This is a genomic window from Mesorhizobium sp. ESP7-2 (assembly GCF_020164715.1).
In the GTDB taxonomy this organism is placed as follows: Bacteria; Pseudomonadota; Alphaproteobacteria; order Rhizobiales; family Rhizobiaceae; genus Mesorhizobium.
Window position 1 is genome coordinate 57,672 of sequence record NZ_JAIUGQ010000003.1, and the last position, 55,401, is coordinate 113,072.

Here is a 55,401-nt window from a genome sequence, read left to right on the forward strand (position 1 = left end):
GAAGATCCGCCGTCTGGTCAAGATCACCGTCTTCGTGGCGTCGGCTCCCGACTTCGTCGAGCAGCATCTGGTCGCCAACGGCGCCTCGGATTTCCTGGTTGCCGCGCTTGGCGAAGCCGGCAAGCACGCACGCTCCGCCGTCGGCACCGCCTCCCTGCCGCTTAATGCAGCGGTGGAGATCGAAGCGATCCTCGAAGTCGATGAGTGAAGGTGCGGACATGACCGACCTCTCCTGGCTGACTGCCCGGCCGGTTGCCCATCGCGGCTTTCACGACATGAACAAGACGCGCTGGGAAAACACGCTTTCCGCCTTCGCCGCCGCGGCCGAACGCGGCTACGCGATCGAATGCGACGTGCATCTGTCGTCGGATGGCGTTCCCGTCGTCATCCATGATGACGATTTGCAACGGCTGACCGGGCAGGACGGTTTCGTCTGGCAACGCAGCGCGGCCGAACTTACCGCGCTCAAGGTTGGCGGCACGGCGGATCGCGTGCCGACGCTGCAGGAAACGCTCGATCTCGTCGATGGTCGTGTGCCCATGGTCGTCGAACTGAAAGGAACTCCCGGTCGCGACGAAGGCCTGGTGGCGCGCGTAGGCAAGATGCTGAAGCGCTACAAGGGCAAGGCGGCGATCATGTCGTTCGATCACTGGCTGATCCGCGATTTCCCCCGGCACGCGCCCGGTATTCCGGCTGGATTGACTGCCTATGGGAAGGACGCCAAGCTGATCGAAGCACACTTTTCCATGCTGGCGCACGAACTCTCCTTTACCTCCTACGCCGCCGGCGATCTGCCGAACCCGTTTGTCAGCTTCGTGCGTGAAAAGCTCAAAATGCCTGTCATCACCTGGACGGTGCATGACCAGCCGGCGATCGACCTGACCTTCAGATATGCCGACCAGATGACGTTCGAAGGGTTCGAGCCCGACATGGTCAAAGTCGCCTGAGCAGGGTGCCCGAAACGTGACTTGTAGCGGCCCGAATGGAGCTTAAATAAGCCTCATGGATCAGGGCGACGACTGCGACGGACAAACGGCGAATGCGGACTATTCGATCCGCATCGCCGCGGGCATAGGAGCCTTTACCTCCGATGAATGGAACGGCTTTGCCGGCACCACGCGCGGCGACGCGGAAGCCGGATATAACCCGCTCGTTTCATTCGCTTTTTTGAGCGCCTTGGAGGGTTCCGGCTGCGCCGTGCGGCGCACCGGCTGGCAGGGCCATCACCTGCGGCTGGAAACCGCGCAAGGCAGGCTGCTTGGCGCTGTTCCCTGCTATCTCAAATCGCACAGCCAGGGCGAATATGTGTTCGATCACGGCTGGTCGGATGCCTTCGAGCGCGCCGGCGGCCGTTACTATCCAAAACTGCAAAGTGCCGTGCCGTTCACGCCCGTCACCGGCCCTCGCCTGCTGGTCGGCAAAGGCGAGGATCAGGACGCGGTCAAGGCGGGGCTTGCCGCCGGGCTCAAAATGGTGACCGACAAGCTCGGCATATCCTCGGCGCATGTCACTTTCGCGCAGGAGAGCGACGTCGCGACGCTGGAGGCCGCAGGCTTCCTGCATCGCACCGACCAGCAATTCCATTTCTTCAACGAAGGCTTTTCCACCTATGACGACTTCCTCGCCACGCTTGCTTCGCGCAAGCGCAAGGCGATGAAGAAGGAACGGCGCGAAGCGCTTGCCGATGGCATCACGATCGACTGGCTGACCGGCAAGGACCTGACCGAAAAGGCCTGGGACGACTTCTTCGCCTTCTATATGGACACCGGCAGCCGCAAATGGGGCCGCCCCTACCTGAACCGCCAGTTCTTCTCGCTGATCGGCGAACGCATGGCGGACGACATCATGCTGGTGATGGCCAGGCGCAACGGGCGCTACATTGCCGGCGCCATCAACTTCATCGGCTCCGACGCGCTCTACGGCCGCAACTGGGGTTGCATCGAGGATCACCCCTACCTGCATTTCGAGGTCTGCTATCACCAGGCAATCGACTTCGCCATCGAACGCAAGCTGAAGGTGGTCGAAGCAGGCGCGCAAGGCGAGCACAAGCTGGCGCGCGGCTACCGGCCGGTGACCATGCATTCGGCGCACTACATTGCCCATCCCGGCCTGCGCAAAGCGGTCGCCGATTATCTCGGGCGCGAGCGGCGCGAGGTGGAGCGGATGGGCGAATATCTGGAAGAACATACCCCGTTCCGCAAAGATCTCGAGGAATAGCAGGCTTTTTCGACACGCCTGCCGACGCTGTTTACCCTGCGGCAGGTATCCACCAAGCCATGCCTCGGGCATGGACGCGCAAGCGATCTCGGCTGATCGCAGCGCAGCTTCGTCTTGCCGCTCGGAGGCGGCTTCGCTACACCGGAGGGCAAGGCACACTCCGGAGCGTTCACCATGACTGAGGCCGCCTATGACACCGACAACATCTTCGCAAAAATCCTGCGCGGCGAAATACCCTCGCAGCGTGTGTACGAGGACGAAGCCGTCGTGGCTTTCATGGATGTGATGCCGCAAGGACCGGGCCATACGCTGGTGGTGCCGAAAGCGCCGTCGCGCAATCTGCTCGACGCCGACCCGTCGACATTCGGCCCCCTTTTCGTGGTCGTTCAGAAAGTGGCACGCGCGGTCAGGAAGGCTTTCAATGCCGACGGCGTCACCATCATGCAGTTCAATGAGCCTGCATCCGGACAAACCGTCTATCACCTGCATGTCCATGTCGTCCCGCGTTTCGACGGCATCCCTCTGAAGCCGCACACAGGCGCGATGGAGAATCCGGAAGTGCTGGCGCAGAACGCAGACAAGATCCGCGGCGTCCTCCAGAGCTGATCTTAATCCTTTATAAACCGGCGGATCATCTTGTCGCCTGTATTGCTGCCTGCGATTACTTTGTTCATATCTTTGCAAGCCTTCCCGATGCATCTTTTCGCTAGGGATGGGCGGCGATGCAGGACCTTTCGGAAACTATAGGCAGGCAGCCTGACGCCAGCGCGAGCGGCGTCTTTCTGCATCTTTTGGCCGAATCATTTTTTCGCCACCGCGTTGTTCATGCGGTCGCCCTGTTTACTCTCGGATTAAGTTTCGTGATTGGCGCCCGGGTCGGCAACCTGCCGGATTTCGGACTGCTTGCCGAATACGGCTTCTACCTGGTGGTGTATTTGTGGGTCGCCGGATGTGTCTACGCGGCATTCCGGCTGTTATGGCTGGCGTTTGTCGACGGTGCCGCATCGCCACTCCGCCTTTTCCTGAATTCGTTCTGGCAGTTGCTGTCCGATCGAAGGCGCATCGCCAACAGCGTGAACGGACTGGTCGCGATCATGGCTTTCGTATCCGGCTTCGCAGTGCTGAAAGGGGCGATCGCGTTGCTGGCGCCTTTCTCCTGGGACCAGGCCTTTGCACAATTCAGCGTCGGCCTGCATTTCGGCCGCCCTACCTACCAATGGGTCTGGTGGATCATTGAAAGCCCCCAGGCCGTTCGTTTTCTCAATCTTTGCTACAATCTTTGGTTCGTGGTGCTGCTCTCGGCGATCTTTTCGAGCGTCGCCGCCGCTCGCGATTCCCTGCTGCGCCATCAGTTTCTGCTCAGCTTCATGCTGCTATGGCTGATAGGCGGCTTCGGCATTGCCCTGATATTCTCGTCCGCCGGCCCTTGCTACTACGCCAGGCTCGGCCTTGGCGATCTCTATCAACCGTTGATGGACGCACTTCAATCGGCAAATCAGCAATATCCGATCTGGGCTCTGTCCCTGCAGGACAGGCTGTGGGGCGGCTATCAGGGCTTGCCTTCGGGCAGCATGGGCATATCGGCATTTCCCTCCATGCATGTCGCGTCGGCCGTGCTCATTGCCCTTCATGCGACAAGGCTATCCGCCCGCCTTGGCATCTTGATGTGGATATTCGCGGCGCTGATCATGCTCGGTTCGGTGGTCCTTGGCTGGCACTATGCCATTGACGGCTACGCCGGCGCCCTCATTGCCCTTGCGATCTGGAAAATCACTGGCGCAGCATTGTCCCGAGCGCACGCCGGAACGGTCACGATTTCGGAAGGGCTGTCCGACCTCGGCGCCCCACTCATTCGTTTGAGGCCGCAACCGGATCATGGCCTGGCCATGGCGGATGGCGCTTATCCACGTGAAATCATTTGCGGACAGATGGATCAGGAAGGCCGGAGCTCGGCAAAAGACGGATCCGAAAGCCTCTGAAATGCCGTCGGCGGCATCATTCCCGTCAGAAGCCGCTGGCGGATCGCATCCGCGCATTGCCCCGGATCCAGGCGTGACGTATCGACTTCCAAATCATACACGCCAGGCCGGTGCACCTCTTCCTGCCACAGGCGTATAGGCAAAGGCACGGGATCACCGGCCATGCGTCACCCCCATTATTCCATGAAAAAAGCCCCGTTTTGAACTGACCCCCGAAGTTGTGTCCAACTTTCGGGGGTCAGTTCATTTCCGGGGCTCTTTTCGACTTTTTGTCAGGCTCAGCCCTTTCTGGGCAGTTGCGGTACGAGGCTGCGCTTACCGCCGTCCTTGCCCTTGGGCTCGGGCTTCTGCGCAACGACCTTCTTTGCCGCGGGCTTCCTGGCCACGGCCTTGGGTGGCTTCGGCGCGTCTTCCGGCTCTTCCTTCTTCGGCTTCACCGGCGCCTCGTCGGCGAGCGATTCGAGCTTGAGGCCGGTCTCGCCGGTTTCCTTCTTCTCGACGGTGACGCGCACCGTGCCGCCCTTCTTGAGCTTGCCGAACAGCACTTCGTCGGCCAGCGGCTTCTTGATGTGCTCCTGGATGACGCGGCCGAGCGGACGCGCGCCCATGCGTTCGTCATAGCCCTTGTCGGCGAGCCAGGCGATCGCGTCGGGCGACAGGTCGAAGGTAACGCCACGCTCGGAAAGCTGGGCTTCCAGTTGCATGACGAACTTCTGCACCACCTGATGGATGACCGGCACCGGCAGCGAGCCGAACGGAATGATCGCATCGAGACGGTTGCGGAATTCCGGCGTGAACAGCCGGTTGATCGCCTCGACATCGTCGCCTTCGCGCTTGGTCGAACCGAAACCGATCGCCGCGCGCTGCGCATCGGATGCGCCCGCATTGGTGGTCATGATCAGGATGACATTGCGGAAGTCGATCTGCTTGCCGTTGTGGTCGGTTAGCTTGCCGTGGTCCATTACCTGCAACAGGATGTTGAACAGGTCCGGATGTGCCTTTTCGACCTCGTCGAGCAGCAGCACGCAGTGCGGATGCTGGTCGACACCGTCGGTCAAAAGGCCGCCCTGGTCGAAGCCGACATAGCCGGGAGGGGCGCCGATCAACCGCGAGACGGTGTGGCGTTCCATATATTCCGACATGTCGAAACGGATCAGTTCGACGCCGAGCGAGGCGGCCAGTTGCTTGGCAACTTCGGTCTTGCCGACGCCGGTCGGGCCTGAGAACAGGTATGAGCCGATCGGCTTTTCCGGTTCGCGCAGGCCGGCCCGCGCCAGCTTGATCGCCGAGGTCAGCGCGGTGATGGCGGTGTCCTGACCATAGACGACGCGCTTGAGCTCGATGTCCAGACCCTGCAGCACCTTCTCGTCATCGGCCGAGACCGTCTTCGGCGGGATGCGCGCCATGGTGGCGATCGTCGCTTCGATTTCCTTGATGCCGATCGTCTTCTTGCGCTTGGCCTCAGGCACCAGCATCTGCGAGGCACCGGTCTCGTCGATCACGTCGATCGCCTTGTCCGGCAGCTTGCGGTCGTTGATGTAGCGCGCCGACAGCTCCACCGAGGCCTTGATTGCCTCGTTGGTGAACTTCACCTTGTGGAATTCCTCATAATAGGGCTTCAGGCCCTTCATGATCTCGATGGCATCCTCGACGGTCGGCTCGTTGACGTCGATCTTCTGGAAGCGCCGCACGAGCGCGCGGTCCTTCTCGAAGAACTGACGGAATTCCTTGTAGGTGGTCGAACCAATGCAGCGGATCGCACCCGACGACAGCGCCGGCTTCAACAGGTTCGACGCATCCATCGCGCCGCCCGAAGTCGCGCCGGCGCCGATCACGGTGTGGATCTCGTCGATGAACAGCACTGCGCCCGGATAGTCCTCGAGCTCCTTGACGACTTGCTTCAGCCGCTCCTCGAAATCGCCACGATAGCGCGTGCCGGCCAAAAGCGTGCCCATGTCGAGCGCGAAGATGGTGGCATTGTGCAGCACCTCAGGCACGTCGCCCTCGACGATGCGCTTGGCCAGGCCTTCGGCGATCGCCGTCTTGCCGACGCCAGGGTCACCGACATAGAGCGGGTTGTTCTTGGAGCGGCGGCACAGCACCTGGATGGTGCGGTTGATCTCGCTCTCGCGGCCGATCAGCGGATCTATCTTGCCGGCCTTGGCCTTGTTGTTGAGGTTGACGCAATAGGCGGTCAGCGCGTCCTGCTGCTGCTTCTTCTTACCGCCTTCTTCCTGCGGCTCGGCGCCGTTCTGGCCGCCCTGCTCGTCATCGGCGCCGCGCGGGGTGCGGCTCTCGGACGCGCCCGGGCGCTTGGCGATGCCATGCGAGATGTAGTTGACCGCGTCGTAGCGGGTCATCTGCTGTTCCTGCAGGAAATAAGCGGCATGGCTTTCGCGCTCGGCGAAGATGGCGACGAGCACGTTGGCACCCGACACTTCCTCGCGGCCAGATGACTGCACATGGATGACCGCGCGCTGGATGACGCGCTGGAAACCGGCCGTCGGTTTGGAATCCTCATCGTAGCCGGTGACCAGATTGTCGAGCTCGGTATCGATGTAGGTCAGAACAGTATGCTTCAGCTCGTCGAGGTCGACGTTGCAGGCGCGCATGACAGCGGCCGCCTCGGTGTCGTCGATGAGCGCGAGCAGCAGGTGTTCAAGGGTTGCATATTCATGGTGCCGCTCGTTGGCGAGCGTCAGCGCTTGATGAAGCGCCTTTTCCAGGCCTTGGGAGAAAGCCGGCATGTTACCTCACTTCTTCTCCATCACGCATTGCAGCGGATGCTGATTCTGTCGGGCGAAATCCATGACCTGGGACACTTTGGTCTCGGCCACCTCGAATGTATAGACCCCGCACTCGCCCACTCCATGATTGTGAACATGAAGCATGATGCGTGTGGCAGCTTCGCGGTCCTTCTGGAAAAAACGCTCCAGCACGTGAACCACGAACTCCATCGGAGTGTAGTCGTCGTTGAGGATGAGGACCCGGTAAAGGCTGGGCTTCTTGGTCTTGGTTTTGGTGCGCGTGATAACGGCCGTCCCGCGGCCGGCCTCATTGCCGTCGCCGCCTCCATTTTGCATCCGCGCCACTCGTCTCGTGGCAGTCAAACCGATCGTCACGTAGTCCTGCCTCTTCGAATCCTCATGCGAGTTTCACATGTAGGTGTTCGATGGACGATTTTAAGCCCTTCTGGTTAGCTGACAATATGGCTAGGTGACCAACTTGGCGGATTTTCGCGATCGTGAAGCGTTGGCATGAAAAAACCCGGCCGCGTTTCCACGACCGGGTTTCCTTCCCACGCCCAAAGGGCCGGATCTAGAATTCTCAGGGCGAAATCATCCGCCCGAGCAAAAATTACTTCGCCTTGGCAACGATCGATTCGAACGGCTTGTAGGCTTCCTTGGCGAGTTCGGCATAGAGGTCGCCAATCTTGGTGGCCTCGGCGACGAACGCCTCGTAGGACTGTTTGGCATAGTCGGATTGAATCTCGATCGCCTTGTCCAGTGACTTGGCCGAGAACAGCTTCTCGAACGCGGCGCTACCGGCTTCGAAGCTCTTCTTGGTGTATTCGCCGGCCTCGGTGGCGATCGCCTGCGCGCCCTTGGACAGCGAAGCGAAGCTCTTCAGTCCGGAGTCGGCAAACTCTTTGCCGTATTTGCTGAAATCTTCGTAGGTCTGGGTCATTTCCTGATTCCCTTGACGGTTGCCTGTTCATAGGACGCGCCCTAGCCGGGCGGCGTTTTGTGCAGCGCACGTAACATATTGTGCGATGCACAAAAAGTCAACATTTCGCCCGCATGGAGGCACTACCCGAACGCCAATGGCTAAAATTCGAATAAAGGAAGGCTCAAACCACCGGAAAATGGTGAACGCGGCGGTTACCATAAACGGATTGGTAACGCTGCCCCGTTAGCTTGGCCGAAAGTGAGGCAGGATCCCTTTGCCGCCTCCAGCGCAACGAGAAATTCAAAGGAACTACCAGTGCGTCAGGCGTTGTCGGGCATCGTTTCCAAATCCGCGTCCCCTCTCAAAACGATCATGATCCTCGCCATGGCGATGACATTCGTCGTCGCGGGTGCCGCCTCGTCGTTCGCGGCAAAGTCGGCAGCCATCGTCGTCGACGCCAAGACCGGCAAGGTGCTCTACTCGGCCAATGCCGATGGCCGGCGCTATCCTGCCTCGCTGACCAAGATGATGACGCTCTATCTGACCTTCGAAGCGATGGCGAAGGGCAAGATCAGCAGAAACACGCCAGTCGTGTTTTCGGCCCACGCATCCGCCGAGGCGCCGACCAAACTCGGCGTGAAGCCGGGCGGATCGGTCGCAGTCGAGACCGCGATCCTGTCGATAGTCACCAAGTCGGCCAACGACTCGGCGACCGCGCTCGGCGAAATGCTCGGCGGCAACGAAACCAATTTCGCCCGCATGATGACGGCCAAGGCGCGGCAGCTCGGCATGAACGGCACCGTCTTCCGCAACGCCAACGGCCTGCCCGACCCGGGGCAGTTCACCACGGCGCGCGACATGGCCACGCTCGGCATCGCGCTCAGGGAGCATTTTCCCCAGTACTACGGCTATTTCGCGCAGCGATCCTTTCTCTACGGTCGCCAGCGCATCAATGGCCACAACCGCCTGCTCGGGCGCATCAAGGGCGTCGACGGCATCAAGACCGGCTATACCCGCGCCTCCGGCTTCAATCTTGTCTCGTCCGTCAATGACGGCAACCGCCGCCTTGTCGCCGTCGTCATGGGCGGCACGTCGGGCGGCAGCCGCGACAACCAGATGGCAGGCCTGATCAACACCTATTTGCCGAGGGCTTCGACCCGCGGTGGCGGCGATCTGATCGCCAAGGCGGACAGCAATCCCGTCAGCGCGTTGGCTAAGGTTCTCCTGCCCAAGCATGACGCGCCGACCCCGGACGAAAAGCCGGTGGCCGTTGCGGAAGCCGATACGGCCGTCACTGACGACGCGACCGTTGCCCAGGGCGACAGCGAGGACGAGGATACAGCCGAGGCGGAGGCGCCCAAGCTGGTTGTCCCGGCAACGAAGGTGAAGACGGTCATCGTCTCCGCTCCCAAGGTCGCCACTGCACAGGTCGTGGCCGCCTATGCCGAACCCACCCCGGCCGTTGATCCGGTCAGCACCGCGTCGGTTCCGTCGGGCTGGGCCATCCAGGTTGCCTCCTCGCCCAAGCAGTCCGAGGCCCAGGCTCTCCTCGACAAGACCACCAAGCAGGCTCCCAAGGTGCTGGCCGATGCTTCCGGCTTCACCGTCGCTTTCGACAAGGACGGCGTCACCTACTACCGCGCACGTTTCGGCGGCTTTGGGTCGAAGGACGCCGCCTGGAAGGCCTGCACCGCTTTGAAGAAGAAGAAAATCGAGTGCTACGCCGTCCAGCAATAGGATGGCGTGGAAGGATATCTCCCGGAAAAATTTTGCGTCGAAGGAGACTAGTTGTGATTGGAGAGCAAGACGTCCTTGGCTTCGTTAATCCGCGCCGCCAGGAAAGACGTGCCGCCGATATCGGGGTGCAGGCGCTGCATCAGGCGGCGGTGCGCCTTGCGGACATCCGCCGCGGCGGCCCCCGCTTCAAGACCAAGGACCTTGTAGGCCTCCTCCTTAGTCATGGCGCCCGGACCTGGCGCAATACCCAGCCCTTCGCCACCGTTCGTCTCAGCGTTTTTGCGCCAGACGGGAAGTCTGCCGTCAAGATACGTCTCTAGCAATTGGCGGCTCTCCGGATCGCCGGAGAGCTCGCGGTAGAGATGCTGCAATTCCGCAAGGGTCATCGAGCCAAGCATCTTGCCATCGTGACGTCCGGCCAGAACCAGCCCTTCAAGGCCGCCCGTATTATGATCGAGTTCCATCTCGAGTGCCGCTGTCCGCACGGTTGAGCGTTTTGCAGCAACCGGCCTGGCATTTGGCCGGCGCGTACGTGTGGCGCCGTACCAGGCGATTGCCACGAACAGGATGATGCCGCCAATGCCTTGACGCCCGACCACGAGTACAGCGCCGCCGACCAGCGCCAGCAGGATCGGCCCCAAGGTTCTCATCCCGCTTGCGAGTTGCGCCGGATCCGCGCGGAGAAAGGCCGTGGCTACCCCCAGGAGCACCAGCAACAACGCCACCACAACGATAATCGCGCCTAACATTTCCCATCGCCCCCGCAGGTATCCTGTCCGCCTGGACAGCCGCGTGATGTCCTTCAACACTTTTTCTGCGCCAGAATCATGGCCTTTACCCGGGCTGGAAGAGGACCATCATGCGAACTGCGTCTTCAACGCCGCGGCCTGTGTCGATTTCGACGGTTGTTCATCGCGCATGATTCAAGATGTGGCGTTGTCGCGTCGCTTGCAAGTCCAGCGCCAGGCAAGATTGAGGGCCAGAAAGGTCCGGGCAGAAACAGGCAATCCTTCCACTCAATGTCTAGAGCAAGCCGAGATCGGCCAGCTCGCGCCTGAGTTTCGGCGGCATCTCGACCAATCCCGCCTTGCCCTTGCCGAGATCGGACGGGACGTCCGCTGGCTTCAGATAACGCCAGCCCTGGAAGGCGCGGCGCGGCTGCCAGTCGGTCCGCACCACCTCGGGGTCGAGCATCAAATGGCAGCGGCCGATGCCGTCGTCATCGGTGAACGGCCGGATTTCCGTGATCAATTGCCGGCATTGCACGCTGCCCTTGATCACCCAGTAGAGCGAGCCGCCATCGGTGACCTCGTCGCCACGTGTCGGCACCATGCGGGTGGTGTGCCAGTGTTCGGCTGGTTCGCCGGCGCGGCGGCGCTCTTCAAGACGGAAGGCGATCCACTCTTCGAGATCCTCGACACTGTCGCAGCCGACGCAAAGCTTTAGGAGGTTGAGAGCCATGCACCAAGGTTAGTCCGGGGCGCCGAGACGTCAACGGCCTGGCGGACTTCTCCACAGTGCCGGCTTGGGCCAGCCCTCAACACTCCACGACATTGACCGCCAGCCCGCCAAGGCTGGTTTCCTTGTACTTCTCGTTCATGTCGAGGCCGGTCTGGCGCATGGTCTCGATCGCTGCATCGAGCGGCACGAAATGCACGCCGTCGCCTTTGATGGCCAGTGACGCGGCTGTCACCGCCTTGACGGCACCCAGCGCGTTGCGCTCGATGCACGGCACCTGCACCAGCCCGCCGACCGGGTCGCAGGTCATGCCGAGATGATGTTCGAGCGCGATTTCGGCGGCATTCTCGACCTGTTCGGGCGTGCCGCCCATGACGGCGCACAGGCCGGCGGCCGCCATCGCCGAAGCTGAACCCACCTCGCCCTGGCAGCCGACTTCCGCGCCGGAGATGGACGCGTTGGACTTGATGATGCCGCCGACCGCCGCTGCCGTCAGCAGGAAGTCGCGAATGCTCGGCTGGTCCGCCTCGGGATGGAAATGCAACCAGTAGCGCAGCACCGCCGGCAGCGTGCCGGCAGCACCATTGGTCGGCGCGGTGACGACACGCCCGCCGGCCGCATTCTCCTCGTTTACGGCCATCGCATAGATCGATAGCCAGTCATTGGCTAGCAGCGGATTCGGCCGGTTCTGCTGCCACTGCTCCTGCAGCTTGTCATGGAGCTGTCTGGCACGTCGCCGCACCTTCAGCCCGCCCGGCATGATGCCGTCCTGCGACAGGCCGCGGTCGATGCAGCCCTTCATCGCGTCCCAGATAGCGTCGAGACCGGCGTCGAGCGCCTCGCGCGACATCTGCGTCTCCTCGTTGGTTCGCTTCATGTCGGCGATGGACAGGCCGCTCCTGGCCGCCATCTTCAGCATCTCGACCGCGTTCTTGAAGGGATACGGCACTTTCTTGCCCTCGGTCGTGACCGAGCCCTTGGCCTTCATCCGCTGCAGCTCTTCCTCCGAAACCACGAAGCCACCGCCGATCGAATAGTAGATGCGCTTGAGCAGCAACCGGCCGACGGCGTCGTAGGCATAAAACGCCATGCCATTGGCATGACCGGTGAGCGGTGTCTTGCGGTCGAGTACCAGATCGGTGGCCGGATCGAAATGGTAGGATGGGTGGCCGGGCGGTGAAACCAGCTTGTCGGCGGTGATGCGGCTGATGATGCCGTCGGCCTGGTCAGGGTCGACCGTTTGCGGCGTCTGACCGGCAAGGCCGAGAATCACGGCACGGTCGCTGCCATGGCCGATGCCGGTATAGGCGAGCGAGCCATGCAGGCTGGCGCCGATGCGGTCGACCTTGGCGCCGGCGGGGCGCGGCCAGTCGTCGCCCGCGACCTCGTCGAGGAAGCGCCGCGCAGCCGTCATCGGCCCCATCGTATGCGAGCTCGAGGGGCCGATGCCGATCTTGAACAGGTCGAAAACCGAAAGGAACACGCTGTCTCCTGGATCACGTCGAGGACTACATATAGGAATTCCCGGGATGTTTCCGCTCTTTTGACGATCGCGGCGCAGCACCTGCCGACCTTGTTTGCTCCGGCAGCGACATTGATTGCCCGACGCTGCGGGGGCGATCGAAGCGATCAAGATGTGATAAATTCACCCTATGGGCGATTCCTCCTACCTTTCGACGGCCGATCTCGCGGCGCTGGGCTTTTTCGTCCTCGTATGGGTGCTGCACACGCTCGCTTCCGACGGCAAGCTGGTAAGCCGCATGTCGCTGACGACCGCCATGAATGCGCAGCGCGAGGCCTGGATGCGCACTATGGCCGAGCGCGAGATCCGCATCGTCGACACCGCCATCATGAGCGGCCTGCGGCAAGGAACCGCCTTCTTCGCCTCCAGTTCGCTGATCGCACTCGGCGGCTGTTTCGCCCTGCTTGGCGCGTCCGACCGGGTGCTTGAGGTGTTGAGCACCCTGCCCTTGGGCGGCGCGCCGTCGCGCTCGGCCTTTCAGATCAAGGTGCTGGGACTTGTGCTGATCCTAGCCTTTTCCTTCTTCAAATTCGGCTGGGCCTACAGGCTGTTCAACTACTGTTCGATCCTGATCGGCGCGGTGCCGATCCCGCATGGCGAAGCCTCGCGCAATCCGGTCACGCAAACGGCTGTGTGGCGCGCGACGCAAATGAACATGCTGGCCGGCAAGCATTTCAACTCGGGCTTGCGCGGCGTGTTCTTCTCGATCGGCTATCTCGGCTGGTTCGTTGATCCGGTGGTGTTCGTGCTGTCGACGCTTCTGCTGCTCGCCGTGCTGGTGCGGCGCCAGTTCTTCTCGGCGGCGCGGCGCGCCGTCATCGGTCAGCCGCCCGGAGCCGGAAACGGCTCATCGATGCGCCCGGAAAGCCAATAGGCGAAAAGTCCGATCCACTCACGAACGGCAATGGTCGTGTTCTCAAGCGAATCGGCCGCATTATCGCGAAAGAAGCCGACGCCTTCCTTCCCCGTGGTGCGATAGTCGACCGGCCATGGAATGGTTGGAAAACCGGCCTTGTCGAATAGCCCCTTGGCGCGCGGCATATGAAAGGCCGACGTCACCAGTAGCCATGTTTCGCCCGGTTTGGGTTTGACCAGTTCGCGGCTGAAGACCGCATTCTCGTAGGTGTTGCGGGACTTGTCCTCAAGGACGAGACGATCTGCCGAAACGCCGAGCGAGCCGAGCAGGCGCGGCGCGGTGTCGGCATCACCTTCGCCGTCGAGGAACAGTGAGCCATTTCCGCCTGACACCACCACTTTGGCCTGCGGGAAGCGCCGGGCGAGGATTGCGGTCTCGACCATGCGATCGCCGCTGCTGTTCAATTCATAGCCGCCACGCGCGAGGTTGATAGCGCCCTCGAAGCCGCCGCCGAGCACAACGATGCCGTCTACCTTCGCCGGCAAAGGCGGCTTGGGAAAGCGTTCTTCCAACGGATTGAGCATCATGGCGCCCAGCGACGTCCAGGCCGATAGCGCAAGGATCGCAAACGCCAGCACGCTGCCGGTGACGGCAAGTCGCCGCCGGCCGAGCATCCCGGCGATCAGCCCTGCCAGAAGCAGGAAGATCGTCAGGTTGAGCGGCTGGATGAAGAACCAGAAGATCTTGGAGAGATAGTAGAACATCGCTCAACCCCTACAGCGCCAAGGACGCTGCAATGCTTTAGTTTTGCGCATGCCCCCGGAAGTCGATCGCAATTTCGGGGTCATACGTCAGGCGAGCGATATCCTTACCACCACTTCTCCGGCTGGAATGTGCCGGCCGCCTGCTCGATGACGGCAGCGGTCTGGAACAATGTCTCTTCCTCGAACGGCCTGCCGATCAGCTGCAGGCCGAGCGGCAATCCCTTGGGATCGAGCCCGGCGGGCACGGCGATGCCCGGCAGGCCGGCCATGTTCACGGTGACCGTGAAAATGTCGTTGAGGTACATCTTGACCGGATCGGCGGCCATGTCCTCGTCGGCGATGCCGAAGGCGGCGGACGGTGTCGCCGGGGTCAGGATGACATCGACGCCGGCAGCGAAGACGTTTTCGAAGTCGCGCTTGATCAGATTGCGCACCTTCTGAGCCTGCAGATAGTAGGCGTCGTAGTAGCCGGCGGACAGCACATAGGTGCCGATCATGATGCGGCGCTTGACCTCGCGGCCAAAGCCGGCGGCGCGGGTCTTCTCGTACATCTCGACGATGTCCTTGCCCGGCACTCGCAAGCCGTAGCGGACGCCGTCATAGCGGGCGAGATTGGACGAAGCTTCCGCGGGTGCCACGATGTAATAGGCCGGCAGCGCGTATTTGGTGTGCGGCAGGGAGATGTCGACGATCTCGGCGCCGGCATCCCTGAGCCAGGCAATGCCCTTCTGCCACAGGGCCTCGATCTCCTCCGGCATGCCTTCGACGCGGTATTCCTTGGGAATGCCGACCTTCATGCCCCTGATCGGCTTGCCGATCGCAGCCTCGTAGTCCGGCACCGGCCTGTCGACTGACGTCGTGTCCTTCGGATCGACCGAGGCCATCGACTTGAGCAGGATCGCGGCGTCGCGCACGTCGCGGGCGATCGGCCCGGCCTGGTCTAGCGACGAGGCGAAGGCGACGATGCCCCAGCGCGAGCAGCGGCCATAGGTCGGCTTGATGCCGACCGTGCCGGTGAAAGCGGCCGGCTGGCGGATCGAGCCGCCGGTGTCGGTCGCCGTCGCACCGGCGCAAAGGAAGGCTGATACGGCGGTCGCCGAACCGCCGGAAGAGCCGCCCGGCACCAGCTGTGCATTGTCGAGGCTGCGCTGGGTTTTCGTGCCACTGGCCGACACGAAGCCGCCATCACCCTGATGCGTCGTCGGCATCACCACCGTATCGAGGCGCGAACGTCGCCACGGGTTGATGACCGGGCCATAGTAGGAGGTTTCGTTGGACGAGCCCATGGCGAATTCGTCCATGTTGAGCTTGCCCAGCATGACCGCGCCGTCGGCCCACAGATTGGACGTGACGGTTGATTCGTAGCGCGGCTTGAAGCCGTCGAGCACGTGGCTGCAGGCTTGGGTATGGACGCCTTCGGTACCGAACAGATCCTTGATCCCGAGCGGAATGCCTTCCAGCGCACCGCCCTCGCCCTTGAGCAGCCTGGCGTCCGACGTCTTGGCCATGTCGCGCGCCTTGTCGCCGGTCACCGCGACATAGGCATTGAGCGCCGGATTGGCGCGATCGATCGCCAAGAGATAGGCCTCGGTGATCTCGGTGGCGGTGATCTCCTTGGCGCGCAGCTTGGCGCGGGCCTGCGAAATCGTCAGATGGGTCAGGTCGCTCATCAAAGGCTCTTTTCGTAAAACACCGACCACTCGGAATCGGGATAATCCAGCACCGGGCCGCAGCGCGAGAACCCGGCACGTTCATAGACGATCCAGGCGGCGGGATGGCGATCGCCGGTTTCCAGCACCAGCCGCTTCAACCCTTCGTCGCGCGCCAAGGCTTCAACGCGTTCGACAATCCTGGCGCCGATCCGCTGACCGCGATGCGACGGCCGCGTGTACATGCGTTTCACCTCGCCGGTGGCATCACCATGCCGCTTCAAGGCGCCACACCCAACGGCGATACCATTGTCGCGAGCGATGAAAACCGTCGTGTCCTGGCCCGCCATCTGCTCGACCGTCAAATGGTAGCAATGCTCCTGCGGCGTCAACTCGAGCAAGGTTTCGTTGAGTTCCCTGACTAGGCCGCGCACGTCATCCTGCAGCGGCGTCTCGATGGCGATCTCGATTGCCATCGGCGCCTTACTCCACGACCTTCGGCACGAGGAAGAAATTCTCGTCGGTCGCCGGTGCGTTGGCGACGATTTCGGCCGCCTTGTTGCCGTCGGTGACAACATCCCCGCGCTTCTTCATCTCCATCGGAGTCACCGAGGTCATTGGTTCGACGCCGGAAACATCGACCTCGCTCAACTGTTCGACGAAGCCCAGTATGGCGTTCAACTCGCCGGTCATCCGCTCGGCATCTTCCTCGCTCACCGCGATGCGGGCGAGATGCGCGACGCGCTTCACTGTCTTGACATCAACGGACATGTCTTTTGCCTCGGGGAAAACCAGTCCGGGCTATAGCGGCGCGGCGCGCGGCGCGCAACATGCGCCGGCCGACAATCGGGCAAACAGCTTCATGGCAGGGCAACACCCTCGCACAGATAATAGCTGCCGCTGTTACCGCTCGCCTCGCTTTCATCGTCGATGGGCCGGACCGAGACGAGATCGAGGTGCGTCGGCCTGATCCGCGTTACCGACAGGACACGCGTCGCCTTGCTGACATGAACGAATTCGCATTGTATTCCACGCCTTGCAGGCCATTCTTCGAAAGTACGATGTTGCCGGTATCGATCAGCGCCTGCAGCGTGTCCTTCCTGGCCTGCGCGCAAAGCTCCTCGGACTGCAGATAGCGCCTTCGATGAATTCATCGGCGGCGAGCGCGGGCGACGCCGCGACAACCATCGATACGCAAAGAGATCGCCCCAACGCCATGGATTTGTTCTGTTTTGGTTGTTTCTAGATGGTTATCGTTTCACCAATCTTCGGCAATGCGACCTTGACGCCGGATCCTTCCATGCCGGCTTCGAATTTCTCAGCCGTCGGATCGATCATTGGAAACGTGCCGAAGTGGCAAGGGACAACCGTGTCGAACTTGAAGAAGCGGCGGCAGGCAAGGGCTGCCACCGCGCCGCCCATGGTGAAGCGGTCGCCGATCGGAACAATGCCGATCTTGGGCTCATGCAGTTCGTTGATCAGCGCCATGTCGGAAAAGATGTCGGTATCGCCCATGTGGTAGAGCGTCCTGTCTTCCGGGAAATGCAGAACCAGTCCGCCCGGATTGCCGAGATAGACGTTCTTGCCGCCGTCTTCGCCAAACGAGGAGGAGTGCAGCGCCTGGACGAAGGTGGTGGTGAAGCGGCCACAATCGACCGTGCCGCCGATATTGCCGGGATTGATCTTCTTGTCGCTGACGCCCTTGCCGACGAGGTACATGCAGATCTCGAAATTGGCGACCAGTTGGGCGCCGCTCTTGCCCAGCACTTCCAGCGCGCCGCTGATGTGGTCGCTATGCCCGTGCGTCAAAAGAACATGCGTGACCCCTTCGGCCGGCTCTTCCCACCCGCCCGTCCAGGACGGATTGCCGATCAGATAGGGGTCGATCAGGATTTTCGCGGCACTGGTTTCGATGCGGAAGGCCGAGTGGCCGTACCAGGTCAGTTTCATGAATGCATTTCCTCGATTTTTGCCGAGCCTGACGATAGAACGCCGATAGCCCCGATATCAAAGGGTATAGTGTCCGCTGCGCATCCGAAAAGACGCGTGCTACCGAAAAGACGAGAGAAAACCGTTGGCCGTCATCACGATTGAGCAATTGCCGGCACTGCTCACCGGCGGCAGGACCCTGGCGGGGCTCGATCTCGGCGACAAGACGATCGGCGTCGCGGTTTCCGACCGCGGTTTCTCCTTCGCTCATCCCCGCCCGGTCATACTCAGAAAGAAATTCTCGCTCGACGCCGCCGTCCTTTTGGCCTTACTGGAGAAAGAAAATGTCGGCGCGGTGGCGATCGGACTGCCGATCAACATGGACGGATCCGAAGGCCCACGCGCACAGAAATCGCGCGCCTTCGTGCGCAACATGGCGCAACTGAGCGACCTGCCCTTCGTGTTCTGGGATGAGCGGCTATCGACGGTCGCGGCCGAACGGACGCTGATCGAAATGGACTTCTCGCGCGCCAAGCGCGCCGGCAAGATCGATTCGGCGGCAGCCGCCTTTATTCTGCAGGGAGTTTTGGACCGGCTTCAGTCGCTCGACGCAGCCGATCGAACGGAACCGGACCCGTCCAGCGGCGCCTGATCCAGCCCAAAATCTCGCGACGCCTGCGAAACACCCATATCGCAACAAGCAGCAAGCCATCGAACACGCAGGCTTTTGCCACCATGCCGGGGATGATTGCCGGATCGATGCCGAGCAGCTGGCCATAGAGCTGGAACACGAAATCGTGCAGCTGCCGGGTGAGCATCACATAGCCGAAATTCATGTCGTTGAGCGACAGGTAGAACCAGCCCCAGAACAGCGCCATCGGGCCCGCCCACAATGCGAAGATGTAGCGCATCAGCGACCTACCTTGCCGTTCGGCCCGGTCCTGCCCGATATCAGGGAGAGCAGTGAATTATGCGCCGCGGCCTTTGCCATGCTGTGAGCCGTGGCGTGGAAATCGTCCTCATCCAACGCAGCCACCGAACGCCGTTCGGCGAGCATCGCGACATAGGAGGCCAGAAGTGCGGCCAATTGCACGGCCACCACCATGAACAGGCCGTCGATGCCTTGGGCCGCGCCGCCGATCAGGATCATCGACATCACGCCCGAAGCGGAAATAAAGGCGATGCGAACGACGCTGTCGGCGCCCGGGCTGGACGCGTCGTTGATCAGCGTATCGACAAAGGCCCAGAAGAACAGCACCGCCACGACCAGCAATGCGGTTGCCAGCGGAGCGACCACGACGATGTTCTCCAGATTGATCAATCGGGCGCTTTGGACGGCGACGCCGAGTACGCCAAGAGCCGCCGCCACACCTCGATTTCCATCGATACAGATCAGCGCGAGCAGAGCGAAAACGATCGCCCAGTGCACCGACAGAAAGGAGGTCAATACGTGTCGCATCGTGATTCCTGCTTCGACAGGAATGACAGTGGGCTTTGCGGTTCGTCGCCGCAATGGAAACCATTTGTTAAGGTTAACGGCGCCGGCCAAGATTACGTCATCGGACGATGAATGGCTTCGTCGTCAATTCACCGGCGGATAGAGCGTATCGATGATCATGCGCGCATCGTGACGCGAATCGAGCATACCGTAGGTATTGCGCCATTGGCCCGCGAGCCGCGTCTCGACGAAAGCATCGGCGATCCGCCCTGCCCCCAGCCGGCGTAGCTCGGCGGCCGCCGCCGACAGTGCAAGCTGTTCCGTCAGCAGCCGGGCCGAGCCCTCGTCCGTCGAAGCGACCTGCATGGCCGCCTTCAGAACACCGATCGTGCCGCGCCCGCCGGTGCCGAGGTCGCGGTCGATGCCGCCCAGCACCTCGTCGAAAAGGCCCGGCGCGCGGCCAAGCACGCGCAGCACGTCGAGCGCCATGACATTGCCCGATCCTTCCCAGATCGCGTTGACGGGCGCTTCACGGTAATAGCGGGCGAGCGGAGCTTCCTCGACATAGCCATTGCCGCCAAGGCACTCCATCGCCTCGTAAAGCAGCGGCGGCGCGATCTTGCAGACCCAGTATTTGACGACCGGCGTCATGGCGCGGGCGAACGCCGCCTCGCCGCGATCGCTCGCCGCCTCGTCGAAGGAACGCGCCAGCCGGAATGACAGCGCGGTCGCCGCGGCGACATCGAGCGCCATGTCGGCCAGCACGCGCTGCATAAGCGGTTGCTCGATCAGGTTGGTCCCGAACACCTGGCGATGGCGGGCATGATGGATCGCTTCGGCCAGCCCCGCCCGCATGATCGCCGAAGACGCCACCGCGCAGTCGAGCCGGGTCAGCGTCACCATGTCCATGATCGTCTTGACGCCGGCGCCGGGCTCGCCGGCCATCTCGCCGATGGCATTGACGAACTCGACTTCGGAAGACGCGTTGGAGCGGTTGCCGAGCTTGTCCTTCAGCCGCTGGAAGCGAAAGCCATTGCCCGACCCGTCACCGAGCACGCGTGGCACCAGGAAGCACGACAGCCCCTCCGGCGCCTGCGCCAGCACCAGGAAGGCATCCGACATCGGCGCCGACATGAACCATTTGTGTCCCGTCAGGCGGTAGAACCCGCTTCCGACGCGTTCGGCCCTGGTCACATTGGCACGCACATCCGTGCCGCCCTGTTTCTCGGTCATGCCCATGCCGAGCGTCAGTCCGGTCTTCTCTACCGGCGGCTTTTGGCTCTGGTCGTATTTGCGCGTCGTCACGCGCGGCGCCCATTCGCGAAACAGTTTTGGGCTGGCCATCAATGCCGCCAGCGAGGCGCTGGTCATGGTGATGGGGCAAAGGTGTCCGGTCTCGAGTTCGGCGGTCAGGTAGAAACGGGCGGCCCGCACTTGATGGCGGCGGCCAATCTCGGCGTCGCCATTTTCCCAGATAGAAGAGTGCAGACCGTTGGCCACAGAACGGCGCATCAAGGCGTGGTAGGCAGGATGGAATTCGACCAGGTCGATGCGCCGTCCCTGGCGATCGTGCGTCCTGAGTTTCGGCGTCTCGACATTGGCGAGACGCGCCAGTTCCTGCGCTTCTTGCGTGAGCACGAAACGGCCAAGCCCGTCGAGATCCTTGCGCACCGGATCCGAAAAGCGCTCGGCAAGCTGGATCAGCAGCGGATCGCCTCGCCAGGCGTTGCCGCCCGTCAGCGGCGGCGGCTGGTTCGTCACGTCGTCGGTCACGCCCAATCCTTCTAGCCAATCCTTCTGGAAAGGCCCTATCGTCGGGAAGCCTCGAATCCGAGGCCATCGGCTAGATATAGCCAAGCGTTGCTGCGCGCGCGACGAAAATACCGGGGAGAACGGCGTCAATCCAACGCGGGTGCTTGCGGGCGCGAAATCCGCACCCTATAGCAGCCCCTTGAGATGACCGACGCTTCGTCCCTGCCACTCTATCCTCACCGCCATCTTCTGGGCATCAGCGATCTTTCGCCCGCCGACATCGAGCTGTTGCTCGACAGGGCGGATCGGGCGGTCGCGATCTCGCGGCAGTCCGAGAAAAAGACCTCGACATTGCGCGGCCGCACCCAGATCAACCTCTTCTACGAAGCCTCGACCCGCACGCAGTCGTCCTTCGAACTGGCCGGAAAACGGCTCGGCGCCGATGTCATGAACATGTCGGTGGCGAGTTCTTCCGTAAAGAAGGGCGAAACGCTCATCGACACCGCGATGACACTGAACGCCATGCGGCCCGATATATTGATCATCCGCCATCAGTCGGCGGGCGCGGCGGCCCTTCTGGCGCAGAAGGTCGGCTGCTCGGTGGTCAATGCCGGCGATGGCGCGCATGAACACCCGACACAGGCGCTGCTCGACGCGCTCACCATCCGCCGCGCCAAGGGTCCGCTGTCGAAGCTGATCGTGGCGATCTGCGGCGACATCCTGCATTCGCGTGTGGCGCGCTCCAATATCATGCTGCTCAACGCACTCGGCGCACAGGTGCGGGTGGTGGCGCCCTCGACGCTGTTGCCCTCGGGCATCGACAGGATGGGCGTGATCGTCTGCCGCTCGATGGCGGAAGGCCTGAAGGACGCGGATGTGGTGATGATGTTGCGCTTGCAGCGCGAGCGCATGGAAGGCGCCTTCGTGCCGTCGGTGCGCGAATACTTCCGCTATTTCGGCCTCGATGCCGAGAAGCTGAAGGCGGCCAAGGACGACGCGCTGGTCATGCATCCCGGCCCGATGAACCGAGGTGTCGAGATTGCCTCCGAAATCGCCGACGGCCCGCAAAGCGTCATCCAGGAGCAGGTGGAAATGGGTGTCGCCGTGCGCATGGCGGTGATGGAAGCGCTGCTCGATCCCCGTCGTAATCAAGACGGTTGCAACCAAGAGGGGCGCAGTCCAGAGGGCCGCGGCGCATGAGCATCACGGTCTTTGAACGCGCCCGCATCGTCGACCCTTCGCGCGGGCTCGACGAAGTCGGCTCCGTCATAGTCGATGGCAAGAAAATCGTTGCCGCTGGCAAGGTGGCTCTGAACCAGGGCGTCCCCGACGGAGCCACGGCAATCGACTGCGCCGGCAAGGCGATCATGCCAGGTTTGATCGATGGCCGCGTCTTCATCGGCGAGCCGGGCGGCGAGCATCGCGAAACCATCGCTTCGGCAAGCGTCGCCGCTGCCGCCGGCGGGGTGACGTCGATCGTCATGATGCCCGACACCGACCCGGTGATCGACAATGTGGCGCTGGTCGAATTCGTGCTGCGCACCGCCAAGGACACGGCCGTCGTCAACATCTTTCCGGCCGCCGCCATCACCAAGGGCCTCCACGGGCGCGAGATGACGGAGTTCGGCCTGCTGCGCGAGGCGGGTGCGGTCGCCTTCACCGATGGTCGGCATACCATATCGAGCGCGCTGGTGATGCGCCGCGCGCTGACCTATGCGCGCGATTTCGGCGCCACCATCGTCCATGAAACGCAGGATGCCGACCTTGGGTCGTCGGGCGTCATGAATGAGGGCCTGTACGCCAGTTGGCTCGGTCTCTCCGGCATTCCGCGTGAAGCCGAATCCATTCCCCTCGAGCGAGACCTTGCGCTGGCACGGCTGACGCGCGGTTCGTACCATGCCGCGAAGATATCGACGGCAATGGCGGCAAGCGCCGTGGCGCGGGCGAAGGCTGACGGCGCGGCAGTGACATCGGGCGTATCGATCCACAATCTGTCGCTCAATGAAAACGACGTCGGCGAGTACCGCACCTTCTTCCGCCTGACGCCGCCGCTGCGCGCCGAAGAGGACCGGCTGGCGATGATCGAGGCGGTGAAGGACGGAACGGTCGATGTCGTTGTCTCTTCACATGATCCGCAGGATGTCGACACCAAGCGGCTGCCCTTCGCCGACGCGGCAGCCGGTGCCATCGGCCTCGAAACCCTGTTGGGCGCGGCCTTGCGCCTCTACCACAATGGCGACGTGCCGTTGCTCAGGCTGATCGAGACCTTGTCCACCGCGCCGGCGAGGTTGTTTGGATTGCCCGGCGGCACGCTGAAGCCGGGCGCGGTAGCCGATCTCGCCATTGTCGACCTCGACGAACCCTGGATCGTCAGTGAAAGCGGCATCCGCTCGCGCTCGAAAAACACCTGCTTCGAAGGCGCACGACTGCAAGGCAAGGTCTTGCAAACGCTGGTGGCGGGCCGCACAGTATTTTCCGCCTGAGCCGGCGGTAGCCATGCGGCATCGAGCATGGTTGTGGAAAATGCGGGGGAAACAATGACTTATGGCCTGATCCTGGCGTTGGCGTTCGGTTATTTGCTGGGCTCAATTCCGTTCGGCCTGCTGCTCACCCGTGCGGCCGGCCTTGGAGACGTACGCAATATCGGCTCCGGCAATATCGGCGCCACCAATGTGCTGCGCACCGGCAACAAGGGGCTCGCCGCAGCGACCTTGCTGCTCGATGCGATGAAAGGTACGGCAGCCGTGCTGATAGCAGGCCATTTCGCGCCTGAAACGGCGATCTGGGCTGGCCTTGGCGCCTTTCTGGGCCATCTGTTTCCGGCATGGCTGGGGTTCAAAGGGGGCAAGGGCGTCGCGACCTATCTCGGAGTGCTGGTTGGCCTTGCCTGGCAGGTGGCACTGATCTTCGCCGTCGCCTGGCTGGTGATGGCTTTTCTTTTCCGCTTCTCCTCGCTGGCAGCGCTGGCTGCGGCCGTCGTCGTCCCGATCGCCCTGTATTTCATGAGCACCCCGCGGATTGCGGTGCTGTTCGTGGTGATGAGCATCATCGTTTTCATCATGCATAGAGCCAACATTTCGCGGCTGATTGCCGGCACCGAAGGCAAGATCGGAGCCAAGGGGTGAGCGAACCGGCCACCGGGCCGCGTCTCACCGATCGCCAGCGGCTGAGCTGGCTGCGGCTGATCCGCACCCAGAATGTCGGGCCGGCCTCCTTTCGCGACCTGATCAACCGCTTCGGTTCGGCCGAGGTCGCGTTGGAAATGCTGCCGGAACTGATGATTTCCGGTGGCGCCAACCGGATCGTGCGCACCCCTTCCATCGCCGAAGCCGAGGCCGAGATGGAGGCCGCGCGGCGGATCGGGGCACGCTTCGTCGGCATCGGCGAGGCAGACTATCCGCCGCTTCTGCGCAACATGGACAATCCGCCGCCGCTGCTGGCGGTCAAGGGGAACGCCGCGGTGTTCCGGCTGCCGGGGGTCGCGATTGTCGGCGCCCGCAACGCATCGCTTGCCGGCATCAAGATGGCGCGCATGCTGGCAGCCGATCTCGGAAGAGAGGGCTACGGGATCATCTCCGGCCTGGCGCGCGGCATCGACACGGCGGCGCATCAGGGCAGCCTCTCGACCGGGACGGTCGGTGTTCTTGCCGGAGGCCTCGACCTGCCCTACCCGCCCGAAAATGCCGGACTGTGCGATGACATCGCCGAACGTGGCGCCATCATCTCGGAAATGCCGTTCGGCTGGCAGCCGCGCGCCCAGGATTTCCCGCGCCGCAACCGCCTGGTCGCGGGCGCTGCCCTTGGGTTGGTGGTGGTCGAGGCGGCGCAGCGCTCAGGCTCGCTGATCAGCGCCAGGCTTGCCGGCGAGATGGGCCGACTGGTCTTTGCCGTGCCAGGCTCTCCGCTCGATCCGCGCGCAGCCGGTACCAACGGCCTGCTCAAGGACGGCGCCACGCTGGTGACAGAAGCTTCAGACGTTTCCAGGGCGATCCTTCCGCTGACCGGCATGCGAGCACCTGATCTGCCGCCGTTTGAAGATCCGCCCGATTTTTCGGCAACACCGCCACCAGGCGAGAGCGACCGGACCAAGGTGATTGAGGCGCTGGGACCGACACCGGTGCCGGTCGACGAAATCATCCGCCACACCGGCCTGCATCCCGCCCAGGTGTTCATGGTGCTGCTGGAACTCGATCTGGCCGGCCGCCTCGAACGTCACGCCGGCGGCAATGTTTCGTTGGTTTTCGGGGAAGGCTGACCGCCCTCAGTGGCGGCTGGTCTTTCTGTCCCTGGTCTCGGCGTAATCCTGCGTGTTGGCGCCAAAGAGATCCTTTTCGACAACCTGGCGCCAGACCTCGTCAGCGTCCTGCGGGCGTGGCGGATCGAAACTCGGCTCGCTCTCGTACGCATTCGGGAGCGACCGCCGGCGTAGCCAGGTGGGCATGATCTCCCGGATGAGACTGGTGAATTGGGTCATCACCGACTCCTTTGTTTCAAGGAACGGAACGGACCAGACCTGTCGATCCATTCCCATTGCGCTGGCTCACCGCACCCAGCCAAGCCAAAGCCTCGCCAACGCCTGCAAGCGCATGGCGTGCGGCGGTCGGTCCGCGCGGTTTGATGCGGATCGAAATGCCGTCCATCTCATTGACGGCCTCGAAACCATTCTCGTCGGACGTGTCGTCGCCCAGAAACACCGGCCGCCTCCCCTCGAAAGCCGGCAGGTCCAAGAAGCGCCTGATTGCTGCTCCCTTCGCTGCCTCCAGCGGCATCAATTCGACGCCGGCATTGCCGGCCAGCACCCGATATCCCCTGGGCAACCTGTCCAGCGCCTGCTCGACCAGTTGCGTGGCGCGCTGCAACAATTGCGGTGCCGCGCGTGTGTGGATTGCCAGAATCGGGCCCTTGCGCTCGATATAGATGTCCGTATTGTCCAGCTCCGCCTCGATTTCCTCGGCTAGTGCTGCAATGTCGGCCGGCTCTCCCGCCGCCTCGACCGGGCCATCACGCGTGAGCCTGTGCTCAAGGCCGTAAAGCCCGGCAGCGCGCAGTCTGAGGGGCTGGAAAAGATGGTCGACCGCAGCGATCGACCGCCCCGTGATGAATGCCAGAGCTCCGTCCAATTGCAATTCGAGCCGTGCCAACAGCGTCCGCAACTCATCGCCGACAACCACCGCATCGGGATGCGCGGCATGTTCGAGAAGAGTGCCGTCGATATCGAGAAACAGGGCCCACGCATCCTGCGGGACGTTGGGTTCGGTCAAGTTTGACAATGTCGACATCACAGCGCTGCCACGCGCTTGCGGTCGTGCAGCGATATCACATTGCCAGGCGAACCGGGGCCAGGAGAACCGGGGCCAGCAGAACCGGGGGCACCGTTCACGGCACGATCGACCGCATCGCGTTTGCGCAGGCGCGCCGCGTCGAACAGCATGCTGCCCGCCCATCGATAGACATTGTTTTCACGCACGACCTCGCGCAAGCGCCGCATGCGCTGACGTTGCTCTTCCGATGACATGGTCAAGGCCTGCAGCAGGGCATCGCCCATCATCGCCGCGTCGTAGGGATTGACGATCAACGCTTCCAGCAACTCTTTCGACGCGCCGGCGAACATGCTGAGCAGCAGCACGCCCTGTTCGTCCTCGCGCGCCGCCACAAACTCCTTTGCAACTAGGTTCATGCCGTCGTGGAGGCTGGTGACCATACAGACGTCGGCGGCCCGGTAAATCTCGTAGACCTGTACTTGCGAGTGATGTTCGGTCACCAGCACTACGGGCGTATAGCCTTCACGACCATGACGCTGGTTGAGATCCTCGGCATGGCGCAGACATTCCTCGTACAATTGTTGGTAGGCGGGCAAGGTACCGCGGCTGGGCGCGGCGATCTGCAGGAACGCCACCTTGCCAATCCATTCCGGATGCAGCGTCAGCAGCTCGTCGAGCGCGTTGAGGCGATCGAGGATGCCCTTGGTATAGTCGAGGCGTTCGACGCCGACGCACAGCCTTACGTTTTCGGCCAAGCCGAATCTCTCGCGAATGAGTTGGCGACATTCTGCAACGGCAGGCAGTTTGCTCAGATGCGGCGGCTCCCATTCGATTGAAATCGGATAGGCGTGAACCAGGCTGATCTGGCCGCCATAGGAGATGGCTGAATCCTCGCGCTCGATCCTGCTCTCCAGGAAGCGGTCGACGCTATCGATGAAGTTGTTGCAATGAAACTGGGTGTGAAAGCCGACGATCGAACTGCCCAGCAATCCTTCGAGAATCTTCTCTCGCCATGGGCAGATGCTGAACACCTCGGAATTCGGCCACGGAATATGCCAGAAGGTGATGATGATCGCTTCCGGCAGGCGCTCCCGGATCATCCGCGGCAACAGCGCGAAATGATAGTCCTGGACCAGCACGATGGGCCGCTCGTTGCGGGCCTCCGCGACGACGGTGTCGGCGAATTTGCGGTTGACCGCCTCATAGGCTTCCCAGTCGGAGGCGCGGAATATCGGCCGGGTAAAGGCTATGTGGCACAGCGGCCAAAGCCCTTCATTGGCAAAGCCGAGATAATAGCCTTGCTGTTCTTCCTCGCTCAGCCAGACGCGGCGCAAGGTGTAGGAAGGATTTTCAGGCGGCACCTCGACGCGGTCATTTTCGTCGACGACAAGCGCATCGGCCGAACCGCCGCCATAGGCGATCCATGTGCCGGCGCAGGCGCGCGTAATCGGCTCCAGCGCGGAGACCAGCCCGCTGGCGGGCACGACCAGCTGGATATCATCCCCCTTGCGGTTGTGGATGTAGGGTTCGCGATTTGAAACAACGATCACCTGTGCATCGGGAAGTTCCTTCGCCAAAATGTGACGCAAGGTTTCCGGCGACCACTGGACGAGCGCGGCGGTCGCGGATTGCCCGTTCTTTTCGAATTCCGGCAAAGGACCGCGAACGGGTTCTGCTTCGAGGCGGGCGAGCTTGGCGCCTCTGGCCCGAAGCCCTCGCGCCATTACCACCGCAAGCACGATGCATGAGATACCGACAATTGCGAGAATGAAGAGCCACATTGCGGCCGGAGAAACGACTAGATACGAACCGTTGTCGGGCATTTCGAATTGACTACCTTTCAATGGGACGCGGCAAATCCACCGACAGGAACTCCGGCATCCATGGCGTGGTGGTCCAACGTTCCCGACACATGATGGTTCCGATTTTTCAACTCCTGACCACCAGAGGCACCAGTCCCTCGTGCGCATCCGCAAGGAAGGCGCCGACACGATCTCCCACGCGTTGAAACGTCAGATCCACCGCCACATGTCCTACCGAGAGATGACGAATGACGAGATTGTCGATGCCGATCGGCAAGCGCGGCTGGGTCACGTGAATTTCGTTCGTCCGACCGTCAATCTGAAGGCCGAGGCAGGCCTGCATGAGCATGAAGGCAGAGCCTGCGGACCAGGCCTGCGGCAAGCAAGCCACCGGATAGGCAATCGGCGCTTCGCCGGCCGCGCGCGTGAACCCGCAGAACAGTTCGGGCAGCCGCATGTTGAAATGAACCGCGGATTCGAAGGTCCCACTCATCAAGCGCACCACGCTGTCGCGGATGCCGTAGCGCGCCAATCCGGCGGCGCAGATCGCGGTGTCGTGCGGCCAGATGGACCCGTTGTGATAGGACATCGGATTGAAGAAGATCGCGTCGTCCGCCAGCGTCCTCAACCCCCAGCCGGAATGGAACGAAGCCGATAGCAGTTGGTCGGCGACAATGCGTGCGCGATCCGGATTGGGAAGGCCGACATAGAGCAGATGGCCGGCGTTGGACGTGCGCACCTTGCAGGGTTGGCCGTCGCCATCGATCGCCAGCGCATAATAGCCGAGGTCTTCGATCCAGAAATGGCGTTCGACGTGTTGGCGAATCGCATCGGCGAGCACTTCCCAATTTTCCGCCCGCTCCTCTTCGCCGCGCAGCCGTGCCAGCTTTGCCAGCCCCTGGAACGCGGCAAAGACGTAACCCTGGACCTCGACCAGCGCGATCGGTCCTTTCGGAATGCGGCCATCGGCATGGAAGACGGAATCGAAACTGTCCTTCCAACCCTGGTTGGCAAGGCCGGATTCCGCGGCGCGCTGGTAGGTGAGGAACCCCGTCGAACGGCTCGCTGTCTCGATCCACTCGGCGGCGGCGCACAGCGATGGCCACAGGCCATCGATGAAATCCGTGTCTCCCGTGCGGTCGGCATAGGCGCAGGCGAGATGGATGTAGAGAGGCGTCGTGTCGACGCCGCCATAATAGCGGCCGAACGGCAACTCGCTCAGCGCCGCCATCTCGCCCTTGCGGGTCTCGTGCATGATCTTGCCGGGCTCGGAATCGCTGAAGGGAGAGGTCTCGGTCGCCTGGTGCTGTGCGAGAAACGCAAGCACGCCACGGGCGAGGCCGGGATTGAGCCAAAGCATCTGCAGAGCTGAAATCACGCCGTCCCGGCCGAAGGCGGTGGAGAACCACGGAATGCCGGCATAGGGATAAGGCCCCGTCGCCAATTCCGTCGTGAGCAACGCCACATCGGCGCGGGCCCGCTCCATCCAATCATTGAAGACGCGGCCCGAACTATGGAGCGTCGCCCCATGCCGGCGCTTGGCGCGCATGCCGAAACGGGCGCGGGCCGCGGCGGCCCGGAACCGATCACTTTGCGGTTGGGCGTCTGTCTTGCTCCCCACCTCCACGTAAAACGTCTGGCGGCTGCGCTTGGTGACGGCAATGAAGAAATCCGCCCGCTCGGAGGTCAGTTGATCGGGCGGCAGTGAAAACGAGATCGCCGATGTCCGCACCACTTCGTCCAGGCCCTCGTAGCGGAGCACGACCGAACTCTGGTCGATCTCGGCCGTGTGCGCCGTGCCGCGCTTGGAGCGGGTCGAACCCCGGACTTCGAACATGTCGCGAAAATCGACGCCAAAGCGTAGCGACACCAGGACCGTCGAATGCTCCCGGCTATAGTTGGAGAGCGTGATGCGTTCATATAGCCTTTCCTCCCACAGAAGCCTGACCCGCTCGATATGGATCGCGCCCTGCGGGATCTGGCGGCCCGCCGCGCTCTCGATCGGCAGATTGGTCAGGTTGCTGGTGAACAGGACGTTGTCCTGGCTAAGCGATGCGCCAAGCAAGGACAGCGACCGCCCGCCAACGGTCAGGCGAAATTCCGAAAGCATACGCGTGTCGTCACGAAAGAAGCCGTCGCCAGCGCCGCGTATGTCGCCATAGGCATCGGCGACGGCAAAGCAATCGCCATGCTTGAGGGCGTAAAGCCGATGCGGTTCCCTGGGCGCTGTTTCGTCCAGGGAAGCCAGTGCTATTGCAGGATCAAGCTTGCGCTCGTCGAGTTGGGTGATGGTCAAGAAGACTGTCCCGTGCTGATTTCTGGACGGTGAAGGTTTACGAGGCTCTGCTCTGCTCGTGGCCACCGCTCAGCCGCGAATAGGCCGCGACGTAATCCCTGGCCATTCTGACGGCGGAAAACCGCCTTTCGAAGACCGTTCTTATTCGTCGCCTGTCGAGTTGCAGGAGAGTCGGCATCGAGGCGACGGCGTCTTCGATGGTTTCGACGACAAAGCCCGTGACCCCATGGTCGACGATCTCGGGCATGGCCCCGCAACTCCAGGCCATGACCGGGGTTGCGCAGGCCATGGCTTCGATCACCGCAAGCCCGAAGGGTTCGGGCCAATCGATGGGAAACAGCAAAGCGGCCGCATTGCCCAGAAATCTGCTCTTCTGGTCCTCGCCGATCTCGCCGACATACTCGACCTGGTCGCCATCGATCATCGGCTGCACGACTTCCTCGAAATAGGCGCGGTCGCCATCGCCGATCTTGGCGGCGAGCTTCAGTTTCAGACCGGTGCGGCGGGCAATCTCAATCGCCCGGTCCGGCCGCTTGTCGCGCGACATTCTGCCGAGAAATGCAAGATAGGTACCGTCCGAGCCTGCCTCGAAATCGGGCTCATAAAGCCCAGGCGGCAAGCCGTGGTGGATTGTCGCCAGCCAATTCGCGGATGCGAACCGCGCCCGCTGGCTGCGGGATATGGAAATCATGGGGAACCGCGGAAACCGGTCATAGGCTTGCGCGAGGTCCGCGTAATCCAGCCTGCCATGCGGGGTCGTCACCGTGCGTTGCGGCATATCGCGGAAAAACGGGAAATGCAGGAAATGGCTGAGATGGAAATGAACGACGTCAAACTCGTCGGCCCGATTCCTCACTTCGTCGAGCATCGACAGATGCGCCGCGATCTCGGACTTCAGCGGACGCGGATCGAGACGAAGTGCCCTTTCGCGGCACGCCACCAGTTTGGCGGAAGTCTTCGTGTCACCGCTGGCGAACAATGTCACGTCGTGGCCGAGATCGACGAGAGCTTCGGTAAGATATGAGATGATACGTTCGGTACCCCCGTAAAGCCTTGGCGGCACCGATTCGTAAAGTGGCGCGACATGGGCAATCTTCATGTCCCGGCGTCCCTCAATGAGCTGGTCATAGAGCCAAAATGCATCAGGGCCGGGATCGTTCCTGAATCTTTGGAAGGTGCGTGGAATGATCGATCCGTTCCCCCTGTTTGATTCGACCAGCCGCCCTATTTCCTGTCAGTAATGCCGACCTTGCGCTTAGGCAGCCGAAGGAGGTCCAGATGCAGGAACCCGGGGATATCGCAGCCCGGCGTCTGAGCATGATCGTCGAACAATATGTCGAGGCCAGAAAACGGCACTTTGGCTTTGTGTCGACGGACCAGGCCGCCCGAGTGATCCGCCGAACCCTGAAACCCGATCCTTCGGAGCCGGCTCTCTCCGATCGCCACCTCGACGACATGGTCGCCGCCCTCGCCGTGAAGAATGGCCTGGCGGTCATCTTCGACCGGGGCGTGCGGGGACCGGCCGACGGCGCCGAGGCCGACTTGAACAGAAAGGAACCGATCATGCGAGCACCGACGGAGACCCCGGATGTCGCCGGCGCGGTGGACGCTATCCTGAGCGATCGCACCGTCCAGCTTTCGATGAGCGCGGTGATCTCGTTGCTGCGCCAACGGACCGGCACCAAGCGATCCGACGCGGATCTGGAAGGACTGATCGCCAAGAAAGCCGCCGTTTTGGACGTGCATCTGTCACCAGGCGTCTGAGCGGTCGTTGCGCGCCGCACGGATTCACGGGCAAATCAAAAAGCGCTGGCATGTCCTCAGACAGTGGTGAGCGCGATGGGATTCGAACCCATGACCTACTGATTAAAAGTCAGTTGCTCTACCGGCTGAGCTACGCGCTCCCGCGGGCTCGAAAGGCCGCCCTCGAAATTGCGCGGAACATAGGGAGAGTGCCGCGACCGGTCAACCGGAAAAGATGGGTTCCAAACCCGCTCTTTACCCTAAATCGCTGACCCCCGCTTGTTCCCCGGATTCTGGCGAGCAGCCAGACAGTTTCGATTTCAGTCCGGCAGCGGCCGCCAGCATGGGGGAACAAATCCGACGCACTATCGTTTTTTTCCAAAGGGACGCCCGACAAACCCTTGAGGAGAATACCAATGAATAGAATCACAACGGGCCTGCTTGCCGCCACGCTCTCGGCCACATTCGTCGCGGCGGAGGTGGTGCCGGTGAACGCCCAGCCGGCCTACGTGCCATTATCCCAGGCGGCAACGCCGGACGTACAGCCAGTGCAGTACCAAGAGTGGAGAAGGAACCGCTCCTTCCACCGCAATTTCTCGCGCAATCGCAGCTTTAGCCGCAACGGTGACATGTATTGGAATGGCCATCGCGGCTATCGTGAATATCGCCGCGGCTATCGCCGTCATGGCGACTACTGGTTCCCGCTGGCCGCCTTCGCGACTGGCGCCCTGATCACCGGCGCGATCGTCAACGAGAACAACCGCGTCTATGAAGGCAATGCCCATGTGCAGTGGTGCTACGATCACTATCGGAGCTACCGCGCTTCTGACAACACCTTCCAGCCGAACAATGGTCCTCGTCGTGAGTGCCGTTCGCCTTACTGATGCGTGGGTGTATGAGTGACCTGCAAGTGTGAGTGGCCCGCGGCAGAAACGGCGCGGGCCATTCCTTATGCGCTCAGCGTCCTGCGCACGGCATCGCGCCAGCCCGCTAGTTTCGCAGCACGACTGGAAGCGTCCATCTCCGGCTGAAACCGTCGCTCAAGCGCCCAGCTTTTCGCGAACTCCCTCGCTGCGGGCCACACGCCCGCCTTCGAGCCGGCGAGCCAAGCGGCCCCCAGCGCAGTCGTCTCCAGGATTGTCGGCCGATCGACCGGCGCGTCGAGAATGTCCGCCAGGCGCTGCATGGTCCAGTCCGACGCCACCATGCCGCCGTCGACCCTGAGCACCGTCTTTGCCTTGGCGCCCTTCCAATCCTTGTGCATGGCGTCGAGCAGGTCGCGGGTCTGGTAAGCGACTGATTCCAAAGCCGCCCGGGCGAACTCGGCCGGACCGGAATTGCGGGTCAACCCAAAGATGGCGCCGCGCGCCTCGGCATCCCAGTGCGGCGCGCCAAGCCCGACAAAGGCCGGAACCAGATAGACGTTCTGCGTCGGATCGGCCTCGGCAGCCAGCTTGCCGCTCTGCTCGGCCTTGCCGATCACCTTGATGCCGTCGCGCAGCCATTGCACCGCGGCACCCGCGATGAAGATCGAGCCTTCCAGCGCATAGGTGGTCTTGCCGTTCAGCCGGTAGGCGATGGTCGTCAAGAGGCGGTTCTTCGAACGCACCAGATCGCTGCCGGTGTTGAGCAGTGCAAAACAGCCGGTGCCGTAAGTAGATTTCATCATGCCAGGCTCGAAACAGGCCTGGCCGATGGTCGCGGCGTGCTGGTCGCCGGCAACGCCGAGGATTCCTATCTCGGCGCCAAACAGGTTTTTGTCTGTGATTCCATAATCATCGGCGCAGTCTTTGACCTCCGGCAGCATCGCGGCCGGGATGCGCAGGATAGAAAGCAGTTCGTCGTCCCAGGCATTCTTCTCGATATTGTAGACCAGCGTGCGTGAGGCGTTGGTGGCGTCGGTGGCGTGCACCTTGCCGCCGGTCAGCCGCCAGATCAAAAAACTGTCGATGGTGCCAGCGAGCAATTCGCCCTTCTCGGCGCGTTTCCTCGCGCCCTTCACCTTGTCCAGCACCCAGGCGATCTTGGTGCCAGAGAAATAGGGGTCGAGCAGCAGCCCTGTCTTGCGTGTAAATTTCTTCTCCAGCCCCTGCTTCTTCAGCTTCTGGCACAGCGGTGCTGTGCGGCGGTCTTGCCAGACGATGGCATTGTGGATCGACTTGCCGGTCGCCTTGTCCCAGATGACGACGGTCTCGCGCTGGTTGGTGATACCGATGGCGGCCACCTCCGACGCATTGCAGCCAGCTTTTTTCACCGCGGCCTTCACGGTGGTCACCACGCTTGCCCAGATCTCTTCCGGGTCGTGCTCGACCCAGCCCGAGGCCGGATAATGCTGGGTGAACTCCTTCTGCCCGCTGCCCACAACCTTCATCTGGCCGTCGAACAGGATCGCCCGCGTCGATGTCGTTCCCTGGTCGATTGCCAGCACAAAACCGCTCATTCCCGCATCCTCCGCCTTGACACAAAGAAGGGAGACGGCAACGCGCCGCCTCCCTCAATTTCACACGGGCGCGAACGCCCGCATAGACCGTCTTACTTCTGCCAGCTCTTGACCAACTCGTCGTAGTTGATGGTGATCGGCTTTTCCTTCTCGTTGTCTAGCTTCAGCTGCGGTGCGAGGTTGCCCTTCTTGACCGCGTCCGCATTCCAGTAAGCAAGGTCTTGCTCTTCGGCCATCTTCGGACCGATATCGCCCTGGACGCCCGACTTCTCGATGCGCTCCAGAACCTTCTCCTGATCGGCGCACAGGCCATTCATGGCCTCCTGCGGCGACTTGGCGCCCGACGAGGCGTCACCGATGTTCTGCCACCAGAGCTGTGCCAGCTTCGGATAATCGGGAACGTTGGTGCCGGTCGGCGTCCACTGTACGCGCGCCGGCGAACGGTAGAACTCGATCAGGCCGCCGAGCTTGGGAGCGCGTTCGGTGAAGCTCTTGTCGTGGATCGTGGAGTCGCGGATGAAGGTCAGGCCGACATGGCTCTTCTTCACATCCACGGTCTTGGAGATCACGAACTGCGCGTAGAGCCAGGCGGCCTTGGCGCGGTCGGTCGGCGTCGACTTCATCAGCGTCCACGAGCCGACGTCCTGGTAGCCGAGCTTCATGCCGTCCTTCCAGTAGGAGCCGTGCGGCGACGGCGCCATGCGCCACTTCGGCGTGCCGTCGTCGTTCATGACCGGCAGGCCGGGCTTGACCATGTCGGCGGTGAAGGCGGTGTACCAGAAGATCTGCTGCGCCACATTGCCTTGCGACGGAACCGGGCCTGATTCAGAGAAGGTCATGCCTTGCGCCTCCGGCGGCGCATAAGCCTTCAACCAGTCGAGGTATTTCTGGATCGCATAGACCGACGCCGGGCCGTTGGTGTCGCCACCGCGCGCCACGCATGAGCCGACCGGACGAGAGTTCTCGTCCACCTTGATGCCCCATTCGTCGACCGGCAGGCCGTTCGGCAGGCCCTTGTCGCCATTGCCGGCCATCGACAGCCAGGCGTCCGTAAACCGCCAGCCGAGTGACGGATCCTTCTTGCCGTAGTCCATGTGGCCATAGACCTTCTTGCCGCCGACGTCGCGGCCGGTGAAGAATTCCGCGATGTCCTCATAAGCCGACCAGTTGACGGGCACGCCGAGGTCGTAGCCGTATTTCGCCTTGAAGTCGGCCTTGTTCTTCTCGTCGTTGAACCAGTCGTAACGGAACCAGTAGAGGTTCGCGAACTGCTGGTCGGGAAGCTGGTAGAGCTTCTTGTCCGGCGCTGTGGTGAACTTGGTGCCAATGAAGTCGTCGACATCGAGCATCGGATCGGTGACGTCCTTGCCTTCGCCCGCCATCCAGTCAGTCAGGTTTCGCACCTGCTGGTAGCGCCAGTGTGTACCGATCAGGTCCGAATCGTTGACCCAGCCATCATAGATGTTCTGGCCGGTCTGCATCTGGGTCTGGATCTTCTCTACGACGTCGCCTTCCTGGATGACGTCATGCGTGACCTTGATGCCGGTAATGGCGGTGAAGGCAGGCGCCAGCACCTGCGATTCATACTGGTGTGTGGTCAAGGTTTCCGAGACGACCTTGATGTCCATGCCGGCAAACGGCTTGGCAGCATCGATGAACCACTGCATTTCCTTTTCCTGATCGGCGCGCGAGAGCGTCGAAAGAGGTCCTATCTCCTTGTCGAGAAAGGTCTTTGCTTCATCCATTCCGGCATAGGCATTGCCCGCGCCGAGCAACAGGACAAGGGCAGTCGTTGACGTTAAAATTTGCCGTCGCATTGTGTCTCCTCCGAGTTTTTAAAAGGTTTCAAGTGCGATCTGGAGCGACCACCGACACGCGGCCGCTCCATCAGTATCCCCCTCTATACGTAGCGGAACACGCCAACGGCGTAGACCACGGAGAGAGCGAGAGCCCACCACAGGTTGGGTCCAACCAGACCCAGCCAAGCGAGATGGATGAAGGCGCTGCCAAGCAGCGAAACGAAGAGACGGTCGCCGCGCGTCGTCTCGAAGCGCAGCACGCCGATACGTGGATTGCCGCCCGGCGAGGCGTATTCCCAGACGCCCATGCCAAGCAGAAGCAGCACGATGACACTGAAGAACGCGGCCGTCGGCCAGGTCCATGCCATCCACGAGAAGTCGAGGTTCATGTCACACCCTCCCCAGGGCGAAGCCCTTGGCGATATAGTTTCGCACGAACCAGATCACGAGCGCGCCGGGGATCAGCGTCAGCACGCCGGCGGCTGCCAGCAGACCCCAGTCCATGCCCGACGCCGACACCGTACGCGTCATGGTCGCGGCGATCGGCTTGGCGTCGGTCGTGGTCAGCGTGCGGGCGATCAGCAGCTCGACCCATGAAAACATGAAGCAGAAGAAGCAGGCGACGCCGATGCCGCTGGCGATCAGAGGCATGAAGATCTTGATGAAGAAGCGCGGGAACGAATAGCCGTCGATATAGGCGGTCTCGTCGATCTCCTTCGGCACGCCCGACATGAAGCCTTCCAGGATCCACACCGCCAACGGCACGTTGAACAGGCAGTGCGCCAGCGCCACGGCTATGTGCGTGTCGATGAGGCCGAAGGCCGAATAGAGCTGGAAGAACGGCAGCGCGAACACCGCCGGTGGCGCCATGCGGTTGGTCAGCAGCCAGAAGAACAGATGCTTGTCGCCAAGGAAACGATAGCGCGAGAAAGCGTAGGCCGCCGGCAGCGCCACCGACACCGAAATCACCATGTTCATGACGACATAGGTGATCGAGTTGATGTAGCCGGAATACCAGGCCTTCTGCGTGAAGATGGTGACGTAGTTGGCAATCGTCGGCGCGTGCGGATAAAGCGTCAGCGAGTTGACGATCTCGGCATTGGTCTTGAAGCTCATGTTGATGAGCCAGTAGATCGGCAGCAGCAGTACGATGATGTAAAGCGTTGGCACGATCCACCACCAGCGCGATTCCTCGCCGCGCCGGCGCATGCGCCGGTCGAGTTCGCCCTGTGACAGCGAACTGGCAATCCCTTCGGTAGCGGCAGTGCCGTTCATTGCATTGCGCTCGGTGCGTTCGTTGGCATGGGCCATGTCAGCGCTCCGCGTCGTAGTTGGTCATCACGGTGTAGAACACCCACGACAACAACAGGATGATGAGGAAGTAGACCAGCGACATTGCCGCAGCCGGACCAAGGTCGAACTGGCCTAGCGCCGTCTTGACGAGGTCGATCGACAGGAACGTCGTCGAATTGCCCGGACCGCCTCCGGTGACGACGAAGGGTTCGGTGTAGATCATGAAGCTGTCCATGAAGCGCAGCAGCACGGCGATCAGAAGCACGCGCTGCATCTTCGGCAATTGGATGTAGCGGAAGACTGCCCAGCGCGAGGCGCCGTCGATCTTGGCCGCCTGGTAGAAAGCGTCGGGGATCGAGACCAGACCGGCGTAGCAGAGCAGCACGACAAGGCTGGTCCAGTGCCAGACGTCCATGATGACGATCGTCACCCAGGCGTCGAACGGATCCTGCACGTAATTGTAGTCGATGCCGATGGCGTTGAGGTAGTAGCCCATCAGACCTATGTCGCTGCGCCCGAACACCTGCCAGATGGTGCCGACCACGTTCCACGGTATCAGCAGCGGCAACGACATCAGCACCAGGCAGACCGGCACGCCCCAGCCCTTTTTCGGCATGTTGAGCGCGATGAAGATGCCGAGCGGTACCTCAATCGCCAGGATGATGAAGGAAAAGATCAGGTTGCGAACCATCGCTTCCCAGAAGCGGCTTGATGAAAGCAGTTCTTCGAACCACTCCGTGCCTGCCCAGAAGAAGACGTTGTTGCCGAAAGTGTCCTGCACCGAATAGTTGACGACCGTCATCAAGGGGATGACGGCGGTGAAGGCCACCAGCACCAGCACCAGCAGCACCAGGAACCAGGCCTTGTTGTTCCAGGTCTTGTCCATCTATGCCCCCATCTCGACACGCCAGGAATCGGCATAGATGTTGATACCGGCCGGATCGAACCGCACCTTCGGTTCGGCCGGAACGCTCTCGTCCTCGCCGATCACCGCCGCGATGTCGCGGCCCTCCAGCTTGGCGCGCACCACCTTGTGGCGGCCGACATCCTCGACCTTGGTGATTGAGACGGCCATGCCGTCGCGGCCGAGCCGTACATATTCTGGACGGATGCCAAGCTCGACGGCCCCGGCGCTGGCCTTCGGCACTCCAGGCAATTCGATCCGTTGCGAGCCGAGTGTCGCCGTCCTGCCTTCGATTGCCACCGGCACCACATTCATGCCTGGTGAGCCGATGAAATAGCCGACAAAAGTGTGACGCGGCCGCTCGAACAGTTCCGCCGGCGTGCCGATCTGCACGATGCCGCCATCATACATCACCACCACCTGGTCGGCGAAGGTCAGCGCCTCGGTCTGGTCGTGCGTGACATAGACCATCGTGTAGCCGAAGCGGCGGTGCAACTGCTTCAACTGCGAGCGCAGCACCCATTTCATATGCGGATCGATGACGGTCAGCGGTTCATCGAACAGGATGGCGTTGACGTCCGAGCGCACCAACCCGCGGCCGAGCGATATCTTCTGCTTCTGGTCGGCGGTCAGGCCCCTCGCCTTCTTCTTCGCCCAGGAGGCCAGGTCGATCATCTCCAGCGTCTCGCGCACCTTGCGGTCGACGTCGGCTTCCGGCACGCCGCGGTTGCGCAGCGGGAAGGCCAGATTGTCGTAGACCGTCATGGTGTCGTAGATGACCGGGAACTGGAACACCTGCGCGATGTTGCGCTCCTGCGTCGACAGGGTAGTCACGACCCGGCCGTTGAACAGCAGCTGGCCGTGCGAGGGACGAAGCAGGCCTGAAATGATGTTGAGCAGCGTGGTCTTGCCGCAGCCGGACGGCCCGAGCAGCGCATAGGCACCACCATCCTCGAAAGTGTGGTGCACTTCGCGTAGCGCGAAATCGGCATCCGTGCGCGGGTTCGGCAGATAGGAATGCCTGACATGGTTGACGTCGATGCGTGCCATATCGTCCCTCCTAAGCCGCCAGCTTCGGCGCGGTCACGGCGCGGCCGTGCTCGTCGAAGACCATGATGTGACGCGGATCGATGAACACCTCGACCACTGCATCGGTCTCGAAATCCCTGATGCCGTGGGTCAGCATCACCCAGCGCGCATCGGCAAAGTCGAGATGGATGAAGCTTTCGGACCCGGTGATTTCGGTGATCGTGACCTTTGCCCGCACCGACACCGCGGAGGCATTGGGCCGGTCGAGCGAAAGATGGTGCGGCTGGAAGCCAATCGTATAGTTCGTATCGGTGATGCCGGCGAGTTCTGAGGGCACCGGCAGCTTGACACCACCCTCGAGCAGGAAGTCCGGGCCTTTCTTGGCCAGCACGATGGTGTTGAGCGGAGGATCGGCGAAGGTCCTGGCCGTCACCAGATCGATCGGTTTGCGGAATACGTCGATGGTCGGCCCGAACTGGGTGATGCGGCCTTCCGACAGCGTTGCCGTGTTGCCGCCGAGCAGCAGGGCCTCGTGCGGCTCGGTGGTGGCATAGACGAAGATGGTGCCGGCGGCGGCAAAGATCCTCGGCAGCTCGGCCCGCAATTCCTCGCGCAGCTTGTAGTCGAGATTGGCAAGCGGCTCGTCGAGCAGCACCAGGCTGGCATTCTTGACGATGGCACGCGCCAGCGCCGTGCGCTGCTGCTGGCCGCCCGACAGGCTGAGCGGGGTGCGGTCGAGATAGGGTGTCAGCTTGAGGAGTGCCGCCGCTTCGCGCACCTGGCTGTCGATTTTGTCCTGCTCGACGCCGGCCACCCTGAGCGGCGAAGCGATGTTGTCGTAGACGGTCATCGCCGGATAGTTGATGAACTGCTGGTAGACCATGGCGATCTTGCGCTTCTGCACCGGCGTGCCGGTGACATTCTGGCCGTCGAACCAGACCGAGCCGGAAGTCGGCACATCGAGGCCGGCCATCAGGCGCATCAGGCTGGTCTTGCCGGAAAGCGTGGGCCCGAGCAAAACGTTGAGCGAGCCGTGCTGAAGCGTCAGCGACACATCGCGGATGTGCTCGACCGCACCCACCGTCTTGGTGACATTCCTCAGTTCAAGCATGACGCCTCCTCCCAGGCTTTCCGCATCAGCTCAAAGCCCCCTTCATTCGGCAGCCGCGACATGCCGCCGGCTTATGCCGCGCATGAATTCATCGAGTGCCGCGACCTGCTCGCGGCTGAGATGCAGGCCGCGCTTGGTCCGCCGCCACAGAACATCTTCCGCCGTGACGGCCCATTCGTTTTCAACGAGATAGCGCACCTCGGCCTCGTGGAGATCGCCGCCGAAATTGCGGCCGAGATCGGCAATCGACTTGGCCAAGCCGAGCAGAACCTGTGCACGCGTCCCGTAGAGCCTCGTCAGCCGGCGCGCCAAGCGCTGGTCGAGGAAAGGATAGGCGCTTTTCAGCTTCGCCACCTGCGCATCGAAACCGGTGGCCGGAAAATCGCCGCCCGGCAGCGGCGCATCCGATGTCCACGGCTTGCCGCGCTTGCCGAGAAAACCTTCGACCTTCTCCAGCATCGATTCCGACAGCCGGCGGTAGGTGGTGATCTTGCCGCCAAACGCGTTGACCAGCGGCGCGGTGCCCTCGCCGCCATCGGCCTTCAGCACATAGTCACGTGTCGCTTCCTGCGCCTTGGAGGCACCGTCATCATAGAGCGGACGCACGGCCGAATAGGTCCAGACGATGTCCGAACGCTTGACGGGAACCGCGAAATACTCGCTGGCCGCGGCGCAGAGATAATCGATCTCTGTGTCGCTGATCTTCACGTCATGCGGATCGCCTGGATAATCCTGATCGGTGGTGCCGATCAGCGTGAACTCATCCTCGTAGGGAATGGCAAAGATGATGCGGCCATCCTTGTTCTGGAAGAAATAGGCGCGCGGATCGTCGAACTTCTTGGCGATGACGATGTGGCTGCCCTGCACGAGGCGGACATTGTGCACGTCATTGAGGCCGACAACGCCGGACAGCACGTGGTCGACCCAAGGACCCGCCGCATTGACCAGCAACCGTGCCTTGACCTCTTCGGTCTCGCCGGTTTGCAGGTTCTCGATCTTTATCGTCCAGATGCCGCCTTCGCGGCGGGCTCCGACCACTTTCGTGCGGGTCCGGATCGTTGCGCCCCGGTCAGCGGCGTCACGTGCATTCAGCGCCACCAGCCGCGCGTCGTTGACCCAGCCGTCGGAATATTCGAAAGCCTTCTTGAACAGTGGTTTCAAAGGCTTGCCTGCCGGGTCGCTCGTCATGTCGAGCGTCCTGGTCGCCGGCAGCAATTTGCGCCCGCCAATGTGGTCGTAAAGGAATAGGCCAAGCCGGATCAGCCAGGCGGGGCGCAGGCCCTTGGCATAGGGCAGCACGAAGCGCATAGGCCAGATGATGTGCGGCGCGTTCTTCCACAGAACCTCGCGCTCCATGAGCGCCTCGCGCACCAGGCGGAATTCGTAGAATTCGAGATAGCGCAGCCCGCCATGGATCAGCTTGGTCGAGCCGGACGAGGTTCCGCTGGCGAGATCGTTCATCTCGGCAAGAAAGACCGAAAACCCGCGCCCAACGGCATCACGGGCGATGCCGCAGCCGTTGATGCCGCCACCTATGACGAAAATGTCCCGGACTGAAGATGTGTCCACCCAATTCCTCCACGATTTCGCATTGCACCATTTTGGGTCTTTTACGAAACCGTGGCGGAATTATTTCGAACTCATAACGAATGTCAAACGAAATATCACGAGCCTGTGAGAGGACGGCGAAATGCCTAGCCAAGCGATGTCTCGATCAGCTGAACCTCGGCCTCCTGGCAGATTTTGCGCACCGACGCGATATCGCAGCGATCGGTGATGAAGGTGTTGACCTGCGACAGGTGACCAATGCGCACCGGCGCCGTACGCTCGAATTTGGTCTGGTCGGATACAAGGATGACGTGCCTGGCGTTGGCGATGATCGCTTGCGCTACCTTCACCTCGCGAAAATCGAAGTCGAGCAAGGCGCCATCATGATCGATGGCAGAGGCGCCGATAACAGCATAATCGACTTTGAACTGCCGGATGAAATCGACTGCCGCCTCGCCGACGACACCCCCGTCCGAGCCGCGCACCACGCCCCCTGCAATCACCACCTCGATCGAGGGATAGATGCGCATCCTATTGGCAACGTTAATGTTATTGGTGATGACCATCAGGCCGTCATGATCGAGCAAGGCCTTGCTTACCGCTTCCGTCGTGGTGCCGATGTTGATGAACAGCGAGGCGTTGTCGGGGATCAACCTGGCCGCCGCGCGGCCAATCGCTTCCTTCTCGTCCGCCGCGATCTTGCGCCTGGCTTCATACTCCATGTTCTCGATACCAGACGGGAACAAGGCGCCGCCATGAATGCGCGAAAGCAGCCGCTGGTCGCACAGATCATTGAGGTCCTTGCGTATGGTCTGCGGCGTCACGTTGAAGTGGGTGGCCAGGTCATCGACCAGCACGCGGCCATTGTCCTTGGCCATCTGAATGATCTCGGCATGGCGCGGCGACAGATACATCAGACAAGCTCCCGTTTTCGTTTTTCTTGCTTATAATCGAAAACGAAACCGTTGAAAAGGCATAAGCCGGCTAACGAAATCCGATGATTGCACGGGTGAACCTCCCCGCGACCTCGATCCAGCCTTTTCAGGCCGTGGCACGCGCAATTTCGGTAATGACGGTGAAAGCAATATCGACATCCTCCGCCGTCGTATCGAACTGGCCGACCTGGAAGCGGATCGCCACCCTGCCATCGACTTTCGTTTGCGTCAGGTAGATGCGGCCATCGTCGTTGATCATGTTGACCAGCCGCAGATTGTGCTCGTCGGCATCGGCGCCCGAGCCAGCCTTGTGCCGGAACGAAAACAGCGACAGCATCGGCTCGCTGACAATCTCGAAATCCGGCTCCCTTGCCAGATGCGTGGCAAGGCCTTCGCTCCAGGCGACATGGTTGCGGATCATGGTTCGCAGATTTTCCAGTCCATGGGCGCGCAGCAGAAACCAAAGCTTCAGCGCGCGGAAGCGCCGGCCGAGCGGCACCGACCATTCTGAGTAGTTGATGATGCCGTCATGGCCGTGCGTCTTGAGATAGTCGGGCTTGATGGCCAGCGTCCTGACATGGCTCGAGGGGTCACGCAGGAACTGGATCGAGCAATCGAACTGCGCGCCGAGCCATTTGTGCGGATTGAAGACGATCGAGTCCGCGCCTTCGACGCCGATCCAGAAATGCCGGAACTCCGGACAGATCATCGCCGACCCGGCCCAGGCGGCATCGACATGCAGGTAGAGCCCGTGCCGCCGGGCAATCTCCGCGACCGCTGCGATATCGTCCGTGCCGCCGGTGCTGGTGCCGCCGACGCAGGCGATAATGCCGGCCGGCAGCATGCCGGCTTTCCGGTCGGCGATGATGGCTGCTTCCAGGGCTGCCGTGTCCATGGCGCGAAAACGGCCGGCGACCGGAATGCGCACCAGATTGTCCTCACCGATGCCTGACACCCAGATCGCCCGGTCGATCGATGTATGCACCTGGTCGGAAGAATAGATCCGCAACCTCGACTGTCCAACCAGGCCCTTTTTGTTGCCTTGCCAATCGAGCGCCCGCTCGCGCATCGTCAGCACGGCGTTCAGTGTCGCCGAGGAGGCCGAATCCTGGATGACGCCGGAAAAGCCTACCGGCAGGCCGAGCGCCTGGCGCATCCAGTCGACGGTGCGCGTTTCAAGCTCGGTCGCCGCCGGTGACGTCTGCCAAAGCATGCATTGCGCGGCCATCGCCGACACCAGATACTCCGCCACCACCGAGACGGGCGCCGCGTTTGCTGGGAAATAGGCGAAGAAGCGCGGGTGCTGCCAATGGGTCATCCCTGGCACGATCTTGGCTTCAAAGTCGGCGAAAATCCTGTCCATCGGTTCCGCCTCTTCGGGCGGCGACGCCTCGATGCTCCTGAAAATGTCGCCCGGCTCGACCAGCGGCCGCACCGGCTGCTCACGCAAATTGTTGCGATAGTCGGCACCCCAATCGGCGGCGCGTTGCGACCATTCCCGGAAATCATCATTGTTCATCTTGTCCTCCCGACATGATCCTTCGCTGCCGGTGGTTGCCGCCGGCTCTTCAGATATTAATTAACATGTGAAATAATTGCAACCGCCGTCAAGTGGCGAAACAGCGGACTAGCCAGGAAAATCCGGCAAACTGGCGAAAGCCGTCTTCAGGGCATTCGACCATCCGTCGGAGATCGTGCGGTAATACTGATCGTCCTGGGCGATCCGCTTTTTCAGGCCGACCTGAAAGGCGTCCTGTTCCAGGAAAAGCAGGTCGAGAGGCAAGCCGACCGACAGGTTCGACTTCAACGTCGAATCGAACGACACCAGCAGGAGTTTCACCGTCGCGGCGAGGCTCATCGTCTTTTCGTAGGCGCGGATGATGATCGGCTTGCCGTATTTGGTTTCGCCGATCTGGAAGAACGGCGTGTCGTCGGTCGATTCGATGAAATTGCCTTCGGGATAGATCATGAAAAGGCGCGGCGGGCTGCCCTTGATCTGCCCGCCGAGGATGAAGGAGGCATTGAAATAGGAATCGGCCTTCTCGCCGGCGGGCGACGATTGCGCGATCACCTCTTTCACCGTGTCGCCGACCAGCCGCACCGTCTGATACATGGACGGCGTTTCGAGCAGCTTCTCGTGGCGGTCGCTCACCGCCTTGGTACGCTCGTCCAGCAGGCTGACCACGGCCTGCGTCGTCGCCAGATTGCCGGCCGACATCAAGACGATGACACGCTCGCCAGGCTGTTCCCAGACATGCATCTTCTTGAAGGTCGAGATCGAATCCATGCCGGCATTGGTGCGCGTGTCCGACATGAACACGAGCCCGCGATCGATCTTGAGGCCGACGCAATAGGTCATGGAATCTCTTAAGGCAGCAATCCCTGGGGGATTACTGCTCTACCGTGACGGTGACCGCAAGCAGTTCTTCCGCCTGTCCCAGCCGAATTCCCGACACCGGCGAAGCGTCACGGTAGTCGCGGCCGGTGGCCACCTTCACATAGCGTTCGTCGGGAGAAATACCATTGGCGGGATCGAAGGCAACCCACCCGAGGCCGGCGACATGGGCTTCGGCCCAGGCGTGGCTCGCCGCCTGCTCCACCGCACCCATCATCAGATAGCCGCTGACGTAGCGGGCAGGAAATCCCATGGCGCGCGCGGCGGCGGCAAAGATGTGGCTATGATCCTGGCAAACGCCGGTTTTCAGCTCCAAGGCCTCCTCGGCCGAGGTTGTCGCATTGGTGGTTCCCGGCGTGTAGGCGACGCGTTCGCCGATGGCGGCCATCAGCCGATGCAGCCTTTCGAGGTCGTTGCCCTTGCCGATTGCCTCGGTAAGATCACGGATGCCGCCGCCTATGGTGGTCAAAGCGGTTTCCTGCGCGAACAACCAGAGTGGCGCGAAGCCTTGATGCGGCCCGCAAACGCCCGATGTATCGCGCGTCACCACCTCGCCCAACGCTTCGACTGTGATGAAGTCGTGGTCACCTTCGACGCTCAACAGCCTGTTATCGTTGCCGAAATGGTCGGCAAATCGCACTTCCTCGCGCGCGCCTTCGACCTTCAGCGCCCAGGACAGCACGGTCTGGGTCGGACCGCTCATGGGCAGAAGTCGCAGTCTCTGGAGCAAATACTGCACCGGCGCGTCGTAGCGGTATTCGGTCCGGTGCGTGATTTTCAGCCGCATGGCTTCCTCAATAAAACCTGTAGTCCTGCGCGATCTCGTCGCCGAGCCTGGTGTTGTCGCGAATGAACCCAGCCAGGAACTCATGCAGACCGGCGTCGAATATATCCTTGATCGACCCTGCCCTCAGCATTGCCTGCGTCTTTTCCGCCGTTGCGTGACACGCATGGCGCTCGCCATAGTCGTCGGAGAGGAACTTCAGATGCTCTGCCAGGAAGCGATAGCAGAAGGTCAGCGACCGCGGCATGCGGACGTTGAGGATCAGGTAGTCCGCGATATTGGTCGGCTTGTAGTCGGCGTCGTAGACCCAGCGGTAGGAGCGATGCGCCGATACCGAGCGCAGGATCGATTCCCACTGATAGTTGTCGAGCGTCGAGCCGACCCAGGAGATCGACGGCAACAGCACGTAGTATTTCACGTCGAGGATGCGCGCGGTGTTGTCGGCGCGCTCGACATAGGTGCCGAGCTGCGAGAAATCGAAAATCTCGTTGCGCAGCATGGTACCGTAGAACGAGCCACGGATCAGCGCGGTCTCGCGCTTGATCGCGTCGAGCACGTTGGGCAGGTCGCGCTCGTCGATCGGCCTCGCCAGCATCCGTTTCAGTGCCATCCAGGCTTCGTTGATGCTCTCCCAGGTCTCGCGCGTCAGCGCGGTGCGCACCATGCGCGCATTGTTGCGGGCAGTCTCGATCGACGACATCGTGCTCGATGGGTTCGACGTGTCGCGCAAAAGGAAATCGGAGACATTGGCCGCCGTATAGTCCGGGTATTTCTGCTTGAAGGCGACGTCGGAGCCGGCGCTGAGCAGCACCGAATTCCATTCCTCGGACGCATTCTGGGTGCGGGTCAGCGCCATGCGCAGCCCGGCGTCGACCAGCCGCGCCATGTTTTCCGCCCGCTCGATATAGCGGTTCATCCAGTAGAGCCCGTTGGCGGTGCGGCCGAGAAGCATGGAATGGCCCTTCGGGCTAGTGAGTAGGGAATAGCGAGTAGCGAATAGCAAACGATTGAATTTCAACGGAATATGGCATTTCCCTGTCCCCTCTGCTTCCACTACTCACTACTGACTATTCCCTACTCACCCATTTTAATCATCCAGCACCCACGTATCCTTGGTCCCGCCGCCCTGAGAGGAATTGACAACCAGCGAGCCTTCCTTCAGCGCAACGCGCGTCAGCCCACCAGGCACGATCTGGATGCGGTCGGAAACCAGCACATAAGGCCGCAAGTCGACGTGGCGCGGCGCCAGCCCCTTTTCAGTCAGGATCGGACAGGTCGAGAGCGCGAGCGTCGGCTGGGCGATGTAATTAGACGGCTTGGCCTGCAGCTTCTTGGCAAAATCCTGGCATTCTTTCTTGGTCGCCGCCGGGCCGACCAGCATGCCGTAGCCGCCGGAACCATGCACTTCCTTGATCACCAGCTCGTGGATATGCTCGAGCACATATTTCAGGCTGTCCGGCTCGGAACAGCGCCAGGTCGGGATGTTGCCGAGGATCGCCTTGCGGCCGGTGTAGAATTCGACGATCTCGGGCATGTACGAATAGATCGCCTTGTCGTCGGCGATGCCGGTTCCCGGCGCATTGGCGATGGTGATGTTGCCGGCGCGGTAGACATCCATGATGCCCGGTATGCCAAGGGCCGAATCCGGCCTGAAGGTCAGCGGGTCCAGGAAAGAATCATCCACGCGGCGGTAGAGAACGTCGATCTGCTTGTAGCCTTCGGTCGTCCGCATCGCGACATGGCCGTCGACGACGCGCAGATCCTGCCCCTCAACCAGTTGCACGCCCATCTGATCTGCAAGGAAGGCGTGTTCGAAATAGGCGGAATTGAAACTGCCGGGCGTCAGAACCGCGATGGTCGGCGCGCCCTTGGTGCCTTGCGGCCGCACCGCCGCCAGCGACTGGCGCAACAGCTGCGGGTAGTTCTCCACCGGCCGCACCTTGATCTTCTGGAACAGCTCGGGGAACAGTTGCATCATCGTTTCGCGGTTCTCCAGCATGTAGGAGACACCGGACGGCGTGCGTGCATTGTCTTCCAGAACGTAGAACTCGTCCTCGCTGATACGCACGATGTCGACGCCGATGATATGGGTGTAGACGCCGGCCGGCGGCCGCACGCCAATCATTTCCGGCAGGAATGCCTCGTTCCTGGCGATCAGGTCCTTGGGGACGCGGCCGGCGCGAAGGATTTCCTGGCGATGGTAGATGTCGTCGAGGAAGGCGTTCAGCGCCTGTACGCGTTGCTCGATGCCTTGCGTCAGGCGGCGCCACTCATTGCCTGAAATGATGCGGGGAACGATATCGAACGGGATCAGCCGTTCGGATGCTTCCTGCTCGCCGTAGACCGCAAACGTGATGCCGGTCTTGCGGAAGACGCGTTCGGCATCCTGCATCTTTTCGGTAAGTCTGGCTGGATCCTGCTCCTTCAGCCAGCGATCGTAAGCCGAATATGGTCTTCTAAGTCCGGAGACCTCCGGAAGCATTTCATCGAACGCGGCCAATCGCATACTCCCCTGTGACGCCATTTCACTGGCGTCGTCGGAGAAAATCAAGCGCAATCGGTGATTTGGGAGATGCGGACGATCAGTATGTTGCGGCTGCTTAAAATTGAGGCAGCTAAAATATGAGCTTGATCAGGCTTTGCCTCATGCCCGGGCAAATGCCTCGCGCTGCTAAAAGGCGCGGAAGGTGACGACGGTGAACGTGTCCTTGATGCCGGGAAGAATCTGCACCTTCTCGTTGACGAAATGGCCGACGTCTTCCTCATCGTCGACATAGAATTTGGCGAGCAGATCGTAATTGCCGGCGGTGGAATAGATTTCCGAGGCGATCTCGGCGTCGGCAAGCGCGCTGGCAACCTCATAGGATTTGCCCAGCTCGCATTTGATCTGCACGAAAAACGCCTTCATGGCTTCGTCCCGCTAACTTCCAGGTCCAGCGGCCCTTCTGGCAGACTGGAGGCGGCCTTTCAAGCGTTGGAATGCGCACTTGGCCGGGCACCTGCTTTGGCAACGGCCTCGCGCAGCACATGCTCTCTCCCTCGGGGTCCATCATTGGCGCCCCTGAAACCGTGAAGCACCGTCACCCATATGTTAGGATGCCTCCCGGAACAGCGTTTCTGGAGGCGGCTTTTCGAAGGGACGGTGGAGACAGGCCATGCGCCGCGGCTTTTTCGCATTCGCATTCGTTTCGCTCATGCTGGTTTCCCAGGCGTTTGCCGGCGATGCCGAGATCAAGGCTGGCCAGGCCGTCATCGACGGTCAATTGAAGGCCCTCGTCGCCAATGACGGCGCCAAGGCCTACAGCTTCGCCGCCCCGAATGTGAAGCAGGTATTCCCGACCGTCGACGCCTTCATGAACATGGTGACCAACGGCTATCCGCCTGTGCGCAGGCCACAGTCCTACTCTTTCGGCAAGGTCGAGCAGACGGGCCCGGGTTCGATCGTCCAGCAGGTGCTGATCGTCGGCCCCGACGGCAAGGACTACGAGGCGGTCTACACGCTACAGCAACAGCCCGACGGCACGTTCCAGATCACCGGCTGCAGCCTGCGGGCGTCGAATTCGCTGAGCACGTGAATGCTACAGCGTCGGAGCGTTACACCCCCGGGATATCGCCCCTCGCCCAGCCTTCGCTGATCTCCGCGCCGCGTGCCTCGAAGCTGCCCGCTTCGATCGCGGCCCGGATGTCCTGCATCAGCTTCTGGTAGTAGGAAAGGTTGTTCCAGGTCAGCAGCATCGCCCCGAGCGCCTCTTGCGAGCGCACCAGATGGTGCAGATAGGCACGCGAATAGTCGCGCGCCGCGGGGCAATCGCTCTCTTCGTCGAGCGGGCGCGGATCGTCGGCGTGGCGGGCGTTGCGCAGATTGACCTTGCCGCGCCTGGTATAGGCGAGACCATGCCGGCCGGCTCGCGTCGGCATCACGCAGTCGAACATGTCGATGCCACGCGCCACCGATTTCAGGATATCGTCCGGCGTGCCCACGCCCATCAGGTAGCGCGGCTTGTTGTCGGGCAGTTCCGGGCACGTGATGTCGAGCATATCGAGCATCACCGCTTGCGGCTCGCCGACAGCCAGGCCGCCGACAGCATAGCCCTTCAGGTTCATCGCGCTCAGCGCCTGCGCCGAGCGCACCCTGAGCGCGGCGTTGTCGCCACCCTGCACGATGCCGAACATCGCCTTGCCTGGCTGGTCGCCGAACGCCGTCTTGCAGCGCTCCGCCCAGCGCAGCGACAGTTCCATGGCGCGCTCGATCTCTTTCCAAGCGGCGGGCAGCGCCGTGCATTCGTCGAGCTGCATCTGGATGTCGGAATCGAGCAATCCTTGAATGTCTATGGAGCGCTCCGGTGACATTTCATAGGCCGCGCCATCGATGTGCGAACGGAAGGTGACGCCTTTCTCGGTCAGCTTCCTCAGCTTCGACAGCGACATCACCTGGAATCCGCCGCTGTCGGTCAGGATCGGGTGCGGCCAGCGGGCGAATTCGTGCAGACCGCCGAGCCGCGCCACGCGCTCGGCCCCGGGCCGCAGCATCAGGTGATAGGTGTTGCCAAGGATGATGTCGGCGCCGACGCCGCGCACCTGGTCCATGTACATGGCCTTGACCGTGCCACCGGTGCCGACCGGCATGAAGGCCGGCGTGCGGATTTCGCCGCGCGGCATGTCGATCAGGCCGCGCCGCGCCTTGCCATCGGTCGCCAGCACCTTGAAGCTGAACGTCTCAGTCATTGAATTCCTTGTCGTGGACCGGCGCATCCGGCGCCTGCCTGTCGAGCGATTGACGGTACCGGATGCAGCCTCGCATGAATTTGGGCCAGGGCGGCACGGCGATCGATGGCTCGGTCTTCTCAGGCAGCAGGTCCCACAGATCGGGGTGATGCCAGCACAGATCGTGGCCTGATGTATCGCGGTGCGCGCGAATGCCGGCGCGGAGCTTTTTCACTTCCGCGATCAGGCTCTCGCCATCGAGGGTTTGCAGATCATCGTCCATCGCTCATCTCCGCTCGGTAAAGCAGGCTTGCGTCGCCATAGGAGTAGAACCTGTAGCGGTTCGCGATGGCATGCGCATAGGCGGCACGCATCGTGTCGAGGCCGCTGAAGGCCGAGACAAGCATGAACAATGTCGAGCGCGGCAGATGGAAATTGGTCATCAGCATGTCGGCGGTGCGAAAGCGGTAACCGGGCGTGATGAAGATGTCGGTCGGTCCGGACCATGGCGCCAGCGTGCCGTCTTCACGCGCCGCGCTCTCCAGCAGGCGCAGCGAGGTCGTACCGACGGCAACGATGCGCCCGCCCCTCGCCTTCGCGGCGTTGAGCGCCTCGGCGGTCGCCGCGCTGACCGAGCCGATCTCGGCATGCATCTTGTGGTCGGCGGTGTCGTCCGCTTTCACCGGCAGGAACGTACCGGCGCCGACATGAAGCGTGACGAAGTGGCGTTCGATGCCCTTGGCATCCAGCGCCGCGAAAAGCTCCGGCGTGAAATGCAGGCCCGCGGTGGGTGCCGCTACCGCACCCTCTTCCCTGGCATAGATGGTCTGGTAATCGGCACGATCGCGCTCGTCGTCGTCGCGCTTCGAGGCGATGTAGGGCGGCAGCGGAATGTGGCCGACCGCGTGCAGCGCTTCGTCGAGGAAAGGCCCGGATAGATCAAAGCCGAGCAGCGCTTCACCGCCCTCGCCTTTTTCGATCACGGTGGCGTCGAGCTGGCCGAGGAAACAGGAATTGCCGTCATGGCCGAAATGGATGCGGTCGCCGGCGGCGATGCGCTTTCCCGGCCGCATGAACGCCAGCCAACGGTCAGGAGCCATGCGCATGTGCAGCGTGGCCTCGACCTGCGCTTGTGTTTCGCCGCGCCGCCTCATGCCCTTCAGCTGCGCTGGAATGACCTTGGTGTCGTTGAAGACCAGCACGTCGCCGGCGCCGAGCAAGGACGGCAGATCGCCAACCGTCCGGTCCTCCAGCTCCTCGCCCGGCTTGATGACGAGCATTTTGGCGCTGTCGCGCGGTTCCGCCGGGCGAAGCGCGATACGCTCCTCCGGCAGGTCGAAATCAAAGAGGTCGACGCGCATCGGGAATCAAAACAGCCGAACGAGCAGCGCTCCGGCCAGCAGAAGCACCGCCCCGGCGATCCGGCCGAGCGAGATTTCACGCACCGCAACGCCAAGGAAGCCGATGCGGTCGATGAGCATGCCGGCGATCAACTGACCGGCCACCAGGAACGCCATCAGGGCGGCCGCACCGATGCGCGGCGTCAGGATGGTTGAAAGCGTGACGTAGAAGCCGCCGAGCATACCGCCGGCGACGAACAACCACGGCGCCGGCGCCTTCCAGTCGAGCGATATGCCTTGCAGCTTCACCACCGTGACCGAGATGATGCCAAGCACGACCGCGCCCGACAGGAATGAAAACGCGGCCGCCGCGACCGGGAGACCCAGGCCGCGTGCAAGCTGCGAGTTGATCGGCGCCTGAATGGCAATGAAGGCGCCGGACAGGATGCCGAGAAGCGACCAGACGACGCCCATCATTGTCGTTTCGCCTTACTTGACGTCTGCCGCGACCTTCAGCGACACGATCTTGTCGGGATCCTGCACCGGCTCGCCGCGCTTGATCTTGTCGACATTGTCCATGCCTTCGATGACCTGGCCCCAGACCGTGTACTGGCGGTTGAGGAAAGCGGCATCGTCGAAGCAGATGAAGAACTGCGAGTTGGCCGAGTTCGGGTTCTGCGAACGAGCCATCGAACAGGTGCCGCGCCCGTGGTTCGCGTTGGAGAACTCAGCCTTCAGGTCAGGCTTTTCAGAGCCGCCCATGCCAGCGCGCGACGGTGCAAACGAGGGCTTGCTCGAATTGCCGAACTTGACGTCGCCGGTCTGCGCCATGAAGCCTTCGATGACGCGATGGAAGACGACGCCGTCATAGGCGCCTTCGCGCGCCAGTTCCTTGATGCGGGCGACATGGCCGGGGGCCAAATCGGGAAACAGTTCGATGACGACCTTGCCCTTGGTCGTTTCCATGATGAGCGCGTTCTCGCGATCCTTGATCTCAGCCATGTCAGATATCCTTTTGAAAAATTGAATTATTTGTCAGCGGCGATGCGCACTTTGATCATCCGGTCGGGCTCGGTGACCGTGCCGTTGTCCGCCTCGTCGCCCTTCTTGATCTTGTCCACCAGGTCCATGCCGCTGACGACATTGCCGACGATGGTGTACTGGCCATCGAGCGGCGGTGCCGGTGCGAACATGATGAAGAACTGCGAATTGGCGGAGTTCGGATCCTGCGAGCGGGCCATGCCGACCACGCCACGCTTGTAGTGCTCGGTCTGCGAGAATTCGGCCGGCAGGTCGGGCAGGTCCGAGCCGCCGGTGCCGACGGCCTGGGCATTGAAACCCTTCTCCATGTTGCCGAACTTGACGTCGCCGGTCTGCGCCATGAAGCCGTCGATGACGCGATGGAAAGCGACATTGTCATAGGCATGATCGCGCACCAGCTTCTTGATCTGGGCAACATGCTTGGGCGCCAGGTCGGGGCGCAGCGCGACGGTCACGTCGCCATCTTTCAGCGTGATGATCATGGTGTTTTCCGGATCGGCGGCATAGGCCGAAACGGACGCGGTCAAAAGACCGGCGAGCACAACAAAGAATGAGGCGAGCCTTTTGAGCTGCATGAGGATTTTCTCCGAGCTTATTTCGCGAATTTTGAGGTGAGCGCACCGGCCACGGCCACCGGCACGAAGGGGCGGATGTCGCCACCCATCGCGGCTATCTGGCGCACAAGTGTGGCGGTAATGGTTCGCACCGACGGGCTGGCGGGCAGGAAAACCGTCTGCAGCTCCGGCGCCATGGTTTCGTTCATGCCGGCCATCTGCATTTCGTAGTCGAGGTCGGTGCCGTCGCGCAGACCGCGAATCATGATCGAGGCGCCTTCTCTTCTGGCGGCATCGATCACCAGCCCATCGAAGGCGACGACCTTGATGCGGGCGCCATCGCGGCCGAATTCGGCTTTCGTGGCGGCTTCGATCAACCGCACCCGCTCCTCGAAGGAGAACAGCGCCTTCTTGCCCGGATGAATGCCGATCGCGGCATAAACGATGTCGGCAACCGCCAGCGACGCTTTCAGCACATCGAGATGGCCGTTGGTCAGCGGGTCGAAGGAGCCGGCATATAGGGCGATGCGTTCGGTCATGCGGGAGCTTCTAGCGAGCCTCTCTCACAAAGGCAAATCCGATCAGCGGGCGGCCCGTGAACCTTTTCCGGCACATGAACGACAGATGAATACGCTGATCACGAAGCCTTCACGCAGCGTTCACTAGGTTCCACCCTTAATAAGATGAAACCAAAGTCCCATATATCCGTTGGTAAGACGCAGGAGAACACGCACATGCTGATCTACATGCTCGCCACCGCGATGACCGTCGCCATGCTGATCGCCACAGTATTCGGGCTGCATCAGGAGGCACAGCGCATCCGCGTCAAGGCAACCACAAAACGCTTCGAAGGCTTCGGCCTCCGGAAGCCGTATCGTCACTACTAAGTCAGTCTTGACTTGCTGCCGCGCCGGCGATCAGGCCGGCGTTGCTATGTCAAACCGCTCCAGGAACTATTCGGCGCTATCCGGACCGTCAGTCGTCGAATTGGGCTCCGCGCCATTCTCGACGGCCTCTTCCACTTCCTCGTCCGATTGCGGCTCCGAGATTCGCTCGACCGAAACCACCTTTTCACCTTCAGCCGTGTTGAAGATGGTCACGCCCTTGGTGGCGCGGCTGGCGAAACGGATGCCGTTGACGGGCACCCGAATGACGGTGCCGCCGTCCGAAACCAGCATGATCTGATCGTCGTTGCCGACCGGGAAAGTTGCCACAAGACGGCCGATTTCGGCCGTCTTCGAGACATCTGTGGCTCGGATGCCCTTGCCGCCACGCCCGGTCAGGCGGAAATCATAGGACGAAGAGCGCTTGCCGTAGCCATATTCAGTCACTGTCAGCACGTATTGTTCGTGCATCTTGAGGAACTCGTAGCGTTCATCTGAAAGCTCCGTCTCCTCGCCGACCTCTTCGTTGGTCAGCGCGATCTCTTCCTCTTCACCGGCGGCGATACCG

The 55,401-nt window shown here is 61.9% G+C and carries 58 protein-coding genes, 1 tRNA gene and 2 pseudogenes (2 of these 61 running past the window's edge); 16 read left to right on the forward strand and 45 right to left on the reverse strand.

All coding sequences use genetic code 11. The features are described 5' to 3' along the window. The 5 genes from LB543_RS04305 to LB543_RS04325 all read left to right on the forward strand — a co-directional run. Window positions 1–208, forward strand: the end of a protein-coding gene (locus LB543_RS04305; RefSeq protein WP_224613166.1) for a RidA family protein. 260 nt of this gene lie to the left of the window's left edge; the window shows 208 of its 468 coding nt (coding positions 261–468); its start codon lies beyond the left edge, outside the window; the stop codon is at window positions 206–208. Window positions 209–218: 10 nt separating this feature from the next. Continuing rightward, window positions 219–947 carry a glycerophosphodiester phosphodiesterase gene (locus LB543_RS04310; RefSeq protein ID WP_224613167.1) on the forward strand — a complete coding sequence of 243 codons (729 nt, stop codon included), beginning with the start codon at window positions 219–221 and terminating at the stop codon, window positions 945–947. Between the two features lie 55 nt (window positions 948–1,002). Further along, a complete protein-coding gene (locus tag LB543_RS04315) occupies window positions 1,003–2,217 on the forward strand; it encodes a GNAT family N-acetyltransferase (protein ID WP_224613168.1) in 1,215 nt (404 codons plus the stop codon). Window positions 2,218–2,391: 174 nt separating this feature from the next. Beyond that, on the forward strand, window positions 2,392–2,823 hold the full coding sequence (locus tag LB543_RS04320; protein WP_140757475.1) for an HIT family protein: 432 nt from the start codon (window positions 2,392–2,394) through the stop codon (window positions 2,821–2,823). 254 nt (window positions 2,824–3,077) lie between these two features. Beyond that, entirely contained in the window at window positions 3,078–4,196 is a 1,119-nt protein-coding gene (locus LB543_RS04325) for a phosphatase PAP2 family protein (RefSeq protein ID WP_224613169.1), read from the forward strand. Here LB543_RS04325 and LB543_RS04330 read toward each other — a convergent pair. From LB543_RS04330 to LB543_RS04345, 4 genes and pseudogenes are all read right to left on the reverse strand, one after another. Continuing rightward, window positions 4,151–4,351, reverse strand: a pseudogene (locus LB543_RS04330) (phosphotransferase-like protein); the annotation flags it as partial. The gene LB543_RS04325 and the pseudogene LB543_RS04330 overlap by 46 nt on opposite strands. Window positions 4,352–4,474: 123 nt before the next feature. Further along, the gene (gene clpA, locus LB543_RS04335; RefSeq protein WP_140757477.1) at window positions 4,475–6,943 is read right to left on the reverse strand and encodes an ATP-dependent Clp protease ATP-binding subunit ClpA; all 2,469 of its coding nucleotides are present in this window, start codon (window positions 6,941–6,943) and stop codon (window positions 4,475–4,477) included. A 6-nt stretch (window positions 6,944–6,949) separates the two neighbouring features. Further along, window positions 6,950–7,279, reverse strand: a complete 330-nt coding sequence (clpS, locus tag LB543_RS04340) for an ATP-dependent Clp protease adapter ClpS (protein ID WP_010909565.1) — start codon at window positions 7,277–7,279, stop codon at window positions 6,950–6,952. Between the two features lie 274 nt (window positions 7,280–7,553). Next, window positions 7,554–7,883 (reverse strand): phasin family protein, encoded by a 330-nt coding sequence (locus tag LB543_RS04345; RefSeq protein ID WP_224613170.1) that lies wholly within the window; start codon window positions 7,881–7,883, stop codon window positions 7,554–7,556. Window positions 7,884–8,180: 297 nt separating this feature from the next. On the opposite strand from LB543_RS04345, the gene LB543_RS04350 reads away from it, so the two are divergent. Further along, entirely contained in the window at window positions 8,181–9,602 is a 1,422-nt protein-coding gene (locus LB543_RS04350) for an SPOR domain-containing protein (RefSeq protein ID WP_224613171.1), read from the forward strand. Window positions 9,603–9,649: 47 nt separating this feature from the next. Here the strand turns inward: LB543_RS04350 and LB543_RS04355 are convergent, their stop codons facing one another. The 3 genes from LB543_RS04355 to LB543_RS04365 all read right to left on the reverse strand — a co-directional run bounded on the left by LB543_RS04355 (window position 9,650) and on the right by LB543_RS04365 (window position 12,543). Further along, on the reverse strand, window positions 9,650–10,351 hold the full coding sequence (locus LB543_RS04355) for a DnaJ domain-containing protein (RefSeq protein ID WP_224613334.1): 702 nt from the start codon (window positions 10,349–10,351) through the stop codon (window positions 9,650–9,652). Between the two features lie 274 nt (window positions 10,352–10,625). After that, window positions 10,626–11,063, reverse strand: coding sequence for a DUF1489 family protein (locus tag LB543_RS04360; protein ID WP_224613172.1), 438 nt, complete (start codon window positions 11,061–11,063; stop codon window positions 10,626–10,628). A gap of 76 nt (window positions 11,064–11,139) precedes the next feature. Next, window positions 11,140–12,543 carry an L-serine ammonia-lyase gene (locus tag LB543_RS04365; protein ID WP_140757481.1) on the reverse strand — a complete coding sequence of 468 codons (1,404 nt, stop codon included), beginning with the start codon at window positions 12,541–12,543 and terminating at the stop codon, window positions 11,140–11,142. A gap of 169 nt (window positions 12,544–12,712) precedes the next feature. Between LB543_RS04365 and LB543_RS04370 the strand changes: the two genes are divergently transcribed. Further along, window positions 12,713–13,456: a DUF599 domain-containing protein gene (locus tag LB543_RS04370; protein WP_224613173.1), complete on the forward strand. Its 744-nt coding sequence runs from the start codon at window positions 12,713–12,715 to the stop codon at window positions 13,454–13,456. Here the strand turns inward: LB543_RS04370 and LB543_RS04375 are convergent. From LB543_RS04375 to LB543_RS04400, 6 genes and pseudogenes are all read right to left on the reverse strand, one after another. Beyond that, complete coding sequence (locus LB543_RS04375) at window positions 13,405–14,202, reverse strand: YdcF family protein (protein ID WP_224613174.1); 798 nt, start codon at window positions 14,200–14,202, stop codon at window positions 13,405–13,407. The two genes, LB543_RS04370 and LB543_RS04375, sit on opposite strands and share 52 nt — an antisense overlap. Before the next feature lie 104 nt (window positions 14,203–14,306). Continuing rightward, window positions 14,307–15,872: an amidase gene (locus LB543_RS04380; RefSeq protein WP_224613175.1), complete on the reverse strand. Its 1,566-nt coding sequence runs from the start codon at window positions 15,870–15,872 to the stop codon at window positions 14,307–14,309. Beyond that, the gene (locus tag LB543_RS04385) at window positions 15,872–16,327 is read right to left on the reverse strand and encodes a GNAT family N-acetyltransferase (RefSeq protein WP_224613176.1); all 456 of its coding nucleotides are present in this window, start codon (window positions 16,325–16,327) and stop codon (window positions 15,872–15,874) included. The genes LB543_RS04380 and LB543_RS04385 overlap by 1 nt, the downstream gene beginning before the upstream one ends. 7 nt (window positions 16,328–16,334) lie before the next feature. Next, on the reverse strand, window positions 16,335–16,622 hold the full coding sequence (gene gatC / locus LB543_RS04390; RefSeq protein ID WP_224613177.1) for an Asp-tRNA(Asn)/Glu-tRNA(Gln) amidotransferase subunit GatC: 288 nt from the start codon (window positions 16,620–16,622) through the stop codon (window positions 16,335–16,337). Between the two features lie 89 nt (window positions 16,623–16,711). Beyond that, window positions 16,712–17,069: pseudogene (locus LB543_RS04395) on the reverse strand (hypothetical protein). A gap of 24 nt (window positions 17,070–17,093) precedes the next feature. After that, complete coding sequence (locus LB543_RS04400; RefSeq protein WP_224613178.1) at window positions 17,094–17,801, reverse strand: metal-dependent hydrolase; 708 nt, start codon at window positions 17,799–17,801, stop codon at window positions 17,094–17,096. A gap of 124 nt (window positions 17,802–17,925) precedes the next feature. On the opposite strand from LB543_RS04400, the gene ruvX reads away from it, so the two are divergent. Further along, window positions 17,926–18,432: a Holliday junction resolvase RuvX gene (ruvX, locus tag LB543_RS04405; protein WP_224613179.1), complete on the forward strand. Its 507-nt coding sequence runs from the start codon at window positions 17,926–17,928 to the stop codon at window positions 18,430–18,432. On the opposite strand, the gene LB543_RS04410 is transcribed toward ruvX, so the two are convergent. The 3 genes from LB543_RS04410 to LB543_RS04420 form a co-directional block, all read right to left on the reverse strand. Continuing rightward, window positions 18,350–18,691 carry a DUF6105 family protein gene (locus LB543_RS04410; protein ID WP_140757489.1) on the reverse strand — a complete coding sequence of 114 codons (342 nt, stop codon included), beginning with the start codon at window positions 18,689–18,691 and terminating at the stop codon, window positions 18,350–18,352. The two genes, ruvX and LB543_RS04410, sit on opposite strands and share 83 nt — an antisense overlap. Next, on the reverse strand, window positions 18,691–19,239 hold the full coding sequence (locus LB543_RS04415; RefSeq protein ID WP_140757490.1) for a hypothetical protein: 549 nt from the start codon (window positions 19,237–19,239) through the stop codon (window positions 18,691–18,693). Before LB543_RS04415 ends, LB543_RS04410 begins: the two co-directional genes overlap by 1 nt. Window positions 19,240–19,362: 123 nt before the next feature. Further along, window positions 19,363–20,991, reverse strand: coding sequence for a DNA alkylation response protein (locus LB543_RS04420; protein WP_224613180.1), 1,629 nt, complete (start codon window positions 20,989–20,991; stop codon window positions 19,363–19,365). A 183-nt stretch (window positions 20,992–21,174) separates the two neighbouring features. Here LB543_RS04420 and LB543_RS04425 point away from each other — a divergent pair, with 183 nt between their 5' ends. From LB543_RS04425 to dprA, 4 genes are read left to right on the forward strand one after another with little or no spacing between them, the layout of a single operon-like run. After that, a complete protein-coding gene (locus LB543_RS04425; protein WP_224613181.1) occupies window positions 21,175–22,170 on the forward strand; it encodes an aspartate carbamoyltransferase catalytic subunit in 996 nt (331 codons plus the stop codon). Continuing rightward, on the forward strand, window positions 22,167–23,453 hold the full coding sequence (locus tag LB543_RS04430; RefSeq protein ID WP_140757493.1) for a dihydroorotase: 1,287 nt from the start codon (window positions 22,167–22,169) through the stop codon (window positions 23,451–23,453). The genes LB543_RS04425 and LB543_RS04430 overlap by 4 nt, the downstream gene beginning before the upstream one ends. A 54-nt stretch (window positions 23,454–23,507) precedes the next feature. Further along, entirely contained in the window at window positions 23,508–24,095 is a 588-nt protein-coding gene (gene plsY, locus LB543_RS04435; protein WP_224590239.1) for a glycerol-3-phosphate 1-O-acyltransferase PlsY, read from the forward strand. Beyond that, on the forward strand, window positions 24,092–25,225 hold the full coding sequence (gene dprA, locus LB543_RS04440) for a DNA-processing protein DprA (RefSeq protein WP_224590238.1): 1,134 nt from the start codon (window positions 24,092–24,094) through the stop codon (window positions 25,223–25,225). The genes plsY and dprA overlap by 4 nt, the downstream gene beginning before the upstream one ends. A 6-nt stretch (window positions 25,226–25,231) precedes the next feature. Here dprA and LB543_RS04445 read toward each other — a convergent pair whose 3' ends face one another. The 5 genes from LB543_RS04445 to LB543_RS04465 form a co-directional block, all read right to left on the reverse strand. Beyond that, complete coding sequence (locus LB543_RS04445; protein ID WP_224613182.1) at window positions 25,232–25,444, reverse strand: hypothetical protein; 213 nt, start codon at window positions 25,442–25,444, stop codon at window positions 25,232–25,234. Window positions 25,445–25,460: 16 nt separating this feature from the next. After that, window positions 25,461–26,249, reverse strand: a complete 789-nt coding sequence (otsB, locus tag LB543_RS04450) for a trehalose-phosphatase (protein WP_224613183.1) — start codon at window positions 26,247–26,249, stop codon at window positions 25,461–25,463. Then, window positions 26,249–28,054 (reverse strand): trehalose-6-phosphate synthase, encoded by a 1,806-nt coding sequence (locus LB543_RS04455; RefSeq protein WP_224613184.1) that lies wholly within the window; start codon window positions 28,052–28,054, stop codon window positions 26,249–26,251. Before LB543_RS04455 ends, otsB begins: the two co-directional genes overlap by 1 nt. Window positions 28,055–28,160: 106 nt before the next feature. Beyond that, a complete protein-coding gene (locus tag LB543_RS04460) occupies window positions 28,161–30,323 on the reverse strand; it encodes a glycogen debranching N-terminal domain-containing protein (protein ID WP_224613335.1) in 2,163 nt (720 codons plus the stop codon). 43 nt (window positions 30,324–30,366) lie between these two features. Next, window positions 30,367–31,428, reverse strand: a complete 1,062-nt coding sequence (locus tag LB543_RS04465; protein ID WP_224613185.1) for a glycosyltransferase family 4 protein — start codon at window positions 31,426–31,428, stop codon at window positions 30,367–30,369. A gap of 179 nt (window positions 31,429–31,607) precedes the next feature. Here LB543_RS04465 and LB543_RS04470 point away from each other — a divergent pair, with 179 nt between their 5' ends. Then, a complete protein-coding gene (locus LB543_RS04470) occupies window positions 31,608–32,093 on the forward strand; it encodes a hypothetical protein (protein WP_140757621.1) in 486 nt (161 codons plus the stop codon). Between the two features lie 64 nt (window positions 32,094–32,157). Here the strand turns inward: LB543_RS04470 and LB543_RS04475 are convergent. After that, window positions 32,158–32,233, reverse strand: a tRNA-Lys gene (locus tag LB543_RS04475). A 255-nt stretch (window positions 32,234–32,488) separates the two neighbouring features. On the opposite strand from LB543_RS04475, the gene LB543_RS04480 reads away from it, so the two are divergent. Beyond that, window positions 32,489–32,956, forward strand: a complete 468-nt coding sequence (locus LB543_RS04480; RefSeq protein ID WP_224613186.1) for a BA14K family protein — start codon at window positions 32,489–32,491, stop codon at window positions 32,954–32,956. A gap of 65 nt (window positions 32,957–33,021) precedes the next feature. Here the strand turns inward: LB543_RS04480 and glpK are convergent, their stop codons facing one another. The 15 genes from glpK to LB543_RS04555 all read right to left on the reverse strand — a co-directional run bounded on the left by glpK (window position 33,022) and on the right by LB543_RS04555 (window position 49,218). Beyond that, window positions 33,022–34,512, reverse strand: coding sequence for a glycerol kinase GlpK (glpK, locus tag LB543_RS04485; RefSeq protein ID WP_224613187.1), 1,491 nt, complete (start codon window positions 34,510–34,512; stop codon window positions 33,022–33,024). Between the two features lie 92 nt (window positions 34,513–34,604). Further along, complete coding sequence (locus LB543_RS04490) at window positions 34,605–36,329, reverse strand: ABC transporter substrate-binding protein (RefSeq protein WP_224613188.1); 1,725 nt, start codon at window positions 36,327–36,329, stop codon at window positions 34,605–34,607. Between the two features lie 83 nt (window positions 36,330–36,412). Beyond that, the gene (locus LB543_RS04495) at window positions 36,413–36,700 is read right to left on the reverse strand and encodes a DUF2160 domain-containing protein (RefSeq protein ID WP_224613189.1); all 288 of its coding nucleotides are present in this window, start codon (window positions 36,698–36,700) and stop codon (window positions 36,413–36,415) included. 1 nt (window position 36,701) lies between these two features. Further along, a complete protein-coding gene (locus tag LB543_RS04500; protein ID WP_140757503.1) occupies window positions 36,702–37,622 on the reverse strand; it encodes a carbohydrate ABC transporter permease in 921 nt (306 codons plus the stop codon). Between the two features lies 1 nt (window position 37,623). Next, window positions 37,624–38,490 carry a carbohydrate ABC transporter permease gene (locus LB543_RS04505; RefSeq protein WP_224613190.1) on the reverse strand — a complete coding sequence of 289 codons (867 nt, stop codon included), beginning with the start codon at window positions 38,488–38,490 and terminating at the stop codon, window positions 37,624–37,626. Further along, window positions 38,491–39,558: an ABC transporter ATP-binding protein gene (locus LB543_RS04510; RefSeq protein ID WP_224613191.1), complete on the reverse strand. Its 1,068-nt coding sequence runs from the start codon at window positions 39,556–39,558 to the stop codon at window positions 38,491–38,493. A gap of 10 nt (window positions 39,559–39,568) precedes the next feature. Continuing rightward, entirely contained in the window at window positions 39,569–40,648 is a 1,080-nt protein-coding gene (locus LB543_RS04515; protein WP_224613192.1) for an ABC transporter ATP-binding protein, read from the reverse strand. A gap of 42 nt (window positions 40,649–40,690) precedes the next feature. Continuing rightward, window positions 40,691–42,217 carry a glycerol-3-phosphate dehydrogenase gene (gene glpD / locus LB543_RS04520; RefSeq protein WP_224613193.1) on the reverse strand — a complete coding sequence of 509 codons (1,527 nt, stop codon included), beginning with the start codon at window positions 42,215–42,217 and terminating at the stop codon, window positions 40,691–40,693. Between the two features lie 125 nt (window positions 42,218–42,342). After that, the gene (locus LB543_RS04525) at window positions 42,343–43,110 is read right to left on the reverse strand and encodes a DeoR/GlpR family DNA-binding transcription regulator (RefSeq protein ID WP_140503763.1); all 768 of its coding nucleotides are present in this window, start codon (window positions 43,108–43,110) and stop codon (window positions 42,343–42,345) included. Between the two features lie 127 nt (window positions 43,111–43,237). Next, entirely contained in the window at window positions 43,238–44,650 is a 1,413-nt protein-coding gene (locus LB543_RS04530; RefSeq protein WP_224613194.1) for a pyridoxal phosphate-dependent decarboxylase family protein, read from the reverse strand. A 108-nt stretch (window positions 44,651–44,758) separates the two neighbouring features. Beyond that, window positions 44,759–45,490 carry a peptidase gene (locus tag LB543_RS04535; RefSeq protein ID WP_140808530.1) on the reverse strand — a complete coding sequence of 244 codons (732 nt, stop codon included), beginning with the start codon at window positions 45,488–45,490 and terminating at the stop codon, window positions 44,759–44,761. 31 nt (window positions 45,491–45,521) lie between these two features. Continuing rightward, window positions 45,522–46,313 carry a transglutaminase domain-containing protein gene (locus LB543_RS04540; protein ID WP_224613195.1) on the reverse strand — a complete coding sequence of 264 codons (792 nt, stop codon included), beginning with the start codon at window positions 46,311–46,313 and terminating at the stop codon, window positions 45,522–45,524. 7 nt (window positions 46,314–46,320) lie between these two features. Further along, complete coding sequence (locus LB543_RS04545; protein ID WP_224590227.1) at window positions 46,321–47,262, reverse strand: alpha-E domain-containing protein; 942 nt, start codon at window positions 47,260–47,262, stop codon at window positions 46,321–46,323. Between the two features lie 135 nt (window positions 47,263–47,397). After that, a complete protein-coding gene (locus tag LB543_RS04550) occupies window positions 47,398–48,810 on the reverse strand; it encodes a circularly permuted type 2 ATP-grasp protein (protein WP_224613196.1) in 1,413 nt (470 codons plus the stop codon). A 171-nt stretch (window positions 48,811–48,981) separates the two neighbouring features. Further along, a complete protein-coding gene (locus LB543_RS04555; RefSeq protein ID WP_010909609.1) occupies window positions 48,982–49,218 on the reverse strand; it encodes an Lrp/AsnC family transcriptional regulator in 237 nt (78 codons plus the stop codon). A 247-nt stretch (window positions 49,219–49,465) separates the two neighbouring features. Here LB543_RS04555 and LB543_RS04560 point away from each other — a divergent pair, with 247 nt between their 5' ends. Next, window positions 49,466–49,885 carry a DUF4864 domain-containing protein gene (locus tag LB543_RS04560; protein WP_224613197.1) on the forward strand — a complete coding sequence of 140 codons (420 nt, stop codon included), beginning with the start codon at window positions 49,466–49,468 and terminating at the stop codon, window positions 49,883–49,885. Window positions 49,886–49,904: 19 nt separating this feature from the next. On the opposite strand, the gene tgt is transcribed toward LB543_RS04560, so the two are convergent. Genes tgt through coaD form a run of 7 tightly spaced genes read right to left on the reverse strand, consistent with a single transcriptional unit; the run spans window position 49,905 to window position 54,488 of the window. Continuing rightward, complete coding sequence (gene tgt, locus LB543_RS04565) at window positions 49,905–51,035, reverse strand: tRNA guanosine(34) transglycosylase Tgt (protein WP_224613198.1); 1,131 nt, start codon at window positions 51,033–51,035, stop codon at window positions 49,905–49,907. Next, window positions 51,028–51,297, reverse strand: coding sequence for a hypothetical protein (locus LB543_RS04570; RefSeq protein ID WP_140808538.1), 270 nt, complete (start codon window positions 51,295–51,297; stop codon window positions 51,028–51,030). The genes tgt and LB543_RS04570 overlap by 8 nt, the downstream gene beginning before the upstream one ends. After that, entirely contained in the window at window positions 51,287–52,375 is a 1,089-nt protein-coding gene (queA, locus tag LB543_RS04575) for a tRNA preQ1(34) S-adenosylmethionine ribosyltransferase-isomerase QueA (protein WP_224613199.1), read from the reverse strand. Before queA ends, LB543_RS04570 begins: the two co-directional genes overlap by 11 nt. 6 nt (window positions 52,376–52,381) lie before the next feature. Further along, on the reverse strand, window positions 52,382–52,831 hold the full coding sequence (locus LB543_RS04580) for a DMT family transporter (protein ID WP_140808542.1): 450 nt from the start codon (window positions 52,829–52,831) through the stop codon (window positions 52,382–52,384). Between the two features lie 12 nt (window positions 52,832–52,843). After that, on the reverse strand, window positions 52,844–53,356 hold the full coding sequence (locus tag LB543_RS04585; protein WP_015317720.1) for a peptidylprolyl isomerase: 513 nt from the start codon (window positions 53,354–53,356) through the stop codon (window positions 52,844–52,846). A gap of 26 nt (window positions 53,357–53,382) precedes the next feature. After that, window positions 53,383–53,970 carry a peptidylprolyl isomerase gene (locus LB543_RS04590; RefSeq protein ID WP_140757518.1) on the reverse strand — a complete coding sequence of 196 codons (588 nt, stop codon included), beginning with the start codon at window positions 53,968–53,970 and terminating at the stop codon, window positions 53,383–53,385. A 17-nt stretch (window positions 53,971–53,987) separates the two neighbouring features. Beyond that, the gene (gene coaD, locus LB543_RS04595; RefSeq protein ID WP_224613200.1) at window positions 53,988–54,488 is read right to left on the reverse strand and encodes a pantetheine-phosphate adenylyltransferase; all 501 of its coding nucleotides are present in this window, start codon (window positions 54,486–54,488) and stop codon (window positions 53,988–53,990) included. Between the two features lie 195 nt (window positions 54,489–54,683). Here coaD and LB543_RS04600 point away from each other — a divergent pair, with 195 nt between their 5' ends. Further along, a complete protein-coding gene (locus LB543_RS04600; protein ID WP_015317717.1) occupies window positions 54,684–54,836 on the forward strand; it encodes a hypothetical protein in 153 nt (50 codons plus the stop codon). Between the two features lie 66 nt (window positions 54,837–54,902). Here LB543_RS04600 and gyrA read toward each other — a convergent pair whose 3' ends face one another. After that, on the reverse strand, window positions 54,903–55,401 hold the end of the coding sequence (gene gyrA, locus LB543_RS04605; RefSeq protein WP_224613201.1) for a DNA gyrase subunit A. It continues 2,303 nt past the right edge of the window; 499 of the gene's 2,802 nt are visible here — the last part of the coding sequence; its start codon lies off the right edge, out of view; the stop codon is at window positions 54,903–54,905.

Excerpts from the sequence above, each read along its gene's own strand:
- LB543_RS04400 (WP_224613178.1), bottom strand. The coding sequence starts at position 17,801 with ATGAAACTGACCTGGTACGGCCACTCGGCCTTCCGCATCGAAACCAGT.
- glpK (WP_224613187.1), bottom strand. The coding sequence starts at position 34,512 with ATGAGCGGTTTTGTGCTGGCAATCGACCAGGGAACGACATCGACGCGG.
- LB543_RS04555 (WP_010909609.1), bottom strand. The coding sequence starts at position 49,218 with ATGAAGGCGTTTTTCGTGCAGATCAAATGCGAGCTGGGCAAATCCTAT.
- LB543_RS04445 (WP_224613182.1), bottom strand. The coding sequence starts at position 25,444 with ATGACCCAATTCACCAGTCTCATCCGGGAGATCATGCCCACCTGGCTA.
- LB543_RS04385 (WP_224613176.1), bottom strand. The coding sequence starts at position 16,327 with ATGGCAATCGAGATCGCCATCGAGACGCCGCTGCAGGATGACGTGCGC.
- LB543_RS04580 (WP_140808542.1), bottom strand. The coding sequence starts at position 52,831 with ATGATGGGCGTCGTCTGGTCGCTTCTCGGCATCCTGTCCGGCGCCTTC.
- LB543_RS04590 (WP_140757518.1), bottom strand. The coding sequence starts at position 53,970 with ATGCAGCTCAAAAGGCTCGCCTCATTCTTTGTTGTGCTCGCCGGTCTT.
- LB543_RS04495 (WP_224613189.1), bottom strand. The coding sequence starts at position 36,700 with ATGAACCTCGACTTCTCGTGGATGGCATGGACCTGGCCGACGGCCGCG.
- clpS (WP_010909565.1), bottom strand. The coding sequence starts at position 7,279 with ATGCAAAATGGAGGCGGCGACGGCAATGAGGCCGGCCGCGGGACGGCC.
- otsB (WP_224613183.1), bottom strand. The coding sequence starts at position 26,249 with ATGTCGACATTGTCAAACTTGACCGAACCCAACGTCCCGCAGGATGCG.
- LB543_RS04530 (WP_224613194.1), bottom strand. The coding sequence starts at position 44,650 with ATGAACAATGATGATTTCCGGGAATGGTCGCAACGCGCCGCCGATTGG.
- LB543_RS04355 (WP_224613334.1), bottom strand. The coding sequence starts at position 10,351 with ATGTTAGGCGCGATTATCGTTGTGGTGGCGTTGTTGCTGGTGCTCCTG.
- LB543_RS04455 (WP_224613184.1), bottom strand. The coding sequence starts at position 28,054 with ATGCCCGACAACGGTTCGTATCTAGTCGTTTCTCCGGCCGCAATGTGG.
- LB543_RS04490 (WP_224613188.1), bottom strand. The coding sequence starts at position 36,329 with ATGCGACGGCAAATTTTAACGTCAACGACTGCCCTTGTCCTGTTGCTC.
- LB543_RS04375 (WP_224613174.1), bottom strand. The coding sequence starts at position 14,202 with ATGTTCTACTATCTCTCCAAGATCTTCTGGTTCTTCATCCAGCCGCTC.
- LB543_RS04415 (WP_140757490.1), bottom strand. The coding sequence starts at position 19,239 with ATGCGACACGTATTGACCTCCTTTCTGTCGGTGCACTGGGCGATCGTT.
- plsY (WP_224590239.1), top strand. The coding sequence starts at position 23,508 with ATGACTTATGGCCTGATCCTGGCGTTGGCGTTCGGTTATTTGCTGGGC.
- LB543_RS04345 (WP_224613170.1), bottom strand. The coding sequence starts at position 7,883 with ATGACCCAGACCTACGAAGATTTCAGCAAATACGGCAAAGAGTTTGCC.
- LB543_RS04360 (WP_224613172.1), bottom strand. The coding sequence starts at position 11,063 with ATGGCTCTCAACCTCCTAAAGCTTTGCGTCGGCTGCGACAGTGTCGAG.
- LB543_RS04505 (WP_224613190.1), bottom strand. The coding sequence starts at position 38,490 with ATGGACAAGACCTGGAACAACAAGGCCTGGTTCCTGGTGCTGCTGGTG.
- LB543_RS04535 (WP_140808530.1), bottom strand. The coding sequence starts at position 45,490 with ATGACCTATTGCGTCGGCCTCAAGATCGATCGCGGGCTCGTGTTCATG.
- gatC (WP_224613177.1), bottom strand. The coding sequence starts at position 16,622 with ATGTCCGTTGATGTCAAGACAGTGAAGCGCGTCGCGCATCTCGCCCGC.
- queA (WP_224613199.1), bottom strand. The coding sequence starts at position 52,375 with ATGCGCGTCGACCTCTTTGATTTCGACCTGCCGGAGGAGCGTATCGCG.
- LB543_RS04540 (WP_224613195.1), bottom strand. The coding sequence starts at position 46,313 with ATGCGGCTGAAAATCACGCACCGGACCGAATACCGCTACGACGCGCCG.
- LB543_RS04525 (WP_140503763.1), bottom strand. The coding sequence starts at position 43,110 with ATGTATCTGTCGCCGCGCCATGCCGAGATCATTCAGATGGCCAAGGAC.
- LB543_RS04425 (WP_224613181.1), top strand. The coding sequence starts at position 21,175 with ATGACCGACGCTTCGTCCCTGCCACTCTATCCTCACCGCCATCTTCTG.
- LB543_RS04465 (WP_224613185.1), bottom strand. The coding sequence starts at position 31,428 with ATGAAGATTGCCCATGTCGCGCCACTTTACGAATCGGTGCCGCCAAGG.
- LB543_RS04470 (WP_140757621.1), top strand. The coding sequence starts at position 31,608 with ATGCAGGAACCCGGGGATATCGCAGCCCGGCGTCTGAGCATGATCGTC.
- LB543_RS04410 (WP_140757489.1), bottom strand. The coding sequence starts at position 18,691 with ATGCGCTACATCTTCGCATTGTGGGCGGGCCCGATGGCGCTGTTCTGG.
- LB543_RS04600 (WP_015317717.1), top strand. The coding sequence starts at position 54,684 with ATGCTGATCTACATGCTCGCCACCGCGATGACCGTCGCCATGCTGATC.
- coaD (WP_224613200.1), bottom strand. The coding sequence starts at position 54,488 with ATGACCGAACGCATCGCCCTATATGCCGGCTCCTTCGACCCGCTGACC.
- LB543_RS04480 (WP_224613186.1), top strand. The coding sequence starts at position 32,489 with ATGAATAGAATCACAACGGGCCTGCTTGCCGCCACGCTCTCGGCCACA.
- LB543_RS04310 (WP_224613167.1), top strand. The coding sequence starts at position 219 with ATGACCGACCTCTCCTGGCTGACTGCCCGGCCGGTTGCCCATCGCGGC.
- clpA (WP_140757477.1), bottom strand. The coding sequence starts at position 6,943 with ATGCCGGCTTTCTCCCAAGGCCTGGAAAAGGCGCTTCATCAAGCGCTG.
- LB543_RS04515 (WP_224613192.1), bottom strand. The coding sequence starts at position 40,648 with ATGCTTGAACTGAGGAATGTCACCAAGACGGTGGGTGCGGTCGAGCAC.
- LB543_RS04500 (WP_140757503.1), bottom strand. The coding sequence starts at position 37,622 with ATGGCCCATGCCAACGAACGCACCGAGCGCAATGCAATGAACGGCACT.
- LB543_RS04560 (WP_224613197.1), top strand. The coding sequence starts at position 49,466 with ATGCGCCGCGGCTTTTTCGCATTCGCATTCGTTTCGCTCATGCTGGTT.
- LB543_RS04570 (WP_140808538.1), bottom strand. The coding sequence starts at position 51,297 with ATGGACGATGATCTGCAAACCCTCGATGGCGAGAGCCTGATCGCGGAA.
- LB543_RS04370 (WP_224613173.1), top strand. The coding sequence starts at position 12,713 with ATGGGCGATTCCTCCTACCTTTCGACGGCCGATCTCGCGGCGCTGGGC.
- LB543_RS04315 (WP_224613168.1), top strand. The coding sequence starts at position 1,003 with ATGGATCAGGGCGACGACTGCGACGGACAAACGGCGAATGCGGACTAT.
- LB543_RS04585 (WP_015317720.1), bottom strand. The coding sequence starts at position 53,356 with ATGGCTGAGATCAAGGATCGCGAGAACGCGCTCATCATGGAAACGACC.
- LB543_RS04545 (WP_224590227.1), bottom strand. The coding sequence starts at position 47,262 with ATGCTTCTCGGCCGCACCGCCAACGGGCTCTACTGGATGAACCGCTAT.
- LB543_RS04320 (WP_140757475.1), top strand. The coding sequence starts at position 2,392 with ATGACTGAGGCCGCCTATGACACCGACAACATCTTCGCAAAAATCCTG.
- tgt (WP_224613198.1), bottom strand. The coding sequence starts at position 51,035 with ATGACTGAGACGTTCAGCTTCAAGGTGCTGGCGACCGATGGCAAGGCG.
- LB543_RS04380 (WP_224613175.1), bottom strand. The coding sequence starts at position 15,872 with ATGAGCGACCTGACCCATCTGACGATTTCGCAGGCCCGCGCCAAGCTG.
- LB543_RS04510 (WP_224613191.1), bottom strand. The coding sequence starts at position 39,558 with ATGGCACGCATCGACGTCAACCATGTCAGGCATTCCTATCTGCCGAAC.
- LB543_RS04430 (WP_140757493.1), top strand. The coding sequence starts at position 22,167 with ATGAGCATCACGGTCTTTGAACGCGCCCGCATCGTCGACCCTTCGCGC.